Origin of the sequence: Bradyrhizobium sp., assembly GCF_036735945.1 — a bacterium.
Lineage (GTDB): Bacteria > Pseudomonadota > Alphaproteobacteria > Rhizobiales > Xanthobacteraceae > Bradyrhizobium.
Genome location: NZ_DAINNI010000009.1, coordinates 1 through 54,817, shown reverse-complemented (window position 1 = coordinate 54,817; position 54,817 = coordinate 1). Strand labels below are relative to the sequence as shown.

59 protein-coding genes (1 of these 59 cut by a window edge) are annotated in these 54,817 nt (G+C 64.0%); 34 read left to right on the top strand and 25 right to left on the bottom strand.

The genetic code is table 11. The annotated features are described in order from the left end of the window. The 3 genes from ureG to V7E26_RS05285 form a co-directional block, all read left to right on the top strand. Positions 1-91: the 3' portion of an urease accessory protein UreG gene (gene ureG, locus V7E26_RS05295; RefSeq protein WP_324414208.1), read on the top strand. It extends 542 nt beyond the left edge of the window; 91 of the gene's 633 nt are visible here — the last part of the coding sequence; its start codon lies off the left edge, out of view; it ends in the stop codon at positions 89-91. 335 nt (positions 92-426) lie between these two features. After that, a complete protein-coding gene (locus V7E26_RS05290) occupies positions 427-2,088 on the top strand; it encodes a CHASE domain-containing protein (protein ID WP_324414207.1) in 1,662 nt (553 codons plus the stop codon). 142 nt (positions 2,089-2,230) lie between these two features. Further along, positions 2,231-2,356, top strand: a complete 126-nt coding sequence (locus V7E26_RS05285) for a hypothetical protein (protein WP_324414205.1) — start codon at positions 2,231-2,233, stop codon at positions 2,354-2,356. A gap of 88 nt (positions 2,357-2,444) precedes the next feature. On the opposite strand, the gene V7E26_RS05280 is transcribed toward V7E26_RS05285, so the two are convergent. Together V7E26_RS05280 and V7E26_RS05275 are read right to left on the bottom strand one after the other, a co-directional pair. Next, positions 2,445-2,993 (bottom strand): sigma-70 family RNA polymerase sigma factor, encoded by a 549-nt coding sequence (locus V7E26_RS05280; protein WP_324414202.1) that lies wholly within the window; start codon positions 2,991-2,993, stop codon positions 2,445-2,447. Beyond that, positions 2,993-3,190 carry a NepR family anti-sigma factor gene (locus V7E26_RS05275; protein WP_324414200.1) on the bottom strand — a complete coding sequence of 66 codons (198 nt, stop codon included), beginning with the start codon at positions 3,188-3,190 and terminating at the stop codon, positions 2,993-2,995. The genes V7E26_RS05280 and V7E26_RS05275 overlap by 1 nt, the downstream gene beginning before the upstream one ends. Before the next feature lie 302 nt (positions 3,191-3,492). Between V7E26_RS05275 and V7E26_RS05270 the strand changes: the two genes are divergently transcribed. From V7E26_RS05270 to V7E26_RS05250, 5 genes are all read left to right on the top strand, one after another. Continuing rightward, the gene (locus tag V7E26_RS05270; protein WP_324414199.1) at positions 3,493-4,299 is read left to right on the top strand and encodes a response regulator; all 807 of its coding nucleotides are present in this window, start codon (positions 3,493-3,495) and stop codon (positions 4,297-4,299) included. A gap of 106 nt (positions 4,300-4,405) precedes the next feature. Then, on the top strand, positions 4,406-5,389 hold the full coding sequence (locus V7E26_RS05265; RefSeq protein WP_324414198.1) for a DUF808 domain-containing protein: 984 nt from the start codon (positions 4,406-4,408) through the stop codon (positions 5,387-5,389). 299 nt (positions 5,390-5,688) lie between these two features. After that, positions 5,689-6,570, top strand: a complete 882-nt coding sequence (locus V7E26_RS05260) for a DMT family transporter (protein WP_324414196.1) — start codon at positions 5,689-5,691, stop codon at positions 6,568-6,570. 91 nt (positions 6,571-6,661) lie between these two features. Further along, positions 6,662-7,933, top strand: coding sequence for an MFS transporter (locus V7E26_RS05255; protein WP_324414194.1), 1,272 nt, complete (start codon positions 6,662-6,664; stop codon positions 7,931-7,933). A 32-nt stretch (positions 7,934-7,965) separates the two neighbouring features. Next, positions 7,966-8,145, top strand: coding sequence for a hypothetical protein (locus V7E26_RS05250; RefSeq protein WP_324414192.1), 180 nt, complete (start codon positions 7,966-7,968; stop codon positions 8,143-8,145). Positions 8,146-8,343: 198 nt separating this feature from the next. On the opposite strand, the gene V7E26_RS05245 is transcribed toward V7E26_RS05250, so the two are convergent. After that, on the bottom strand, positions 8,344-9,432 hold the full coding sequence (locus V7E26_RS05245; RefSeq protein WP_324414190.1) for a mandelate racemase/muconate lactonizing enzyme family protein: 1,089 nt from the start codon (positions 9,430-9,432) through the stop codon (positions 8,344-8,346). Positions 9,433-9,809: 377 nt separating this feature from the next. Here V7E26_RS05245 and V7E26_RS05240 point away from each other — a divergent pair, with 377 nt between their 5' ends. Continuing rightward, positions 9,810-10,238 (top strand): hypothetical protein, encoded by a 429-nt coding sequence (locus V7E26_RS05240; RefSeq protein ID WP_324414188.1) that lies wholly within the window; start codon positions 9,810-9,812, stop codon positions 10,236-10,238. Between the two features lie 166 nt (positions 10,239-10,404). After that, positions 10,405-10,914 carry a hypothetical protein gene (locus V7E26_RS05235; protein ID WP_324414186.1) on the top strand — a complete coding sequence of 170 codons (510 nt, stop codon included), beginning with the start codon at positions 10,405-10,407 and terminating at the stop codon, positions 10,912-10,914. A gap of 160 nt (positions 10,915-11,074) precedes the next feature. On the opposite strand, the gene V7E26_RS05230 is transcribed toward V7E26_RS05235, so the two are convergent. Together V7E26_RS05230 and V7E26_RS05225 are read right to left on the bottom strand one after the other, a co-directional pair. After that, entirely contained in the window at positions 11,075-11,836 is a 762-nt protein-coding gene (locus V7E26_RS05230; protein ID WP_324414184.1) for an outer membrane protein, read from the bottom strand. 157 nt (positions 11,837-11,993) lie between these two features. Further along, complete coding sequence (locus tag V7E26_RS05225; RefSeq protein WP_324414182.1) at positions 11,994-12,404, bottom strand: hypothetical protein; 411 nt, start codon at positions 12,402-12,404, stop codon at positions 11,994-11,996. A 53-nt stretch (positions 12,405-12,457) separates the two neighbouring features. Here V7E26_RS05225 and V7E26_RS05220 point away from each other — a divergent pair, with 53 nt between their 5' ends. Then, entirely contained in the window at positions 12,458-12,730 is a 273-nt protein-coding gene (locus tag V7E26_RS05220; protein WP_324414180.1) for a hypothetical protein, read from the top strand. A gap of 259 nt (positions 12,731-12,989) precedes the next feature. After that, positions 12,990-13,388, top strand: a complete 399-nt coding sequence (locus V7E26_RS05215) for a hypothetical protein (protein WP_324414178.1) — start codon at positions 12,990-12,992, stop codon at positions 13,386-13,388. Positions 13,389-14,118: 730 nt separating this feature from the next. Here the strand turns inward: V7E26_RS05215 and V7E26_RS05210 are convergent. The 3 genes from V7E26_RS05210 to V7E26_RS05200 all read right to left on the bottom strand — a co-directional run bounded on the left by V7E26_RS05210 (position 14,119) and on the right by V7E26_RS05200 (position 16,156). Beyond that, the gene (locus tag V7E26_RS05210; RefSeq protein WP_324414176.1) at positions 14,119-14,565 is read right to left on the bottom strand and encodes a hypothetical protein; all 447 of its coding nucleotides are present in this window, start codon (positions 14,563-14,565) and stop codon (positions 14,119-14,121) included. A gap of 130 nt (positions 14,566-14,695) precedes the next feature. Further along, positions 14,696-15,052, bottom strand: a complete 357-nt coding sequence (locus V7E26_RS05205) for a DUF883 family protein (protein WP_324414174.1) — start codon at positions 15,050-15,052, stop codon at positions 14,696-14,698. Between the two features lie 66 nt (positions 15,053-15,118). Next, the gene (locus V7E26_RS05200) at positions 15,119-16,156 is read right to left on the bottom strand and encodes an AI-2E family transporter (protein ID WP_324414336.1); all 1,038 of its coding nucleotides are present in this window, start codon (positions 16,154-16,156) and stop codon (positions 15,119-15,121) included. Between the two features lie 363 nt (positions 16,157-16,519). Here V7E26_RS05200 and V7E26_RS05195 point away from each other — a divergent pair, with 363 nt between their 5' ends. After that, the gene (locus V7E26_RS05195; RefSeq protein WP_324414172.1) at positions 16,520-17,281 is read left to right on the top strand and encodes a L,D-transpeptidase; all 762 of its coding nucleotides are present in this window, start codon (positions 16,520-16,522) and stop codon (positions 17,279-17,281) included. A 33-nt stretch (positions 17,282-17,314) separates the two neighbouring features. Continuing rightward, complete coding sequence (locus V7E26_RS05190; protein WP_324414170.1) at positions 17,315-17,965, top strand: DUF2865 domain-containing protein; 651 nt, start codon at positions 17,315-17,317, stop codon at positions 17,963-17,965. Between the two features lie 7 nt (positions 17,966-17,972). On the opposite strand, the gene V7E26_RS05185 is transcribed toward V7E26_RS05190, so the two are convergent. Beyond that, positions 17,973-18,683 carry a hypothetical protein gene (locus V7E26_RS05185; RefSeq protein ID WP_324414168.1) on the bottom strand — a complete coding sequence of 237 codons (711 nt, stop codon included), beginning with the start codon at positions 18,681-18,683 and terminating at the stop codon, positions 17,973-17,975. 210 nt (positions 18,684-18,893) lie between these two features. On the opposite strand from V7E26_RS05185, the gene V7E26_RS05180 reads away from it, so the two are divergent. Beyond that, a complete protein-coding gene (locus V7E26_RS05180) occupies positions 18,894-19,046 on the top strand; it encodes a Thivi_2564 family membrane protein (RefSeq protein ID WP_324414167.1) in 153 nt (50 codons plus the stop codon). Between the two features lie 51 nt (positions 19,047-19,097). Here the strand turns inward: V7E26_RS05180 and V7E26_RS05175 are convergent, their stop codons facing one another. Beyond that, entirely contained in the window at positions 19,098-19,298 is a 201-nt protein-coding gene (locus V7E26_RS05175) for a CsbD family protein (protein ID WP_324414165.1), read from the bottom strand. 94 nt (positions 19,299-19,392) lie between these two features. Further along, positions 19,393-21,555: a malate synthase G gene (locus V7E26_RS05170; RefSeq protein ID WP_324414163.1), complete on the bottom strand. Its 2,163-nt coding sequence runs from the start codon at positions 21,553-21,555 to the stop codon at positions 19,393-19,395. A 368-nt stretch (positions 21,556-21,923) separates the two neighbouring features. Between V7E26_RS05170 and V7E26_RS05165 the strand changes: the two genes are divergently transcribed. Next, on the top strand, positions 21,924-22,460 hold the full coding sequence (locus tag V7E26_RS05165) for an REP-associated tyrosine transposase (RefSeq protein ID WP_324414161.1): 537 nt from the start codon (positions 21,924-21,926) through the stop codon (positions 22,458-22,460). Positions 22,461-22,585: 125 nt separating this feature from the next. After that, positions 22,586-23,179: a hypothetical protein gene (locus V7E26_RS05160; RefSeq protein ID WP_324414159.1), complete on the top strand. Its 594-nt coding sequence runs from the start codon at positions 22,586-22,588 to the stop codon at positions 23,177-23,179. Between the two features lie 148 nt (positions 23,180-23,327). Here the strand turns inward: V7E26_RS05160 and cysC are convergent, their stop codons facing one another. Both cysC and cysD read right to left on the bottom strand, forming a co-directional pair. Then, positions 23,328-25,265: an adenylyl-sulfate kinase gene (gene cysC / locus V7E26_RS05155; protein WP_324414157.1), complete on the bottom strand. Its 1,938-nt coding sequence runs from the start codon at positions 25,263-25,265 to the stop codon at positions 23,328-23,330. Between the two features lie 24 nt (positions 25,266-25,289). Beyond that, positions 25,290-26,195 (bottom strand): sulfate adenylyltransferase subunit CysD, encoded by a 906-nt coding sequence (gene cysD, locus V7E26_RS05150; protein ID WP_324414155.1) that lies wholly within the window; start codon positions 26,193-26,195, stop codon positions 25,290-25,292. A 144-nt stretch (positions 26,196-26,339) separates the two neighbouring features. On the opposite strand from cysD, the gene cysG reads away from it, so the two are divergent. The 12 genes from cysG (at position 26,340) to V7E26_RS05090 (ending at position 37,709) form a co-directional block, all read left to right on the top strand. Then, complete coding sequence (gene cysG / locus V7E26_RS05145; protein ID WP_324414153.1) at positions 26,340-27,776, top strand: siroheme synthase CysG; 1,437 nt, start codon at positions 26,340-26,342, stop codon at positions 27,774-27,776. After that, positions 27,773-28,084, top strand: a complete 312-nt coding sequence (locus V7E26_RS05140; protein WP_324414151.1) for a DUF2849 domain-containing protein — start codon at positions 27,773-27,775, stop codon at positions 28,082-28,084. The genes cysG and V7E26_RS05140 overlap by 4 nt, the downstream gene beginning before the upstream one ends. Positions 28,085-28,097: 13 nt before the next feature. After that, the gene (locus tag V7E26_RS05135; protein ID WP_324414150.1) at positions 28,098-29,753 is read left to right on the top strand and encodes a nitrite/sulfite reductase; all 1,656 of its coding nucleotides are present in this window, start codon (positions 28,098-28,100) and stop codon (positions 29,751-29,753) included. Beyond that, positions 29,740-30,255: a DUF934 domain-containing protein gene (locus V7E26_RS05130; protein WP_324414148.1), complete on the top strand. Its 516-nt coding sequence runs from the start codon at positions 29,740-29,742 to the stop codon at positions 30,253-30,255. The genes V7E26_RS05135 and V7E26_RS05130 overlap by 14 nt, the downstream gene beginning before the upstream one ends. Next, entirely contained in the window at positions 30,252-30,983 is a 732-nt protein-coding gene (locus V7E26_RS05125; protein ID WP_324414146.1) for a phosphoadenylyl-sulfate reductase, read from the top strand. Before V7E26_RS05130 ends, V7E26_RS05125 begins: the two co-directional genes overlap by 4 nt. A 138-nt stretch (positions 30,984-31,121) precedes the next feature. Further along, positions 31,122-32,111 (top strand): sulfate ABC transporter substrate-binding protein, encoded by a 990-nt coding sequence (locus V7E26_RS05120; protein WP_324414145.1) that lies wholly within the window; start codon positions 31,122-31,124, stop codon positions 32,109-32,111. 69 nt (positions 32,112-32,180) lie between these two features. After that, positions 32,181-32,987 carry a sulfate ABC transporter permease subunit CysT gene (gene cysT, locus V7E26_RS05115; protein WP_324414334.1) on the top strand — a complete coding sequence of 269 codons (807 nt, stop codon included), beginning with the start codon at positions 32,181-32,183 and terminating at the stop codon, positions 32,985-32,987. Positions 32,988-33,036: 49 nt separating this feature from the next. Continuing rightward, complete coding sequence (gene cysW, locus V7E26_RS05110; protein WP_324414333.1) at positions 33,037-33,972, top strand: sulfate ABC transporter permease subunit CysW; 936 nt, start codon at positions 33,037-33,039, stop codon at positions 33,970-33,972. Then, entirely contained in the window at positions 33,962-35,011 is a 1,050-nt protein-coding gene (locus tag V7E26_RS05105; RefSeq protein WP_324414143.1) for a sulfate/molybdate ABC transporter ATP-binding protein, read from the top strand. The genes cysW and V7E26_RS05105 overlap by 11 nt, the downstream gene beginning before the upstream one ends. A 94-nt stretch (positions 35,012-35,105) precedes the next feature. Beyond that, positions 35,106-35,603 carry a CAP domain-containing protein gene (locus tag V7E26_RS05100; protein WP_324414141.1) on the top strand — a complete coding sequence of 166 codons (498 nt, stop codon included), beginning with the start codon at positions 35,106-35,108 and terminating at the stop codon, positions 35,601-35,603. A gap of 136 nt (positions 35,604-35,739) precedes the next feature. Then, positions 35,740-36,915 carry a DUF3734 domain-containing protein gene (locus V7E26_RS05095; protein ID WP_324414139.1) on the top strand — a complete coding sequence of 392 codons (1,176 nt, stop codon included), beginning with the start codon at positions 35,740-35,742 and terminating at the stop codon, positions 36,913-36,915. A 5-nt stretch (positions 36,916-36,920) separates the two neighbouring features. Continuing rightward, positions 36,921-37,709 (top strand): 3-hydroxybutyrate dehydrogenase, encoded by a 789-nt coding sequence (locus V7E26_RS05090; RefSeq protein WP_324414137.1) that lies wholly within the window; start codon positions 36,921-36,923, stop codon positions 37,707-37,709. A 30-nt stretch (positions 37,710-37,739) separates the two neighbouring features. Here the strand turns inward: V7E26_RS05090 and V7E26_RS05085 are convergent, their stop codons facing one another. From V7E26_RS05085 to V7E26_RS05075, 3 genes are all read right to left on the bottom strand, one after another. After that, entirely contained in the window at positions 37,740-38,570 is an 831-nt protein-coding gene (locus tag V7E26_RS05085) for a sulfite exporter TauE/SafE family protein (protein ID WP_324414135.1), read from the bottom strand. A gap of 240 nt (positions 38,571-38,810) precedes the next feature. Next, positions 38,811-40,169, bottom strand: coding sequence for a flippase (locus V7E26_RS05080; RefSeq protein WP_324414133.1), 1,359 nt, complete (start codon positions 40,167-40,169; stop codon positions 38,811-38,813). Between the two features lie 103 nt (positions 40,170-40,272). Continuing rightward, the gene (locus V7E26_RS05075; protein WP_324414131.1) at positions 40,273-41,109 is read right to left on the bottom strand and encodes a protein-disulfide reductase DsbD domain-containing protein; all 837 of its coding nucleotides are present in this window, start codon (positions 41,107-41,109) and stop codon (positions 40,273-40,275) included. 134 nt (positions 41,110-41,243) lie between these two features. On the opposite strand from V7E26_RS05075, the gene V7E26_RS05070 reads away from it, so the two are divergent. Then, complete coding sequence (locus tag V7E26_RS05070; protein WP_324414129.1) at positions 41,244-41,894, top strand: YqgE/AlgH family protein; 651 nt, start codon at positions 41,244-41,246, stop codon at positions 41,892-41,894. 33 nt (positions 41,895-41,927) lie between these two features. Here the strand turns inward: V7E26_RS05070 and V7E26_RS05065 are convergent, their stop codons facing one another. Together V7E26_RS05065 and V7E26_RS05060 are read right to left on the bottom strand one after the other, a co-directional pair. Further along, entirely contained in the window at positions 41,928-42,815 is an 888-nt protein-coding gene (locus V7E26_RS05065; protein WP_324414127.1) for a TauD/TfdA dioxygenase family protein, read from the bottom strand. A gap of 133 nt (positions 42,816-42,948) precedes the next feature. After that, entirely contained in the window at positions 42,949-43,728 is a 780-nt protein-coding gene (locus tag V7E26_RS05060; RefSeq protein ID WP_324414125.1) for an SDR family NAD(P)-dependent oxidoreductase, read from the bottom strand. A gap of 115 nt (positions 43,729-43,843) precedes the next feature. Between V7E26_RS05060 and V7E26_RS05055 the strand changes: the two genes are divergently transcribed. Further along, positions 43,844-44,578: an SDR family NAD(P)-dependent oxidoreductase gene (locus V7E26_RS05055; RefSeq protein ID WP_324414123.1), complete on the top strand. Its 735-nt coding sequence runs from the start codon at positions 43,844-43,846 to the stop codon at positions 44,576-44,578. A gap of 85 nt (positions 44,579-44,663) precedes the next feature. Further along, entirely contained in the window at positions 44,664-45,038 is a 375-nt protein-coding gene (locus V7E26_RS05050) for a CsbD family protein (protein WP_324414121.1), read from the top strand. A gap of 72 nt (positions 45,039-45,110) precedes the next feature. Here V7E26_RS05050 and V7E26_RS05045 read toward each other — a convergent pair whose 3' ends face one another. The 3 genes from V7E26_RS05045 to V7E26_RS05035 form a co-directional block, all read right to left on the bottom strand. Next, positions 45,111-46,901 (bottom strand): DUF459 domain-containing protein, encoded by a 1,791-nt coding sequence (locus V7E26_RS05045; protein WP_324414119.1) that lies wholly within the window; start codon positions 46,899-46,901, stop codon positions 45,111-45,113. 171 nt (positions 46,902-47,072) lie between these two features. Continuing rightward, on the bottom strand, positions 47,073-49,247 hold the full coding sequence (locus V7E26_RS05040; RefSeq protein WP_324414117.1) for a hypothetical protein: 2,175 nt from the start codon (positions 49,245-49,247) through the stop codon (positions 47,073-47,075). Between the two features lie 190 nt (positions 49,248-49,437). After that, positions 49,438-50,820 (bottom strand): lytic murein transglycosylase, encoded by a 1,383-nt coding sequence (locus V7E26_RS05035; RefSeq protein ID WP_324414115.1) that lies wholly within the window; start codon positions 50,818-50,820, stop codon positions 49,438-49,440. Positions 50,821-51,058: 238 nt separating this feature from the next. Between V7E26_RS05035 and galU the strand changes: the two genes are divergently transcribed. Then, positions 51,059-51,940, top strand: a complete 882-nt coding sequence (gene galU, locus V7E26_RS05030; RefSeq protein ID WP_324414113.1) for a UTP--glucose-1-phosphate uridylyltransferase GalU — start codon at positions 51,059-51,061, stop codon at positions 51,938-51,940. A 7-nt stretch (positions 51,941-51,947) separates the two neighbouring features. Here the strand turns inward: galU and V7E26_RS05025 are convergent, their stop codons facing one another. Then, a complete protein-coding gene (locus tag V7E26_RS05025; RefSeq protein ID WP_324414111.1) occupies positions 51,948-53,474 on the bottom strand; it encodes a sensor domain-containing diguanylate cyclase in 1,527 nt (508 codons plus the stop codon). A gap of 132 nt (positions 53,475-53,606) precedes the next feature. On the opposite strand from V7E26_RS05025, the gene V7E26_RS05020 reads away from it, so the two are divergent. After that, on the top strand, positions 53,607-53,864 hold the full coding sequence (locus V7E26_RS05020) for a DUF7662 domain-containing protein (protein WP_324414109.1): 258 nt from the start codon (positions 53,607-53,609) through the stop codon (positions 53,862-53,864). 98 nt (positions 53,865-53,962) lie between these two features. Here V7E26_RS05020 and V7E26_RS05015 read toward each other — a convergent pair whose 3' ends face one another. The 3 genes from V7E26_RS05015 to V7E26_RS05005 all read right to left on the bottom strand — a co-directional run. Then, the gene (locus V7E26_RS05015) at positions 53,963-54,265 is read right to left on the bottom strand and encodes a HigA family addiction module antitoxin (RefSeq protein ID WP_324414107.1); all 303 of its coding nucleotides are present in this window, start codon (positions 54,263-54,265) and stop codon (positions 53,963-53,965) included. Between the two features lie 44 nt (positions 54,266-54,309). After that, a complete protein-coding gene (locus V7E26_RS05010) occupies positions 54,310-54,531 on the bottom strand; it encodes a type II toxin-antitoxin system RelE/ParE family toxin (RefSeq protein WP_442893355.1) in 222 nt (73 codons plus the stop codon). After that, the coding region (locus tag V7E26_RS05005; RefSeq protein WP_324414105.1) for an EAL domain-containing protein at positions 54,528-54,817 on the bottom strand (290 nt) is incomplete at its 5' end. The genes V7E26_RS05005 and V7E26_RS05010, both read right to left, overlap by 4 nt.

Sequence of the window (54,817 nt, the reverse complement as noted above, 5' to 3'; positions counted from 1 at the left end):
GACCAATTTGAAGAAGAGCGTAGGACTCGACCGCATCATCGGCTTCATCGAGGCCAAGGGCGGCCTGCGCCCGGCGGCGAAGGCCAAATGATGCGGACCCGATAACGCATAAGCGGTCAGCCCAGCGGCTGGGCCAAGCGCCGAACATTAACATTAACGGCCGATCCGTCGCCGCTGCCCTTTGAATTGTCCGTTTGCGCCGGAACCAAATCGGCCTTCCCGGCTTATCAACTTCTGGCCCCGCCAAATCAGCGTTAACGGCGGCCTTCGCATGTTGCCCGCTGCCACCTCTCAGTTGCGTGCTGATGATCGCTCCGTCATATTTGCCGCGGTTGGCGTTCGCGTCATTGCCAGGAATTCCTGCGCCGGCAGATCGAAAGATGCTCTCACTACGTCTTCGCCAACACGTCATTTCCGAGTAAGCGAGTGGTTCGGCTGGGCTTCATTATCGGCTTCATTGCGCTGATCGGAGTTCTGCTCTCCGGTCTCGCGGCCTATCGCGTCCACGAGCAGGAATTGGCGCTCGACGGCATTGCGCTGGCCCGCGCCATCGACGTCCACGCCAGCCTGGTGCAGGACCGACTGACCGAGCGCGAATTGCTCGCGCGTGTTGCGTCCGGCCTGTTTCGCTCCCCGCAGGTGGTGAAGGCCAACATGCTGCAGCCGCTGCGCTCGGCGATCTATGCCTTCAAGACCGATTTCGTCACCGCATCCTGGATCGCGCGGCTCAAGCCTGCGGATTTTGCCGCTGCGCAAGCCGAACTGAAAAGCGCCGGCTTCCCCAATCCGACGATCCGCGATTTCGACGACCAGCCGCTCGACCTCACGACGATCGACAAGCCGCTCGACGTCATGATGGACGTCGAGCCGCGCAACGCCGACATGCTGGGCTTTCCGGGCCGCGCCTTCGAGCGCCATTCGGCAATCGGGCCGATGCTGGCGCAGGCGGCGACGACGGGCAAGCCGGTGGCGTCGGATCCGATCCCGCTGCTGAAGAAGGACGGGCCGGTCGGCATCGTGCTCGCCTCGGCCATCTTGAAGGAAGGCACCACCGAGCCGGTTGGCTTCATCGCGTTCTCCTACGAGCTGGCGCCGCTGATGCTGACCAACGACGACCGCTCGCTGTTTTCGGTGGTGCTCAAGGATCCGAATGATGCCAGCGATGAATATGTCGCCAACGAGCAGGGCGTCGTCACCTTGCGCCCGCTGAAGCAGGGCGATCCATTGCCGTCGGTGGTGCGCACCGTGACGTTCGGCGGCCGCGACTGGTCGCTCGCCTACTACGCCAAGAACAACGCCGCCCAGCGCGCGCAGCAGACCGCGATCGTCGTCGCGGCCATCGGCCTTGCGCTCACCGGCATCATCTGCGGCCTGTTCGGCTATGTCGCCTACAACAACCTGCGGCTCAGCCGCGAGATCCAGGTCCGCATCGGATTCGAGCGGCGGCTGACCGCCGTGATCGACGAGCTGAACCACCGGGTCAAGAACATCCTGGCGGTGATCCAGTCGATCGTGACGCGCACGCTGCGGCACGGCTCCGACATGGATGTCTCGCGCGATCTCCTGATCGGCCGCATCCATGCGATGTCGAACGTGGTGACGCTGCTCAGCGAAAGCCAGTGGCAGGGCGTCAAGCTCAAGGGCCTGTTCGAATCGCGCGCCATCCCGCATGCCGACCGCATCGTGGTGAACGGCCCGGATATCGCGGTGAGCGCCCGCGCCGCGCAGTCGCTGTCGCTCCTGTTCTTCGAGCTCGCCTCGCATTCCGACGAGGGCCTGTCGCTGGTCGGCAAGCATCCGCATATCGTCGCGAACTGGGAAGTCACCGGCGAGGAGCCGGACATGATCTTCCATTTCCGCTGGGAGGAGTTCAACACCAGCTCCGCGACGCGGCGGGAGGACAGCGATTTCGGCCTCATCCTGCTCGACCGCGTCGCGCCGGAAGCGCTCGGCGGCACCGCCAAGCGCTACTTCACCGACGTCAGCTATGTCTATGAGCTCACCGCGCCGATGGCCACCGTCGTCGACATGACCGAGCGCGACCGCACCGGCGAGATTTCCGCGCCGGTACGCCCGGTGGTGCGATGAGGTCGTCTTAACCTCGCCCCGCTTGTGGCCGCTTGCGAGGGAGAGGTCGCCGCGCTCTTGCGCGGCGGGTGAGGGGGTACCCCAACCCTTTCCCCGGCACGGGAGAGGGAGATGACCGCGGCCGGAACCCCGTCACCTCTCCATGCATTACTGCTCCATCATTCGCACGATGGAGGAGTTCATCATGGGACGTTATCTGCTGCTGTGGCTGCTCGGCGTGCCGATCCCGATCCTGATTCTGATCTACGCCTTCGGCGGCTTGCACTGAGGCTACGGGCTACACCCGACAACGATACATCGAAATAAAAAGGGCGGCCACCAAGGCCGCCCTGTTCGTTTCAGATCGATGGCGTCGATCAGCCGCCATTGCCGCCGATCACGGCGCGCACGGTCTCGTCGGGTCCGAAATCCTCGGCGCCTTCGACATAGAGCAGTGCCGAGAGTTTCGAGCGCGCGCGGTTGACGCGGCTCTTGATGGTGCCGACCGCGCAGCCGCAGATCGCGGCGGCGTCCTCATAGGAGAAGCCGGAGGCACCGACCAGGATCAGCGCCTCACGCTGGTCCTGCGGCAGCTTCTCGAGCGCGGCGCGAAACTCCTCGAACTCCAGATGCGCGCTTTGCGACGGCTGGGTCTTCAGGGTTTTCGCATAATTGCCCTCGGCGTCCTCGACCTCGCGCCGCCGCTTCCGGTAGTCGGAGCGAAACAGGTTGCGCAGGATGGTGAACAGCCACGCCGGCAGGTTCGAGCCGGGCTGGAACGAGTCGATGTTGGCAATGGCGCGCAGCAACGTCTCCTGAACGAGGTCGTCCGCGCGATCGCCATTGCCCGAGAGCGAGATCGCGAACGCGCGCAGGCTAGGCACCGACGCCAAAATATCGTCGCGAAGTGAGTCGGTGAGAGGCATTAGTCCCTCCCGTCATTTTTTGCTGGGTCGTCCATCTGGGCCGCCGCCGCTTCCGGCCCATCGAGCTTGCGGATCAGCTCCGCAAAGCGGTCCGGCACGCCCTGTCGGACCACATCATCGTACATGGCGCGGAGCTGATGGCCGATCCTCGATTGAATCTCGGCATTGAGCCCGCCCTGCTTCTTTACTTCCTTCATGGTCTCATCCACGCTTCCCCGAGAGTTAATTCTCTGTGGTTTCAAGAGGTTACCTCGAAATTAGGCCTTGGCCGCCGCGTTGTCGGTCAAAGGCTAATGCGAATAGTTGCGGAAGGTTCCGAATTGCTGGAACTTTTTTTGGAACTTTTCCGCGTCCCGCGAGTAATCGGGGGACAAGGGGAACCAGGGTCCCCCCGCCCAACACTGAAACTGACGCCCGAAGTGGGCGTCTTGGTTACGTCCGCCCGGCTGAGACCCTAAGTTAAGGCCAGAATACGGCCCAATATAAGGATGGAATGGGGATGTCCCGATCACAGCTCGTTGCTGAACATCTGCCGCTGTTGCGGCGCTATGCCCGTGCACTGACCGGAAACCAGGCCTCTGGCGACGCCTATGTGGCCGCCATGCTGGAGGCGTTGCTGCAGGATCCCTCGCTGCTGGACGAACGGCATGGCCCGCGCGCCGGTCTGTTCAAGCTGTTCACCCAGATCTGGAATTCGGTCTCGCTCAACGAAAACCCCGAAGTCACGACGCTGGCGCTGCCGCCGGAGCGAAGGCTGTCGAACATCACGCCGCTGCCGCGGCAGGCGTTCCTGTTGCTCTCGCTCGAAGGCTTCTCCGAGGAGGAGGTGGCGTTCATCCTCAATACCGATATCGCCGAGACCCGGCGGTTGACCGATACCGCCGGCCGCGAGATGGCGGCGGAAATCGCCACCGATGTATTGATCATCGAGGACGAGACCTTCATCGCGATGGACCTCGAAAGCCTCGTGAAGAATCTCGGCCACAATGTGATCGGCGTGGCGCGCACCCATGCCGACGCGGTGGCGCTGGCGAAGAACAAGAAGCCCGGCCTGATCCTCGCCGACATCCAGCTCGCCGACGGTTCGTCCGGCCTCGACGCCGTCAACGAATTGCTGCGCGTGTTCGAGGTGCCGGTGGTGTTCATCACGGCGTATCCGGAGCGCTTCCTGACCGGCGAGCGGCCCGAGCCCGCGTTCCTGATCTCAAAGCCGTTCCAGCCCGCGATGGTTTCGGCGGTGGCGAGCCAGGCGCTGTTCTTCCAGCGCAACTCGCGCAACCGCGCCCCGCGCGCCGCTACCGGCTAGCCGAAGTAACGCAAGATTTGAAATGATCCGGCGCGCCCCACTGCACGCCGGATTTTTCTTGGCCCGTGGTTCGACGACCTTCCACGCCATTCTGTGAGTGAGATCGATGAGCATTGGGCTGATCGCGCTTCTCGATGATATCGCCGCGATCGCAAAGGTCGCCGCGGCCTCGCTCGATGATGTGGCGAGCCAGGCAGCCAAGGCGGGCGCGAAGGCGGCGGGTGTCGTCATCGACGACACCGCCGTTACACCGGGTTACGTCATCGGGTTCGAGCCGAAGCGCGAACTTCCCATCGTCGGCAAGATCGCGGCGGGCTCGATGCGCAACAAGCTCCTGTTGCTGCTGCCGGCGGCGCTGCTGCTCAGCTATTTCCTGCCGTCCGCGATCACGCCGCTCCTGATGCTGGGCGGCGCCTATCTCTGCTACGAAGGCGTGGAGAAGGTGTTCCATGCCATCATGCCGCATAGCGCGCAGCAGCATGAATCCCAGCTTGGCAGCGTGGCGCTGAACGCGAAGTCGGTCGAGGACGAGAAGGTTGCGAGCGCCATCAAGACCGATTTCATCCTGTCCGCCGAGATCATGGCGATCACGCTGGCGGCGCTGCCCGCGGGAAGCCTGTGGATGCAGGCCGCGGTGCTCGCGGTCGTCGGCATCGGAATCACCGTCGCCGTGTATGGCATGGTGGCGCTGATCGTGAAGGCCGACGATGTCGGTGTGGCGCTGGCACGCGGCGGCGCCACGCGCGCGGGCCGTGCGATTGGACGCGGCATGGTCCGAGGCATGCCCGGGCTGCTGAAAATTCTCGGCGTGGTCGGCACTGCCGCGATGATCTGGGTTGGCGGCGGCATCGTCCTGCATGGGCTTGAGGTCTACGGACCGCCTTCGATCCACCACGCCATTCACACGGCGGGGCAGGCTGCAGGTCACGCCTTTCCTCCGGCAGCCGGTCTCCTCGCGTGGATCGCCGAGGCTGCGATCTCTGGTATCGTCGGGCTCGTGGTCGGCGCCGCGTCAATTCCCGCCGTCGGATTCCTGCTGGCGCCGGCATGGGCGAGCCTGAAGCGCCTGCATGCGAACAAAAACGCGTGATCCTCGCCGCGCGTCGCATGGCGGGGGCGGGCGATGTGAACCAGATCACGTTGCGGCCTCCGCGCCGGCGCTATGGTGATCTCCTGATTCATCGCCGAGCCTGCGGAGTTCACGTCCCCGGGCGCAGCGATTGCCAGGTTCAGGGCCAGGTCCTCCCCCTGGCTCGGGCCACCAGCTTCGATCTCCATAGCTGGTCGGACTATCCGGCGTGTCCCACCGGCGCGCCGGATTTTTTTATGCGCAAGAGCCATGCATGCTCCGAGATGGAGCGGCGAATATCCGGCTGCTAAGAAGCCGCGATGGATGCGGGGCGTCGCGACAAATGGATCGGCTTTCTCTGCCTCGGCGTCACCGCGTTCGGCTGGGCGCTGAACTGGCCGCTGATGAAGCTGCTGCTGCAGCAATGGCCGCCGCTGTTCGCCCGAGGACTTGCCGGCGTGGTTGCCGCGCTGATCCTGTTCTCGATCGCCAGGGCGCGGCGGCAGCCGCTCGGCGTGCCGCGCGAGGCGGTGTCGCGGCTGTTGTTCGCATCCTTCACCAATGTCTTCGCCTGGATGGGCTTTGGCACGGTGGCGATGAAATTCGTGCCCGTGGGTGAGGGCGCGCTGATCGCCTACACCATGCCGATCTGGGCGACGCTGCTGGCCTGGCCGTTGGCCGGCGTGCGGCCCAAGCTTGCCGATATCGCAGCGCTCGTGCTCGGCGTTGGCGGTATCGCCGTGCTGCTCGGCGGCAATGGGTTCTCCTTCGATGGTGGACGGATCATCGGGATTATCCTGCTGTTCTCCGCCGCCATCCTGTTTGCGATCGGCAACATCCTGAACCGCGTGCCGTTGCCGATGCCCCCTCTGGTCGTGGTTGCCTGGCAGGTCGGGCTGGGCTGCCTCGTGATGCTGGTCCTCGGCGTTGCGTTCGAGCAGCCAAACTATCTGGCGCTCACGGCGGGTGGGCTCGCCTGCTTCGTCTACATGACGCTGGTGCCGATGGGCATCTGCTATCTCACCTGGTTCGAGACCCTGCGCCGCCTGCCGCCGTCGTCGGCCTCAACCGGCATGCTGCTGGTGCCCCTGATCGGCGTGATCTCGGCGGCCCTGATTCTCGGCGAGCCGCTCGGCCTGCGCGAAGTCGCAGCCATCGTGCTCACGCTCGGCGGCGTGACGCTGGCGCTGCAGAAGGCTTGATACCGCTGCATTGCCGGTTGAACTGCGCCTGCCGCCCGCATAGGCTTGCGGCAGCAACAACAAAATAACAACCGGAAACGCCCGTTACCCGATGCAGTCCGCCGAGCGGCCTCTCCCCTACCGCCGGGGCCTGATCATCGTTGCGACCATGGCGACCGCCTATGTCGCCAGCCATTTCTTCCGCGCCTCCAACGTCACCATCGGCCTCGATCTGATGCGCGATCTCTCGATCGGGCCGGGCGCGCTGGGGGCGCTGACCGGCGCGTTCTTCTTCGGTTTTTCCGCGATGCAGATTCCCTGCGGCTTCTTCTTCGATCGTTTCGGGCCGCGCTACACCGTGGCCGGCATGCTGATCGTCGCCAGTATCGGCGGCGCGCTGTTCACGCTGGCGCCAAGCTGGCCGGTGCTGCTGACCGGGCGTGTGCTGATGGGCGCGGGCTGCGGCGTGATGCTGATCGGCAGCATGGTGCTGATCTCGCGCTGGTTTGCACCGGACCGCTTCTCGACGCTGACGGCGATCGTGCTGTCGATCGGCCTGCTCGGCAACCTCGCGGCCACCACGCCGCTGGCCTGGGCGACGGAGGCGGTCGGCTGGCGCCCGGTGTTCGGCGCCGTCGTGATCTTCACAGCGCTGGCGACGATAGCGATCTTCCTCGTGGTGCGCGACGCGCCGCCCGGCCATCCCTTTCTCAGCCGCAAGGCGGAGCCGCCGGGCGAGATGCTTCGCGGCCTCGTCGAAGTGCTGCGCAATCCGCTGCTGAAGCCGATCCTGGCGCTGAACTTCTGTAACTATGCCTGCACCTTCACCGTGCAGGGCCTGTGGGGCGGACCGTTCCTGCGCGAGGTCCATGGCCTCAGCCCGATCGCGGCCGGCAATGTGCTGTTCTTCGCGGTCATCGCCTATCAATGCGGCATGCTTGCGTTCGGTCCGCTCGACCGCCGGCTCGACACCCGCAAGGGAATTGCGATCGGCGGCACGCTGGTAATCATCGCCCTGCTCGCGATCCTCGCGCTGTTCCCGGATCCGCCGGCCTGGCTGCCGATCTCTGTCATCATCGCCATGGGATTCTTCTCGGCCTCCAGCACCATGGTGATGACCCACGGCCGCGGCATCTTCCCAGACCGGCTGATCGGCCGCGGCATCTCGACGATGAACACGTCCGTGATGCTCGGCGTCGCCTGCATGCAGACGCTTTCCGGCATCATCATCGGCGCCTTCGAGCCGCTGGCCGGCGGCGCGCGCACGGAAGACGCCTATCGCGCGCTGTTCGGTACGCTGACCGTGGTGCTGATCGTCGCGGTCGCGATCTACAGCCGCTCGCAGGACGTCAGGCCGAGCGAGGAGATGAAGGCGAGGCAGTGAGTCGACGGCTGGCGCTCTGCCGCTCATCGCCCGTGAAGACGCTGGACTGGCTGGCGACGGCGACGCCCGAGCAGATCGCGGCGACGGTTCCGGAAGAATACGGGCTCGGCGACAAAGCACTTTACATCGCCGCGCTGAAGGCGACAAAAGAGACACATTCTCTCGACGGAAGGATCGCGTCCGGGGACGCAGCCAGCGAGGGGACCTGCTGATGAAGACGGAGCCGTCGTTTAAGGCGTTCTCCATCGATTTTTCGAAGACCGTGGATATGCGGTTCCTCGAAGAGGAATTGAGTTTCGGCGGAGCGAGAAGGATAACAGGCCGTTCGACTGAAAGGGCGGCCTGTTATCCGATCCGACTCGCCTCAGCTATTTGCGGGCGCGCGGCGGTCGAAGGAATAAGCCGAACGGTCAGCCCGCCAGCCGCGACAGCCCCTGCCAGTCGAAGTTTATGCCATGCCCGGGCCGTGGCGGCGCCAGGGCCATCCCGTCATTGAGCACGAGCGGATGTTCGATATAGCGGTCGAGGCCGAATCCATGCGCTTCCAGATAGGAGCGGTTCGGGCAGGCGGCGAGCAGGTGCACGGTCACGTCATGCGCGCCGTGGCTGGTCACCGGCAGATTGAAGGCTTCGGCAAGCCGCGCAATTTTCATGAAGGCGGTGACGCCGCCACAATTGGTGACGTCGGGCTCCGGATAGGACACCGCGCCGGCGACGATGTAGTTCTTGAACTCCCATAGCGAGCGCAGGTTTTCACCCGCCGCGATCGGCACGCCGCCGGCCGCCATGATGCGGGCGTGGCCGCCGACATCGTCGGGGATGATCGGTTCTTCCAGCCAGGTCAAATCGTAGGGCCGGAACGCGCGGGCGGCGCGGATGGCTTCCTCGACCGTCCACTTCATGTTGGCGTCGACCATCAGCGGAAAGCCGTCGCCGAGATGCTTGCGCATCGCCTGCACCCGCGCGACGTCGGAGGCGAGATCGGGCCGGCCGGCCTTCATCTTGATCGCGCGAAAGCCCTTGGCGAGATTGCCATCGGTCTGCTTCAGCAACTCGGCGACGGAGAGATCGAGGTCGATGCCGCCGGCATAGCAGGGCACGCGGGCGTCGAAGCCGCCCAGCAGCCGGTGAAGCGGCAGATTGGCGCGGCGCGCCTTCAGGTCCCACAGCGCGATGTCGAGCGCCGATTGCGCCAGCACCGGCGGCCCGCCACGCCCGCCATAATGCAGGCCCCACCAGACCTGATGCCAGATTGCCTCGGTGTCGTCGGCCTCGCGGCCCTCGATCATGCCTGGAATTTCCCGCCGCAGAATGTCGGCCACCGCGCCGCCGTTGCGCCCGACGGTATAGGTGTAGCCGACGCCCTCGGCGCCATCGCCGTCGTGGATGCGGACGGTGATCAGTTCGAAGGCGGTGATCTCGCCATGCGTGCTGTCGGAGAGCGTGATCGTCAGGGGGATCCGGTACAATCCGGTCTCGATCTTCTTGATGCGTGCCATTGTGCTTTCATCCCGGCTTTTTGTGGCACGTTAGGTCGGTCGAGGGGCTAGGGCAACCGGTGGCAATGGCGTCGTCCTCCCACGATCGTTGTTTGAAATTCCGATGGATCACTTCTAGTTGTGTTGATTCTGAAGCCGACGCATGTTCGTTGATCCAGATCAACGCTTGTCGCTCGGCGAAATGCGTTGGTTGCAATTGCGTGCGCAGGTGAGGTTAGCGTCGGCCAATGTGAGACCGGCGTCGAGGCGGCGACCTTGGGGAAGACTGGCCGCGGCTCCCGCTCATCGTTATCGCCCATGCTCGCCGCTGCGCGAGCGCTTGCGGGACGGGTCATGACAGACCGATACGACACACCCTGGGGGGTGTGGAGCCTTGGATGCCCCTTGCGCGATACTTCCTCCTCGTTGGCGGAGCACTGCTTCTCGCCTTGCTTGGCGCCGGCGCGTTTCTGCCGTCGCTGCCGGCCGTTGAGCACGCCGAAAGTCATCGTGCGGAGATCCGAATTCATCCCGCGATGAAGCTGCCGGAACGCGTGGTGTTCGACACCAGCGTCCCGGCGGTGACCCATCGCGTAGAGGCCGTTACAGCCGAAGTTGCCGCGCCAGTCCCGCCATCCGCCGAGGACGTCTCTGCCAAGTCGCGGCAGGCGTTTGCGCAGGTGCAACCATCCGATCTGAACAGGTCGAAACTCCCTGACGCGAAGCGCTCCGGGATCAAATCTGCGCATTCGCGGAAGGCACCGCGCAAGGTGAGGCTTGCGCGACAGCAGCAGTTCGATTGGTTCGGCGGCAGGATGTGGTGGTGAAAACAGGGGACGGCGAGCGAAGCTGCACGGGTGTCATCGAGACGTGAATGACCTGAGCTCAACGGAGGCCACGCCTCCTCTCCAACAACAAGCGCCACCCAAGAACGCGCAACGGTCAGACTGCGAAATGCATCATCGAACGGGGCAAACAGCCAGGAGCAGAAGCATGACCAGGAAATCCTTGACCAAGATTGCAATTGCGGTATCGACCTTTGCTTGCGCGGGATTGCTCTCCGTCAGTTGGTCTCAGCAACGCGGCGTCTCGCTGTCGGTCGATGAAGCCCAGGCGCGGGTCGGCCGGCCCCTTACCCCCGTGAGCGTTGCCGGTGTCGCGCGCCGCCAGACACGGCGAGCCGCGTACGGCTACGGGGTCGGCGCAGGCGTCGCGGGAGCGGCAGCCGTTGCCACGGCAGGCGCTGTCGCCGCCGCAACGTCACCCGGCTATTACGGCTGGGGAAACACCGGTTACTATGGCAACAACTGGAATAATGCCTACGCCGCCCAGGCGGCCGATCCCCATTTCGGCCAGCCGTATTACCCGGCCAGGGTCCGCGCCGGAGTCTCTCCCTACTACGGCTATAGCGGATGGGAAGATTACTCCGGGCGCAACTTCTTCAAATGCGTACCCGGCACGATGACCAAGCTGGATGACGGCCGGATGTATCCTTGCCAGTAGGTTATCCGAAAACAGTCAGGCGGCGGCTCGACCAGCGGCTCCCTGATGCTTTGCGGCGTCCGTGGGCGCGCATTCGCGACGACGGCTGCGCGCGACGAGGTTCAAGAAAAAAGCCCCGGCCATGGCCGGGGCTTGAAGTCCGCTGGAGATAGCCTGCCTGTCAGTAGCGCGCGGCGATCGGCGCCCCATAGCCGCCGAAGCGGTAGTTGATGCGCAACGTGACCATGTCGACGTCCTGGTTGATGCGGTTGAGCGCACCGGCGACGATGGGGTTCGCCACCGAGAACGAGTTGTTCGCATCGCCCATGAACAGGTGATCGTATTCGAGGCCGACCGACCAGTTCGGTGTAAAGCCGTATTCGAACCCGACGCCGACCGCGCCGCCCCAGCGCGTGGAGTTGGCCGAGGCCACGCTGAGTCCGTCGATCGTGGTGAGGATATCGTAGCTGTTGCTCGTCACGGCAGCGCCGCCCTTGACGTAAAACAGCGCCGCGTTCCAGGCGTAGCCGACCTGCCCGGTGAAGAGACCGATGCCGTCGGTACGCACCCGGGTCGAGAATCTCTGGTCGATCAGGCTGAGGCGCGTGTTGCTGAGATCGGCCCAATCGCCTTGCGCTTCCAGGCCGAACACCCAGCCGCCGGTCTGCCAGCGATAGCCGATCTGCCCACCGATCAGACCGCCGGAGCGATCGCTGCAGGCGTCAGCGACAACCAGTCCCGCCGCAGTGACGAAGTCCCAGCAATTGCGGCTCGATCCCCAGCCGCCGTTGCCGCCAATGTAGAAGCCGCTCCAGTTATAGATCACCGGCAGCGGAGCTGGAGGCACGGCCTTGACGGCCATGTCGGCAGCCGATGCAGGAGCGGTGGCCTCGGCCCCGATAATTGCCGCGAGACTGACAGCGGCGGCCAATAACTTTCTCATCGCAGAGTCCCCTTTTTCATCAGTTCACGCACTCGACGCATGTGCACGGTTGCGTGCAAATCACTTGCACTACACTGCAAAACTAGTCTGCGTCGGAGGATACCCGCGTAACGGAATGGCAACACCCAAGCGCAATCCCTGTGCACGCGATCGTGCACTACTCGCGATCCCCACGGCTCGGCTGATCGCTGTCGCATTCTTCATGGGCGAGCCAGGCGTAGATCTGTGAGGACGGGACGATTTGTTTGGGCGTGTGAGGATTGAGCGTCCCGGCGAATACCGTCAGGCCTTCTTCGAGCTTCGCGCGCGCGAATGTCTTGGCCTCGGCTTCCGTGACAAACGTCCTTGTCTCGCGAGGGCTGCGCTGCCTGGGCAGGATGCCCCGTTTGCGAACTTCGAAAGTGACGTACCAGATCGGCGTCATTGCACCCGTCACCATCGTTCCTCGGACCGCGCCGCTGGTCGCGTCGAGACCCGGCTCGCGCGAACGCAAAGGCTGCGCGGCTGGGACACAACCGCATCTTGTGCATGCGCTCCAGAACGAAATCCGGTTGTTGATGTAAATCAAGAGACGCTCGTCACTCCCGAGAAAGGCTCAGTTCTCACAGGGAGGACATCGCCATGAAGCGGATTGCCGTTACGCGGATACTGCTCGTTGCAGCCACGCTGGCGTGCGGACTTGGCTCGATTGAATGGTCGCAGGATCGCGGTCTTGCGCTATCGGTTCAAGGCGCCGAAGCGAGGGTCGGACGTCCTGCAACACCGGTCAGCGTCGCCGGCGTCGCGCGTCGCACCACCCGGCGGGCAGTGGTAGGCGGCGCCGCGGTAGGCGCGGCGGCTGCCGGCACGGCATGTGTCCGCGTGCTTGTGAACGGCGCCTACGTCTGTCGCTGAGGTGCCCTCCGCAGCAGCGTCTATTGCAAGCTGCGAAAAAAGCAGGGCGCGACCGGCATCACCACGGTCGCGCCCTACGTCGCCGGTCAATGGGGCAGGGGGAATAACCGGCTGCCGGGATGACTCCGAGGCCCCCGACTTCGTTCCCGTTGTTTCCGAATATTTTTCGTACACGGTTAAGTGATCGAGTGGCGTCGGACCTCCTGCGGGTCGCTTCGGGTTGTGTCTTCGTCGCCATTGGGGCGAGGGACAGGTTGTCATGTCGCAGATTTTCAAAGCGTTTTTTGTTGTTCTCGCCGGTTCCGCAACATTCGGCGCGGTCCAGTTCGCCTCCGGCCATGACCTCTCGGACTTTCGGCAGTTCGCCGCAACCGCGCCGGTGTCGGACGTCAACCGCGCGGGCAAGGCCGATCGCGGGGCGCTCAAGGCCGCCTCCAGGGACACCGAGACGGTCACGATCCGGGCCATGGGCCTCGACGACATGTCCGTGGTCGTTCGCGTTCCCGTCGCCAGGGAGGCGCGGAACCGTCCCGAGCCGCCGGCCAGGCCCAATGCATTGAAGCCCGCCGGATCGAAGACCGCCGTCGCCTGCGAGCCGCCGGTCAGCATGCTGACCGAAGTCGCCAAGCTGCTCCAGCCCGGCCGCTGCGTGACGTGATCGCGTCGCCGATCTTGTGATGGCCGGTGGGCACGCTGTCGCTTTGCCCACCCGACGGCGCCTGTGATGCGTTTGCCCGACGGGCAACTCACTTCTGGTTTTCAGAATCCGAGTCAAGCCCCGGAAATAAAAACATTCCGCTTCCGTTCTCACCCCAAATCAGCGGATAATCCCGCTCGTCTCACCGCAGATGAGGGGCGTCGGCCATCGTCACCAGCGTGCAGTGAGATGCGATGGACGCCGATGGCGCGATAGACGTAGCGCGCCGGAAGCGTACGGTGAAGTCGTGTGGTTCTGGCGCCGTGGTGCTGGCGTTAAGTCCGAAGGGTGCGAAAGCGTCCTGCGGGCGACGGAGGCAAAAGAGCCGTTCTCCGAGAAGAGCGCGAAGTAAGCCGTAAAGCCATTGCGCAGGGAAGGCCGGGATGCTCCCGCCGAACCTGTATGCTCGTGTGCATCTCTTGCTATGCGCAACAGCACACGAGACCGCGGGTGCGGCGCGCACCCGGTCTTCCCTGCGCCCTCAGATTGGAGAGGGCGACCAACGAGATACAAACCTCGGGCAAAACATGTCGCGAGATCGCAGCGTCATATTTAACTGTCATCGTCCGCCTTGTGCGCAATTGCGCACTGGGGCGGACGATCCAGTTTTCAGAGACGCCAATGATTGAACCGAGAGGCCGCGGCGTACTGGATCCTCCGCATGCGCGGAGGATGACAGTGGTGTGTGCGGCTACTCCGCCGGCGCCTCGTTGCTGTCTGCGTTGGCGCGGCTGGCGAGGAAGCCCAGTGCCAGGCCGCCGACGGCGAGGATCGGGATCAGACGCTTGACGCCGACGGCGCGGATCACCTGGATGCCGACCGCTAGCATCGCCGGATCGGACAGCATGCTCTGGGCGGTGGATTTTGCGGCTCTCGCCGCCTGCTCGGCGCGCGCCGCGATTTGCCGCTTGCGCATCATGTAGCAGCCGGCGGCGATCAGGGTGACGACGAAGAAGACCGCGGCTCCCGTGAGGCAGGCCTGCACGGGACCGTAATGCTGAAGCACAAAGACGAAGGCCGCCGCGCACAGAAAGGCGGTCGTGATCAGCAAGGCCACGGCCGCGGCCATCGCCAGTGAGGTCAGCCGCAGCGCACTGCCGGTGGATTCCTTGAAATCATCGATGAAGCGCTGAAGCATGGACGAGCCTCGATCTGAAAACGACGTCAACGAAACAGGTCGCGCGGCGTCGCGACCGACCCGCACCGGAAAAGAGTCCCGGCGCCGGAATTGCCTGCACGAAGTCTGCCGGCGCGAGAGCCGCCGGGAATTATCTGCGCCAGGTCACGCCGATCAGAAAGCCGAGACCGAGCGCAAGGCCAACCGTCGCCAGCGGCCGCTGCGTGATGACATCCTCCAGCGTCTCCTCGATCGAGGAGGCGGCGTCCTGCGCGGCTTCCATCATGGCGCTGCCGCGCTCCGACATGTCGTCGACCGCCGCTTCGGCATTGGCGCGCGCCTGCTTGTAGCCGCGCCGGGCCTGCTTGCCGGCGGTGCCGGCAAAACTGTTCAACGCGTCGGTGATCTGATCGGTCAGGGCTGCGATATCGTTTTTCACGGCGGTTACGTCCTTTTCCAGGCGTTCATAGGTCGCTTTGTCCGTCAGATTCTTGAGGGCGTCAGACATCGAAAGCTCCCGGTTATCGAACTCAGTTGTGGAACCAACGCATCATGGAACAGGAAGTTCCAGACGCTAGCCCTCCGGCAGTTGCGGAGCATCATCCGGCATCAGGTGCTCCTTCACGATCAGCGCAACGATCAGAAGCGGGGAGGAGAGGAACGCGCCCATCGGCCCCCACAACCAGGTCCAGAACGCCAGCGCCAGGAACACCGCGAGCGCATTCAGCGCCAGCCGGCGGCCAACGATCATCGGCGTCAGAAAATGGCCTTCCATGAAGGTCATGACGGTAAACATCGCCGGCGCCAGCAGGGCCCCGCCCAAGGTCGGGAACGAGACAATGCCGACCACGACCAGCACCGCGAACATCGCCACCGGCCCGATGATCGGAATGAAGTTCAGGATGGCCGCGAGGGCGCCGAGACCTGCGGGGTTGGGCATGCCCGTGATGGCGCAGATCAAGCCGGTAATGATGCCGACGCCGACATTGATCATGGTGACGATCAGAAGATAGTTGCCGAGGTGCCCCTCGATCTCGTTGAGGATCCGCAGCGTCCGCAGGCGCCACTCGCGCTCGCCGAAATTCATGATCAGGGCGCGCCGCAGGTCGCGCCAGCTCGCGATGAACATGATGAGCGTGGCGATGAACAGCAGGAATTCGGCAAAGGTCGGTGACAGGAATTCAAGGGCCGGCTGCACCCAGTCGATCTTCGGCAGGTGCAGCGAGCCCAGATTGTCGGGGCCGCCGATCGTGCTCTGCAGTTGCTGCCAGAGCGCGAGCGGCCGGTCGAAGACGTGCAGCTTTTCCTTCAGCATCGAGCCAAGCTCCGGCAGCTTGCTGCTCCATTCGACCGCGGGCGAGCCGATCAGGCCGACCATGAAAGTGGCGCCGGCGGTGGCGGTGATCACGATCAGCACCGCGGCGAGGGCGCGCGGAATCCGGAAGCGCTCGAGAAAACTTGCGGCCGGCGACAGCATGGTGCCGACGATGAAGGCCATGGTGATCGGCAGGAAGAACGCCTTGGCGAGATAGAGCCCGGTGATGATGCAGATGATCAGCAGGCCGACGAGGCAGATCGCCACGACTTCCTGACGGCGGATGACCGGCGGCAATTCGAACTTGCTGTCGGTGACCGGCGTGCCGCCCGGGGCAGGCTTGGAAGGCGGAGATTTGGCGGCCGCAGGCGTGAGGGATGAAGACTTCGCAGCGGACGAAGGCTTGGCGGACGAAGGCTTGGTGGGAGTGACGCTCACGATGGTTTTCCCTCGCCCGAAGCGGTGATGACACGGCGAAAGCGGCGCCGCGAGACGGACTGCGGCCATAACGTCGAGGGGCGATGCGGGTTCCATCGCGCAAGCGTGAGCGAGACAGGCCTTGACGTGAAGCGCCATGCCATGGGTCGGACGGAACCGCAGCCGTCGAATGGCGTTTGTTGGGCAGAGCATCGCAGGATGCACATCCCACGGGGCAGTCCCATGACACAGTTCTACGTTCGCCGACCTTCGTCGCGCGTCGCGAGCGCGCTCGCCGTCATCAGCGTTGCATTGCTGACGCCATTGACGCTGTCGCGTCCTGCGAATGCGCAGGCGCTTGGCTATGCTTCCACCCAGCCGGCCGCCTATCCCGCCGATGAGGTGATCGGCTCCGACGAAAGCGCGACCCCTGAGCGGCTGCGCCGCGCAGTCGTCGCCTTCGGCACCAGCGAGGCGCCGGGCACCATCGTCATCGATACCGGCAACACCACGCTCTATTACGTGCTCGGCCAGGGCCGGGCCATCAGGTATGGCGTCGGCGTCGGTCGCGAGGGCTTTACCTGGTCGGGCGTGCAGACGGTCAGCCGCAAGGCGGAATGGCCGGACTGGCATCCGCCGGCGGAAATGATCGCGCGCCAGCCCTATCTGCCGCGCTTCATGGCCGGCGGTCCCGGCAATCCGCTGGGCGCGCGGGCGATGTATCTCGGTACCAGCCAATACCGCATCCACGGCACCAACGATGCCTCGACGATCGGAAAATTCGTCTCATCGGGATGCATCCGTCTGACCAATGAGGACGTTACCGACCTGTTCAACCGTGTCGAGGTCGGCGCCAAGGTGGTGGTGCTGCCGAAGCGCGCGCCGGTGATGGCGCGTGGCGGAGATGGCAGGACGGTTCGTCCGCTCGGCGCGCCTCCGCGCGCGGTGGAGGGAGCGCCCTCCGGCCGCCAGGCGATGAACCTTATTGCGCCGCAAGTGAACTGATGAAGCGCCGTGTTGCGTAACGGGAGAAGCTCGATGCGAATGGGAAGACTGGCGGCATGGGGGACGGCCGCGATGGTATGCGCGTCCGTGCTGGCGCCTGTTGCGCAGGCACAGGACTTTTTCTCGCAGATGTTCGGTGGCTTCAACCAGCCGCAACCGCAGCAGCGATACATCCGGATGCCGTTCGCCGGCGACGACGACCAGGTCCCTGCGCCGCGCAGCGAGAGGCGCGCGCGCTATTCCGGCGGAGGCGGTGGCCAGGCCTATTGCGTGCGGACCTGCGACGGACGCTACTTCCCGGTGACCGCGTCGGACAATGCGAGCCGGGCCGCGTCCTGCAACAAGCTCTGCCCGGCGAGCGAGACCAAGGTTTACTCCGGCAGCACGATCGACGACGCGACCGCCGACAACGGAAAATCCTATTCGGATCTGCCGAACGCGTTCCGCTACCGCAACGAACTGGTCAGCGGCTGCACCTGCAACGGCAAGGACCAGATCGGGCTTGCCCCGGTCAAGATCGAGGATGACCCGACGTTGCGCAAGGGCGACATCGTCGCCGGCGAGAACGGCCTGCAGGTCGCCGGCCGCAGCGCCGACAAACGCGGCGCCGAGCTGAATTTCTCCCCGGTGTCCGAAAAGATCCGCGCCAAATACGCCCGCGCGCCGGTCGTGGCGCGGGAGTGAGAGCCGTCTAAGCTGCGCGGATCTTGCCGAGGAACGCGGTGACCTGATTGCCAAGCTGCTGGCTCTGCGTCTCCGGCGAAACCTTGCCGGCGCTGAGCCCGGTCGAAACGATCAGCGAGGCTTCACCCGCGGTGTTGCGCAACAGCCAGGCGATCTGCTTGATCGCCAGCAACTGGTCGATCGTCGCGTCCTGGTGGTTGACGGCGGCGGCAAGCGCGCCGGAAAGCTTTTCGAGCACCTCCAGCATCCCGTTCGCCGCGTCCGTGTAATCCTTGACGAGCGTCGGGCGGCGCGAGGCCTTCGGCTGGGCCACGGCCTCCCAGAATTCCCTCTGCAGGGTGCCCATCGTCTTGTAGAGCTTGTCGAATTCCGGCACGAGCGTCTGCCCTTGCGCGAATTGCACGCCGCCGAGCAGGCCGAGCGCCTTGCCCATCGCCGGCATCTCGGTGTCGCGGATGTTGCGCAGGTATTTCTCGATGTCGGCGTCCATCGGCGCATCGGAATTCAGCAGCCGCGTGGTCGTCGAGCGGTCGGTGCGCAGATTGTGCATCGCCTTGAAGATGTTCGCGGAGGCATCGCCGATGACCGCAATGCGGCTTGCCGCCTGCAAGCGGCCCCAGGAATCCCAGGCATTGAGCGAGAATCCGACCACAACGCTGAACGACGTGGCCAGGATGACGATTTTCAATAGCGCGGATACGGTCAGACGATTCAACATGAGCTTCCCCAGAGGCTTCGCGGCCATTTGGCGGGAAAAGCGTAAATACTTATCCAAGCGGGAACCGCGTAATACTACGGGATTGATTTGAAATGATTGGCTTTTTCGCCAAAGGGCTTGAAGTTCCGCATGCGGGAACCCCCTGCCGGCGTTCACGTTAACAAATCGCTACCAGCGCATTTCCAGCCAAATGCCCAAAGGGGGAACCGCATGCTCGTCAGCATACTCATCACGTTTTTGGTCGTTATCCTCGTCCTCTATCTGGTCAACCTGCTGCCGCTCGACGGCCGCGCCAAGCAGATCGCGCGCGTCGTGGTGATCATCCTCGGCGTGATCTCGCTGCTCCGATACATCTCGATCTAGCCGGCGCAACGAAAAGCCCCGGTTTTTCGGCCGGGGCTTTCGCTTGCTTGATTATTTCAGGGTTCCGAACCAGTCGTCCACGTCCTTGCGGATCTGGTCCTTGGCGAAGCCGTAGCGTTCCTGCAGCTTGCCCTCAAGCTGCTCGCGGCGGCCCTCGATGACGTTGAGATCGTCATCGGTGAGCTTGCCCCACTTTTCCTTCGCCGAGCCCTTGAACTGCTTCCAGTTACCTTCAACCCTGTTCCAGTCCATCGCCATCTCCTTCAATGTTGGGATGACAATCAACGGACAACAAGCTCAGGTGTTCCTCGATTAGCGATGCGGCATCGTGACCGTGATGATGTGATCAGCCCGCCGCCTTGGCTTCGCGGCGGCGCGCGGTGAGGATGAATTCGGTGTAGCCGTTCGGCTGCTCGCGGCCCTTGAAGATGAGGTCGCAGGCGGCCCGGAACGCAACGCCGTCGAACGAAGGCGCCATCGGCTTGTAGAGCGGATCGCCGGCGTTCTGCTTGTCGACCACGACGGCCATGCGCTTCAGCGATTCCATCACCTGGTCCCTGCTGACGACGCCATGCGCCAGCCAGTTCGCCAGATGCTGGCTGGAGATGCGCAAGGTGGCGCGGTCTTCCATCAGGCCGACGTCGTGGATATCAGGCACCTTGGAACAGCCGACGCCCTGGTCGATCCAGCGCACGACATAGCCAAGAATGCCCTGGCAGTTGTTGTCGATCTCCTGCTTGACGTCATCGGGCGCCCAGTTCGATTGCGACACCGGGATGGTGAGGATGTCGGAGAGTTTTGCGCGCTGGCCGCCCCTGGTGAGTTCCTGCTGGCGCGCGATCACGTTGACCTGGTGATAATGCAGCGCGTGCAGCGTCGCGGCGGTCGGCGAGGGCACCCATGCGGTGGTCGCGCCGGCCTGCGGATGGCCGAGCTTCTGGGTCAGCATGTCCGCCATCTTGTCCGGCGCCGCCCACATGCCCTTGCCGATCTGGGCATGGCCGGGCAGGCCGTCGATCAGGCCCATGTCGACGTTCCAGTCTTCATAGGCCTTGATCCAGGGCTGCGCCTTCATGTCGTTTTTGCGGATCATCGGGCCGGCTTCCATCGAAGTGTGGATCTCGTCGCCGGTGCGGTCGAGGAAGCCGGTGTTGATGAAGCAGATGCGCTTCGACGCATTCTGGATGCAGGCCTTGAGGTTGACCGTGGTGCGGCGCTCCTCGTCCATGATGCCGACCTTCATGGTGTTCTCGGGCAGGCCGAGCAGCTTTTCCACGTCGCTGAACAGTTCGCAGGTCAGCGCCACCTCGTCAGGGCCGTGCATCTTCGGCTTGACGATGTAGATCGAGCCGGTGCGGCTGTTTTTGGTTTTCGAAGAACCCTTGAGGTCGTGGATCGCGAGCAGGCCGGCGACGGCGGCATCGAGCAGGCCTTCCGGAATCTCCTCGCCCCTCTCGTCGAGCACGGCGTCGGTGAACATGTGGTGGCCGACATTGCGCATCAACAGCAGGCTGCGGCCGTGCAGCGTGAGATCCTTGCCGTCAGGCGTCTTGTAGACGCGGTCAGGGTTGAGCGAACGCTTCAGCGTCTTGCCGCCCTTTTCGAAATCGGCCGACAGCGTGCCGTCCATCAGGCCGAGCGTGTTGCGATAGACCAGCACCTTGTCCTCGGCATCGACGGCGGCGACCGAATCTTCCATGTCGAGAATGGTGGAGACCGCCGATTCCAGGATCATGTCGGCGACGCCGGCGGGATCGTCCTTGCCGATCACGTTGCTGTGGTCGATCTTCACCTCGATATGCATGCCGTTGTTGACCAGCAGGATCGCGGAAGGCTGCGCGGCATCGCCCTGGTAGCCGGCGAACTGCGCAGCCGTCTTCAGCGCGGTAGCGTTGCCGCTCTTCAGCTTCACCGCGAGCTGGCCGGCGATCACGCTGTACGACGTCACGTCGGTGTGGCTGCCGGTCGCGAGCGGTACGGCCGCGTCGAGGAAGGCTTTTGCCTTGGCGATCACCTTGTCGCCGCGCGCCTTGTTGAAGCCCCGGCCAGCCTCGCTCGGATCGTGCGGGATCGCGTCGGTGCCGTAGAACGCATCATAGAGCGAGCCCCAGCGCGCATTCGCCGCGTTCAGCGCGTAGCGGGCGTTGGTCAGGGGAACGACGAGCTGCGGCCCGCAGATCTTGCCGATTTCCTCGTCGACATTTGATGTCTCGACCTTGTGGGTCGCCGGCTCCGGCAGGAGATAGCCGATCTCCTTGAGGAAGGCGGTATAGGCGTTGACGTCGAATGCCTTGCCCTTGTTGGCGCGATGCCAGTCGTCGATCTTGTTCTGCAGCGCGTCGCGGAAGGCGAGCAGCTCGCGATTCTTCGGCCCCAGCTTTTTGATGATGGCCGCCACGCCTGCCCAGAACGCGTCAGGCGCGATCCCGCTCTTGGGGGCCGCCTCCTTGGCGATGAAATCGAACAGGACAGGGGCGATCTTCAGTCCGTGGGCATCGACACGCTTCATGATGGGCTTTCTCAAGAGAAATGGCGGTTACAGGCTGCCTTCTGGCCAAAAGCAGCAAAAAACGCGCCAAAAAGGGCGACGTTGGCCGCCCTTTTAGCCCTAAAGCCGGGTCGATGAGAAGGCCCCAAAAGGGCTAGATCTAGATATTGGCCGCCAGAAAGTAGGATGGGTTGAACTCTTTGCGAAACCCGTCGCTCCTAAGGCCCACAATCAGAGGGCCAGTTGTGGGATCAGGTTGCCGCCGGTTTGCGAAGCTGACGGGCTTCTTCAGGGGCTCAACCCACCCTGCCGACCGTGCTTGTTGCGGGCGCGAGATGGCTTGTAGGATGGGTTGAGCCCTTTGCGAAACCCATCCTTCCGCGCGCCGCATGACCAGCTATCGTCGTAACTTCATCACCGGAGGTAGCTTCTTCTTCACCGTCAATCTGGCGGAACGAAGGCTGCAACTGCTAACGGAGCATATCGAAGAATTACGCAACGCGTTTCGAAAGGTGCGACACCGGCATCCATTCACGATCGATGCGATGATCGTTTTGCCGGATCACCTCCACGCCGTCTGGACGCTACCGGAAGGTGATGCGGATTTCGCCACGCGCTGGCAGCTTATCAAGTCGACGTTTTCGCACAGTCTTCCTTCCGGCGAACGAATATCCGAAAGCCGTGCCGCCAGAGGCGAACGCGGCATTTGGCAACGGCGCTACTGGGAACATACGATCCGCGATGAGGACGATTTTGCGCGTCACGTCGATTACATCCACATCAACCCGGTTAAACATGGGCTCGTAACACGCGTGCGGGACTGGCCGTTTTCGTCGTTCCATCGCATGGTGAAGCTTGGGATCTATCCGGAGGATTGGGCGGGCGATGCGGCCGTGCACAATGGCAAGTTTGGCGAGCGAGACTGATCCATGGAGCAATGCGACTGGCTCGCAAGCGGTTGAGCCATCCGTTGCGCTTGCGGGCCGCTTCGACTAGTCGCGCAACGCTCACAACTTCAAGGCGGCGTGTTAGCAAAAGGGAGGAATGTCAGATGCCAGAATTCTACGATCATGGCACCTGCCGCTACCAGTTGGCTGCTCAACCTTATCTGGCTGCAATTGCTCGCGGGGTGAGGGATGAGGCTACGTCGCGCATGTTCCTATTGGACGGGACGAAATATGCCCAGGCTTATGCAGATGCTGAGCCGCTGTGGCAGGAGCAATGGAAAAAGCGAGATCCGACCGACTCCATGACCTGCCCGTTCTGGTCGAATTATTGGTATGAGCCTTGCCAATCCTGCGATTGCCGCATCGACAAGTCGGTCTCCATGGAAATTGACGCGATATTCTTTTTGCGGAACTCGGCGGGGAGGAAAATCGCATTGCACATCGAAATGAAGCGCAACCGTGAGCCTTTGTCGATTGGGCAAGCAGAGGCCTATCAACCGCGGGCCGCATGCTTCCGGGACCAGCGTCGTGCACGAAAGACGCTTCTAACGCATGACGACTTCGTCACGGTCCTCTTCTGTGGCATTGGAACGGATATTCGGCTGGTTGAGCGGCATTTCGATCGCGTGATCTTGCATGAGCACGCGCAGAATGTATTCCCGGAATATCCGCAGATTAGTAAAAATTACCTTCCGTGATGGAGTTGAACTCTTCGTAAAACCCATCACTCAACGCGAGGGCGCACCCAGTCGGAAGGTTGCTGCTGTAACTCCGCAAACGATGCCAGTCGTGGTCTGCGAAGATGATGGGTTTCGCGAAGGGCTCAACCCATCCTACTGACAGCCGTTAGATATTCGCCGCCAGATCGACCAGTTCGTCGAACAGAATGCCGGTTTCCGCCAGCATCCGCTCGATCTGGTCGGTCGCATCGGAGACCGATTTGCCCGAGGTGTCGATGCTCAGTTCGGCCTGGACCGGCGGCTGGTAGTCATTGCCGATCCCGGTGAACGCCACCAGCGTGCCGGCGCGCGCCTTGGCGTAGTGGCCCTTGGGATCTCGGCTCTCGCAGACCTCGGCGGGCGTTGCGACATAGATCTCGCGGAACGAGGCGTCGGCGATGCGGCGTGCGGCGGCGCGATCTTCCGCCGACGGCGATACCGCGGCGACCACCGCGATGTGCCCGTTTCGCGCCAGATGGGTTGCAACTTCAGCCAGCCGGCGGATGTTCTCCGTGCGGTCCTTTGCCGAAAAACCGAGATCACCATTGAGACCCGCGCGCAGCGTGTCGCCATCGAGCAGGATCGGCGAACCGCCGCGCGAGAACAGGCGGCGCTCCAGCGCCCGCGCGAGCGTGGATTTTCCGGCGCCCGGCAGGCCGGTCAGCCAGACCACCGCGCCGTTGTGGCGATAGCGCGCCGAGCGTTCCTCGGGGCGCAGCGCGGATTCGACCGGCACGATGTCGACCGGGACGGCGCGCTGTCCGGCATCGACCGACAGCACGAGACCGCCGCCGGCGATACGGCCGTTGACTTCGATCACCAGCCGCCCGGTGCGCGGATTGTCCTGATAGGGGTCGGCCGCGATTGGCTGCGCCAGCGAGATGTCGATTTCGCCGACATGGTTGCGCGCGATCGCCTTGGTCTCCTCGTTGGAGAGTTCGCCGGGGTCGACCGCCTTCTCGATCGCGACCACGCTGGCGCGGGTTTCCCGCGTGCCGAGTCGGATCAGGATCTGATCGCCCTTCGACAGCGGCTTGTCGTGCAGCCAGAAAATGCGGGCGCGAATTCGCCGCGTGTCGCGCGGGGTGGCGCCGGCATGCGCGATAACGTCGCCGCGCTCAATGAACAATTCGCGGTCGAGCGTGATGCCGACCGAGCGGCCGGCGCCGTGACCGCCCTTGAGCGGCGTCACCGGCCAGCTCTCGACGGTCCTGATCTTCGCGATCTTGCCGGCCGGCATGATCACGATTTCATCGCCGGCTGCGAGATGACCGGATTCGATGCGGCCCGCGACGATGCGGCGGTCGTCGAACTTGTAGATCGCCTGCACCGGCAGGCGCAGCGCAAGCTGCTCCAGCGGGCGCGCCGGCTCGAGCGCGTCGAGCGCTTCGACGACGGACGGTCCCCGATACCAGCCGATGCGGGCGGTGTGTTCGGCAACGCCGTCGCCATCGCGCGCAGAGATCGGAATCACGGCTGACGGCGTTACGCCGAGGCCGGTCAGATGCGCCGAGATCTCGTCGCTGATTTCCTTGAAGCGGTCGGCGCTGAAATCGACGCGGTCCATCTTGTTGACGACGATCGCGACCTGCTTGATGCCGAGCAGATGCAGCAGATAGCCGTGCCGCCGGGTCTGGTCGCGCACGCCTTCCAGCGCGTCGATGATCAGCACCGCGCCGTCGGCCTGCGAGGCGCCGGTGATCATGTTGCGCAGGAATTCGGCATGGCCGGGCGCGTCGATCAGCACGACGTCGCGCGAGCGGGTGCGGAAGCGGATCTGCGTGGTGTCGATGGTGATGCCCTGGTCGCGCTCGGTCTGCAGCGCATCGAGCAGGAACGACCATTCGAACGGCATGCCGCGCCGTGCGCTGACCGCCTTCAGCATTTCAAGCTTGCCCTCGGGCAGGCTGCCGGTCTCATGCAGCAGGCGGCCGACCAGGGTGGATTTGCCGTGGTCGACATGGCCGACGATGACGATGCGGACCTGGGGGCGCGTCGTGCCATTTGGCATCGACGTGGTGCCGTTCGGCGTGGCCGAAACGCTGGCGGGAAGGATCATGTTCATGGCGACGCTCACAGCAAATGTCCGTCAGAGGTAACCGGCGACACGCAGCCGCTCGAAAGCGTCTTCGGTCTCGTGGTCCAGCGCGCGGCCGGCGCGCTCGGGCACCTTGGTGCCGTCGAGTTCGGTCAGGATTTCGTCGATGTTGGAAGCGGTCGAGGCCACCGGGAAGGTGATGTCGGCGTCGCCGAGCGAGCGGTAGCGCTTGCCGTTGTTCGACAGGTAGAGCGGGATGATCGGAATGTTCTCGCGCCTGGTGTACGCCCAGATGTCGGCCTCGGTCCAATGCAGGATCGGGTGGATGCGCAAATGCGCGCCCGGCGGCACCGAGGCGTTGAACTGGTCCCAGAATTCCGGGGGCTGATCGCGCACGTCCCAGCCGCCTTCGAGGCCGCGCGGCGAGAACACGCGCTCCTTGGCACGGGTGGCTTCCTCATCGCGGCGGATGCCGGCGATCAGGCCGTCAAAGCCGTATTTGTTGAGCGCGAGCTTGAGCCCTTCGGTCTTGCGCGCCGCCGACCGTGCGGCCGGCGGCAGAGTGGGATCGACGGCGTCGATGGGCGGGCAGGGCTCGACCTTGAGATCGAGATCCCATTCCTTTCCGAAACGATCGCGGAACGCGTACATCTCCGGAAATTTCTTGCCGGTGTCGACGTGCAGTACCGGGAAGGGCACGCGGCCGAAGAAGGCCTTGCGCGCCAGCCAGATCATCACGTTGGAATCCTTGCCCAGCGACCACAGCAGCGCGAGCTTCTTCAGCCGCGCGAACGCCTCCCGCAGGATGTAGATGCTCTGCGCCTCGAGTTCATCGAGGTGGTCCATCGAGGGCGGCGGCAGGGCCCGGCCGGGAAAAATTTTCGGCACGAAAGATGCTTCGGGCAGGGCTATGGGGTGCAACCCCTGTCCGCTGGAATCATGGTCGAGAAGATGCATCTCTGCGCCTTGGACTTGAGAGTGGAAAAATTCTAAAGTTGCGCTGCAATAGAGAAGAAATAATTTTCTCTTTGTAGCTCTTGATCGAGACATAAATAGAAAATAATTTCAGTCAACCCCCCGGTCGGGGAAAGCGAGTGTCGGATGCGCTATCTGCCTGTCTTCCTGGATTTGCAAAGCGGCAAGGTGCTGCTCGTTGGAGCGGGTGAGCTCGCGCGCGCCAAACTGCGGCTGCTGGCGGCGGCCGGCGCCCGGGTCCGCTGGTATGCGACCGACGGCAACCATGATCTCACGGGCCTCGCCGCTGACGACGTGGCGCGGATCGAGGCCGTCACCGGCGATCCGCTCTCGGCCGATCTCTGCGGCATCATTGCCATTCTCTGCGCCGGCGCCGGCGACATCGGCGTTGCGATGTCGGCGCGCGCGAGGGCGGTCGGACTGCCCGTCAATGTGATGGACGACCTCGCGCATTCCACCTTCATCTTTCCGGCGATCGTCGATCGCGGTGACGTCGTCGTTGCCGTCGGCACCGGCGGCACCTCGCCGGTGGTGGCGCGCCGCATCCGCGAGCGCATCGAGGCGGCGCTGCCGGCGCGCATCGGCGATCTCGCCACCTTCATCGGCAGCTTTCGCAAGGCAATGAATGCGCGCATTCCCGAATTCGCGCTGCGCCGCCGTTTCTGGGAGCGCGTGATCGACGGGCCGATCGGCGCGCTGGTTCTTGCCGGTCGCAACAGCGAGGCGGAGAAGGCGCTGAACGAAATCGCCGATCCCTCAGCCTTCGCGGGCGCGGACAACGACGGCAAGGCCGAGGGCCGGGTGACGCTGGTCGGCGCAGGACCAGGCGATCCGGATCTGCTCACCGTCAAGGCGCTGCGCGCCCTGCAGGACGCCGACGTCGTCTACTACGATGAACTGGTCTCTCAGGAAATTCTCGATCGGGTGCGCCGCGATGCCTCGCGCGTTCCGGTCGGCCGCCGTGTCGGCAAGCCCGGCATCGGACAGGATGCGATCAACGAGCTCCTGGTCGATGCTGCCAAATCAGGACAGCGCGTGGTGCGCCTGAAGGGCGGCGACCCCTTCATCTTCGGCCGCGGCGGGGAAGAGATCGAAGTGCTGCGCGCCGCGGGCGTCGCCTGTTCGGTGGTGCCGGGCATTACCGCAGGGTTAGGGGCTGCCGCGCAGTTCGAGGCGCCGCTGACCTATCGGCACGAATCGCTCCGCATCACCTTCCTGACCGCGCACAAGGCCAAGGACGCCGAAACCGTCGACTGGTCGGTGCTGACGGACAAGAAGATGACCATTGTGGTCTACATGGGCATGACGGCCGCGCCGTCGATTCGCGCGGGCCTGCTGGCCGCCGGCCGCCTGCCGCAAACGCCCGTCGGCGTGTTCGCGCGGGTGACGCGGCCGGATGCGAAGGCCGTGGTCGGGACGCTGGAAAACCTTCCCGCGCTGGTCGAGAAAATCGATGGCGGCCCCGCCATCCTCATCATCGGCGACGTCGTCGCGCATTCCGCGCCGTGGCGTCGGTCAAACCTCAATCAAGTCCTCTCCAAACTGCTGGATGCTGCCGAATGACCTCTCCGCTCGAACAGAAGAAAATCAGAATCGCAGGGCCGTCGATGGTGACCGCCAACCGCACCTGGGATGGCGCCGTGGTCTACCGGACCGGGCAAAGGGGCTGGTCGACCGCGCTGTCGGAGGCCGCGATCGTCAGCACCTCGGATGACGCGCGTGCGTTGCTCGCCGAAAGCGCCGCCGACGACGTCGGCGCGGTCGGTGCCTATATCGCGCCGGTCGAACTGAAGGGCGGGGCGGTCAAGCCCGGCAATCTGCGCGAACACATCCGCTCGAAGGGCGTCACCATCGACCTTCTTCCGGCCTGAAGGCTAGTCCATCATGTACGCATATGACGAACTCGACCGCACGCTCATCAACGAACGCGTCTCGGAATTCCGCGATCAGGTGAAGCGCCGCCTTGCCGGCGAGCTCACCGAGGACGAATTCAAGATGTTGCGCCTGCAGAACGGCGTGTACCTGCAGCTGCACGCCTACATGTTCCGCGTCGCTATCCCCTATGGCACGCTGTCGTCGAAGCAGTTGCGCCGGCTCGCGCATATCGCGCGGCGCTATGACCGCGGCTACGGCCATTTCACCACGCGGCAGAACATCCAGTTCAACTGGATCAAGCTGGCCGAATTGCCCGATGCACTGGCCGATCTCGCCGATGTCGGCATCCATGCGATGCAGACCTCCGGCAACAACATGCGCAACGTCACCTCGGACCAGTGGGCCGGCGTTGCGCCGGGCGAGGTCGAGGATCCCCGCATCTGGTCGGAAATCCTGCGCCAGCACACCACGCTGCATCCGGAATTCTCGTTCCTGCCGCGCAAGTTCAAGATCGCGATCACCGCGTCCGAGCACGATCGCGCCGCGATCAAGATCCACGACATCGGCCTGCGTCTGCACAAGAATGCCGACGGCGAGACCGGCTTCGAGGTGCTGGTCGGCGGCGGCCTCGGGCGTACCCCGTTCATCGCCAAGATCATCAAGCCGTTCGTGGCCGGTCGCGACATCCTGAGCTATGTCGAGGCGATCCTGCGCGTCTACAACCAGTACGGCCGCCGCGACAACATCTACAAGGCCCGCATCAAGATCCTGGTCCACGAGCTTGGCATCGAGAAGTTTTCGCGCGAGGTCGAGGAGGAATGGAAGCAGATGGGGCACAGTTCCCTGACGCTCGATCATTCCGCCATCGAGGAGGTGCGCTCGCGCTTCTCCTATCCGGCTTACGAAAAGCTGCCGCACATGCCGGACGAGCTGAAGCAGGCGGCGGCCGATCCGCTGTTCGAGCGCTGGCGCAAGAACTCGGTCGCGCCGCACAAGGTGCAGGGCTATTCGATCGTGACGCTGTCGCTGAAGCCGGTAGGCGGCCCGCCCGGCGACGCCACCGCCGACCAGATGGATGCGGTCGCCGATCTCGCCGACCGCTATTCCTTCGGCGAGATTCGCGTCGGCCACGAACAGAACCTGGCGCTGCCGCATGTCGCCAAGCGCGACCTGCCGCAGCTCTGGAAGGCGCTCGACCGGCTCGGGCTCGCCACGCCGAACGTCAACCTGGTGACCGACATCATCGCCTGCCCGGGGCTGGACTACTGCTCGCTGGCCAATGCGCGCTCGATTCCGATCGCGCAGGAACTGACCCGGCGTTTCGCCAATCACGACACGGCCGACATGATCGGCCGGCTGCACATCAACATCTCCGGCTGCATCAATGCCTGCGGCCATCACCATGTCGGCCATATCGGCATCCTCGGCGTCGAGAAGAACGGCGAGGAATACTATCAGATCACCATCGGCGGCCGCGCCGACGAGAACGCGCAGATGGGCGCCCTGATCGGCCCGGCCGTTCCCTATGCCGAAGTGGCCGACGTGATCGAAGACATCGTCGAAGCCTATCTCGCGCTGCGCGACCGTCCCGAGGAATTGTTCGTCGACACGGTGAAGCGTCTGGGCGTCGAGCCTTTCAAGGAGCGTGTCTATGCCACTCGTTAAGAACGCTGGAATAACCACCGATCTGTTCGTTCACGTCGCCGACGGCGCCGAACTGCCCGGCGACGGCGCGGTTCTGATCACGGCGGCGCGCTTCCTCGAGGATCCGGAAGCGATTCTCGATCGCGCGGGCAAGACCGGCGTGATCTGGCCGAACAGTCGCGCCGTCGACGATCTCGTGCCCTATCTCGATCGGCTCGCCGCCGTCGCGCTGGTGTTCCCGACCTTCCGCGACGGTCGGGCCTACAGCCAGGCCCGCCTGCTGCGCGAGCGCCACGGCTATGACGGCGAGCTGCGCGCCACCGGCCAGGTGCTGCGCGACCAGTTCGTGTTCATGACACGCGCCGGTTTCGACGCCTTCGAGGTCAAGAAGGACGCCGACGCCGAAGCCTTTGCCGAGACCATGAAGCGCTACTCCGTGTTCTACCAGCCGACCGGCGATGGACGCGTCACCGCGCTCAACCGGCGGATGCAGCTGCGTCATTCGGAGAGTGCCGGCCAGTGACCACGACTTTACAGCGTGCGCTCGCCACCGAGCCCGCGCTCCGTCATTCGGCGCAGACGCTTGCCGATACGCTGCGTCACGCCTCGCCGGCGCACATCATCGAGACTGCGCTGAAGACCGTCGGCCGCGAACGGCTTGCGCTGGTGTCGTCGTTCGGCACGGAATCGGCGGCGCTGCTCAAGGTGATGGCCGACGTCGATCCCGCGATCCCTGTGATCTTCCTCGACACCGGCTGGCTGTTCGAGGAGACGCTCGCCTATCGCGACACGCTGACATCAGTGCTCGGCCTTCGCGATGTCCGCTCGGTCAAGCCGCTGCAAGAGGCGCTGTCGCATCAGGATCCCGATAACGAACTATGGTTTTCCGATCCCGACGCCTGCTGCCGCATCCGCAAGGTGGAGCCGTTGGCGCGGGCGCTCAAGCCGTTCTCGGGCTGGGTCAATGGACGCAAACGCTTTCAGGGCGGCGCGCGCGCCGAGATTCCTGTCGTCGAGGAAGATGGCGAGAAACTGAAGTTCAATCCGTTCGCCCACGTGGCGCGCGAAGAGATCGAGGCGATCTACAAGCTCGCCAAATTGCCTGCGCATCCGCTGGTCGCCTCGGGTTACCTGTCCGTCGGATGCATGCCGTGTTCGAGCCGCACCTCGCCCGACGAGGATGCGCGCGCCGGCCGTTGGCGCGACAGGGCAAAGACCGAATGTGGCATCCACACCACGAAAACCTCGTAGGGTGCCGTCCGGATAGGACAATGAAGCTGCGGAACCGAAAACAAGAAAACGCGGTTTCATTGACTAAGCGACCTTTCGTCGCGACTTATGCGCTTCAGCTTTGATGATATGGTTCATCGAGCCGAATGGAGATCGATGATGATCCGTCGCATTCTGCCGCTGGTTGCCGGATTGCTCTGGGCGGGTTCGGCCTTTGCCGCCGACTACAGCCTGCTCAACGTGTCCTATGATCCGACGCGCGAGCTCTATGCCGATTTCAACAAGGCGTTCGCTGCGGCCTATCAGAAGGAAACCGGCAAGAGCGTCGAGATCAAGCAGTCGCATGGCGGCTCCGGCTCGCAGGCGCGTTCCGTGATCGACGGCCTGCAGGCGGATGTCGTCACGCTGGCGCTCGCCTATGACATCGACGCCATCGCCGCCAAGGGCCTCCTGGCTACGGATTGGCAGAAGAAGCTGTCGCTCAATGCCGCGCCCTACACCTCGACGATCGTGTTCCTGGTGCGCAAGGGCAACCCGAAGGCCATCAAGGATTGGGATGACCTGATCAAATCCGGCGTGCAGGTGATCACACCGAACCCGAAGACGTCGGGCGGCGCGCGCTGGAATTACCTCGCGGCGTGGGGTTTTGCCGAAAAGAAATATGGTTCGGCCGACAAGGCCAGGAAGTTCGTTGCCGACCTCTTCAAGAACGTGCCGGTGCTGGATACCGGCGCCCGCGGCTCGACGGTGACCTTTGTCGAGCGCGGTGTCGGCGACGTGCTGCTGGCGTGGGAGAACGAGGCGTTCCTGGCGCAGCGCGAATTCGGCAAGGACAAGTTCGAGATCGTGGCGCCGCCGCTGTCGATCCTCGCCGAGCCGCCGGTCGCCATCGTCGACAAGGTTGCCGACAAGAAGGGCACCCGCGCGGTCGCCGAGGCCTATCTGAAATATTGGTATACCAGGGAAGGTCAGGAAATCGCCGCACGCAATTCCTATCGTCCGCGCGATTCGGAGATCGCGAAAGAGTACGAAAAATCCTTCGCCAAGGTCGAACTTTTCACCATCGACGACGTTTTCGGTGGTTGGACCAAGGCGCAGAAAGATCACTTCGGCGAAGGCGGCATTTTCGACCAGATTTACAAGAATTGATCTGGCGAGCAGGCGGCCGGAGCAGAAGCAGGGGGATATGTGAGCACAGCGGTCGCGCGGCGAAGCAGCCTGCCCGGGTTTGGCCTTACCATGGGACTGACCCTGACCTGGCTTTCCGTCATCATCCTCATTCCGCTCGCCGGCCTGTTTCTCAAGACGCTCGAGCTTTCGCCCGGACAATTCTGGGAAATCCTCACCAGCCGCCGCACCTTGAATGCGCTGAAGATTTCGTTCGGCCTTTCCTTTGCGGCGGCCTGCGTCAACCTGGTGATGGGCACGATCATCGTGTGGGCGCTGGTGCGCTACCGCTTTCCGGGCCGGCGGCTGTTCGATGCCATCGTCGACATCCCCTTTGCGCTGCCGACCGCGGTGGCCGGCGTGGCGCTGACGCAATTGTTCGCGCAGAAGGGCTGGCTTGGCGCGCCCCTGGCCGAACTCGGCATCAAGGTGGCGTTCACGCCGATCGGCATTTTCCTGGCGATGGTGTTCATCGGTATTCCCTTCGTGGTGCGCACGGTGCAGCCCGTCCTGATCGATCTCGATCCCGAGATCGAGGAGGCCGCGGCCAGCCTCGGCGCCAATCGCTGGCATACGGTGTTTCGGGTCATCGTGCCGAGCCTGACCCCGGCGCTGCTGACCGGCTTTGCGCTGGCGTTCGCCCGCGCCGTCGGCGAATACGGTTCGGTGATCTTCATCGCCGGAAACCTGCCGAACGTCTCGGAGATCGCACCGCTCCTGATCGTGATCCGCCTGTCCGAATTCCGCTATGCCGACGCAACCGCGATCGCCGTCGTCATGCTGCTCGCTGCCTTCGTGATCATCTTCGCCGTCAATCGCCTGCAGCGCTGGGCGCAAACCCGCATTCCCGCGCATTGAGGGCTGATCGATGTCGACGGAAACGAGCTTTTTGACTTCGGCGTCCCCGATGCGGGCCTACACCTCAACCGCGGACCTCGCCATTCCTCCACCGGCCATACACGAGGTAAGCGACCGTGCGCGCCGGATCGCTGCCTCAAGGGATCTGCTAAACGAGCCCAGGCCGATCCGGTTCATCATCGTTGCGCTGGCGATTTCCTTTCTCACGATCTTCGTCGTGCTGCCGCTGGTGGTGGTATTCGCCTCGGCCTTCTCCAAGGGCATCAGCGCCTATCTTGCCGCGCTGTCCGAGCCGGAGGCGCTCTCCGCGATCAGGCTCACGCTGCTGGTGGCGGCGATCTCCGTCAGCCTCAATCTGGTGTTCGGCGTGATCGCGGCCTGGGCGATCACGAAGTTCGATTTCCCCGGCAAGACCTTCCTGATCACGCTGATCGACCTGCCGTTCTCGGTCAGTCCGGTCATCTCCGGCCTGGTCTTCGTGCTGCTGTTTGGCGCGCAGGGCTATTGGGGCAGCTGGCTGCAGGCCCGCGACATCCACATCCTGTTCGCGGTGCCGGGCATCGCACTGGCGACCATCTTCGTCACGTTTCCGTTCGTTGCCCGCTCGCTGATCCCCCTGATGCAGGAGCAGGGGACGCAGGAAGAGGAAGCCGCGATCTCGCTGGGCGCGTCAGGCCTGCAGACCTTCTTCCGCGTCACTCTGCCCAATATCAAATGGGGCCTGCTCTATGGCGTATTGCTGTGTAACGCGCGCGCCATGGGCGAGTTCGGTGCGGTGTCGGTGGTATCTGGCCATATCCGCGGCGAGACCAACACCATGCCGCTATTGGTCGAGATCCTCTATAATGAATATCAATTCGTGGCCTCGTTTGCGATCGCCTCGCTGCTGGCGATGCTGGCCCTGATTACGCTGGTCGTGAAGACCGTTCTCGAACAGCGCCTGGACGAGGGACAACCCCCAAAGGACGATCCGCGTGACCATTGAAGTCAAAAACATCGTCAAGAAGTTCGGTACGTTTGCCGCGCTCGACGATGTCGATCTGAAAGTCGGCAAGGGCGAATTGCTGGCGCTGCTCGGCCCCTCCGGTTCGGGGAAGACGACGCTGCTGCGCATCATCGCGGGCCTCGACTGGCCGGATGCCGGCGAAGTCACGATCGACGGCGAGGACGCGCTCGGGCACGGCGCGAGCGAGCGCCATGTCGGATTCGTGTTCCAGCACTACGCGCTGTTCCGCCACATGACGGTGTTCGAGAACGTCGCCTTCGGCCTGCGCGTGCAGCCGCGTGCCGTCCGCAAGGACGAGGCGACGATCCGTGCCCGCGTCAAGGAATTGCTCGATCTGGTGCAACTCGACTGGCTCGCCAATCGCTATCCGAGCCAACTCTCCGGCGGCCAGCGGCAGCGCATCGCGCTGGCGCGCGCGCTCGCGATCGAGCCGCGCATCCTCTTGCTCGACGAGCCGTTCGGCGCGCTGGACGCCAAGGTGCGCAAGGAGTTGCGGCAATGGCTGCGCTCGCTGCATTCCGAGATCCACGTCACCTCGATCTTCGTCACCCATGACCAGGAAGAGGCGCTTGAGGTCGCCAACCGCGTGGTGGTGATGGACAAGGGGCGCATCGAGCAGATCGGCACGCCCGGCGATGTCTACGACAACCCCGCGACCGCCTTCGTCCACGGCTTCATCGGCGAATCCATCGTGCTGCCGGTGGAGGTTGCCGGCGGCTCGGTGCATCTCGGCGGCCGGCCGCTGAACATTGCCGCGGAAGGCGCCGCCGCCGGTGCGTCAAAACTGTTCGTGCGTCGCCACGACATGCAGATCGGGCCGGCCGGAACCGGCTCGCTGGAGGGCGCGGTACGCCACGTCCGCTCGTTCGGTCCGATCCAGCGGGCGGAGGTCGCCTTGACGGATGGTGGGGGCGATACCGTGATCGAGATCGACGCCCCCCGGGACCGGGAACTCCAGGCCGGCGAGATCATCGGCCTGCAGCCCCGCCGCTACCGGATTTTTGCCGCCCAGGATTGATGGCGTCGGCAGAATTCCACCCCCGTTCACCTTTCAGCCACGGTTGGTATGCAACAACGGCCGTCCAGCCTTGAGGGATTCGGGGGATATATTGGTGAAACGGGCGGCCATCGCCATTATCGGGCTTCTGCTGCTTGCCGGCTGTGCAGGCGACGTCAAGCTTCCGGAGCAGCCGTCGATGTATGTCGACATGTCGAAGCCCGGCGCTGCGCTTGATACGGCCGCGGCCGCGATCATGATCTCGCAATACCGCCAGAACAACGGCCTCGGCACGGTGGTGGTCGATCCGGAACTGACCCGGCTCGCCGAGCAGCAATCCCAGGCGATGGCCGCCCGCAACAAGATGGACCACGACGTGAAGGGCCCGCTGGAGAAGCGGCTGAAAGCCTCCGGATATCCGGCCACGCTGGCGGTCGAGAACGTCTCGGCCGGATACCATACGCTGGCGGAGGCCTTTTCGGGCTGGCGCGACTCGCCGCCGCACAAGGCCAACATGCTCAAGAACGGTGTCACAAAATTGGGCATCGCGGCGGCTTATGCTCCGAACACCAAATACAAGGTGTTCTGGACGCTTATTCTTGCATCAACCTGAAGCCGTTACGCCGCCGGGCTCCCGCTCATCACAAAGCGATAAATTCGGCGTGATCCTTGCTTCGATCTCCCTGATTGACGCCGTCGCGAACTGTCGCCACGGTGCGTCCTTCATCGCCCAATAGCCGAGGGCCACAATGGAGTTTCCCCAATCCGCGCCAGCCACCACGCCCGCGATGGCGCAGAAAGTGCTGGTGCTGCAGGGCGGCGGCGCGCTTGGCTCCTACCAGGCTGGTGCCTTTCACGCGCTGTGCCGCTCCGGCTTCGAGCCGGAATGGATTGCGGGCATTTCGATCGGCGCGATCAACGCGGCGATCATTGCCGGCAACGAAAACTCGACGCGCGTCGATCGCCTCAAGGAATTCTGGGAGATGGTATCCTCGCCGGTCTCCTGGAATCCGGTGACGCCGGGTGATCGCGCGCGCTCGCTGTTCAACGAGACCAGCGCCGCGCTGATCGCGACCTTTGGCGTGCCCGGCTTCTTCACGCCGCGCGTTCCGCCGGCTCCGTTGTGGCCGCCCGGCAGCCGGCAGTCGCAGAGCTATTACGACACCGCGCCCCTGAAGAAGACGCTGGAGCGGCTGGTCGACTTCGACCGCATCAACGATCTGAAGACGCGGCTCAGCGTCGGCGCGGTCGGCGTGGTCTCGGGCAATCTGCAGTATTTCGACAATGTCGAGTTCAGGAAGCTGGGCAAGAAGATCGAGCCGGAGCACATCATGGCCTCGGGCGCGCTGCCGCCGGGCTTTCCTTCCGTCGAGATCGAGGGCGAGCATTATTGGGACGGCGGCATTGCCTCCAACACGCCGCTCGATTTCGTGCTGGCTGAGGAAACCAACCGCGATCTCCTGATCTTCCAGGTCGACCTGTTCAGCGCGACCGGCGATCTGCCGACATCGCTGCTGGAAGCCGCCGAGCGCGAAAAGGACATCCGCTATTCCAGCCGCACCCGGATGGCGACCGACAAGAACAGGCAACTGCACAATACACGCAAGGCGCTGCGCGAACTGCTCGGAAAATTGCCCGACGAACTCAGGACCGATCCTTCGGTGGAAGTGCTCTGCAACGCGGCCAAGGAAAACACCGTCACCGTGGTGCACCTGATCTACAAGAGCAAGAACTACGAAACCTCGTCCAAGGACTACGACTTCTCACACGTCGCCATGGTCGAGCACTGGGACGCGGGCGTCCGCGACGTTCATCAGTCGATGCGCCACAAGGAGGTGCTCGAGCGTCCGCAGTCCGGCGAGACCATGATGGCCTATGATATGTCGGGGGATGTTCCCAGGACCCCCGGCGCCAAGCAGGAGTGAATGGAATGGGTATTTTGAAAGGCAAAACCGCCGTCGTGACCGGCTCCACCAGCGGCATCGGATTGGCTTATGCGCGCGCGTTCGCCGGCGCCGGCGCCAATATCGTGCTCAACGGCATGGGGGTTCCTGCCGACATCGAGCGCGAGCGCTCCGGCATCGAGACCGACTTCAAGGTTCGCGCCGTGCATTCGCCCGCCGACATGACCAAGCCCGCCGAGATCGCCGAAATGATCGCGCTCGGCGAGAAGACCTTCGGTGGGGTCGACATCCTCGTCAACAATGCCGGCATCCAGTTCGTGTCGCCGATCGAGGAGTTCCCGCCGGAGAAGTGGGAAGCCATCATCGCCATCAACCTGTCGTCGGCATTCTATGGCATTCGCGCCGCGGTGCCCGGCATGAAGAAGCGTGGCTGGGGCCGCATCATCAACACGGCGTCGGCCCATTCGCTGGTCGCGTCGCCGTTCAAGTCGGCCTATGTCTCGGCCAAGCACGGCATCGCCGGGCTCACCAAGACGGTGGCGCTGGAGCTTGCGACCTTCAAGATCACCTGCAACTGCATCAGCCCCGGCTATGTCTGGACGCCGCTGGTCGAGAAGCAGATTCCGGAGACCATGAAGGCGCGCAACCTGACCAAGGAGCAGGTCATCAACGACGTGCTGCTCGACGCGCAGCCGACCAAGGAATTCGTGACCTCGGAACAGGTCGCGGCGCTCGCGCTGTTCCTGTGCGGCGACGATGCCGCCCAGATCACCGGCGCCAATCTGTCGATCGACGGCGGTTGGACTGCGGAATAGGACATTGCGGGGCAACGCGCGACCGGAATTCTAGTGCGTGATGCTGCGGGCTGCGGCCGCGAGACTTTCGGTCGAGATGTGCAACTCGTTGACGGCAAGCTTGCTGGCCACCACGATCAACACGGTGGCCAGCAGCAGCCGCAGCACCGTTTCCGGCACGCGAACCGCGCAGTAGCTGCCGATGATGATGCCGGGCAGCGAGCCGATCAGCAGCACGGCCATCAGCGCCCAGTCGACCGAACCCATTGCCCAATGGCCGATACCGGCGACCAGCGTCAGCGGCACCGCATGCGCGATATCGGAGCCGACGATGCGCGCCATCGGCAGCCGCGGATAGAGCAGCAGCAGCGCGGTGACGCCAACCGCGCCGGCGCCGACCGACGAAATCGAAACCAGTACGCCGAGCGCCGCGCCGACAATCACGGTCGCGCGGTCGGTGGTCGACGCGCCGAGCCGCTCCATGCGCCGGCGGTACCTGTCCATGATCGCCTTGCGGAAGATCAGGGATGTCGCGGTGAGGATCAGCGCAAAGCACAGCACCAGATTGACCAGGCTGCGCGCGGCTTCGCCGTTGAGGTCGAGTTGCCACAGCACCAACAGCGTGGCGAGGCTCGCGGGGATGCTGCCGCAGGCGAGGCGGATGACCGCCGGCCAGTGGATGCTCCGCGACAAGCCGTGCACCAGGCTGCCGCCGGTCTTGGTCGCCGCGGCATAGAGCAGGTCGGTTCCAACAACGGTCGACGGGTGGACGCCGAACAGCAGGATCAGGAGCGGCGTCATCAGCGAGCCGCCGCCGACGCCGGTCATCCCGACCAGGAGGCCGACGCCAAATCCCGACGCAACATAGAGAGGATCAAACATTACAGGGGTCAGAGCTTCGATTCTGTCAGTATATAGCAACGCCGGGCCCGGGCGTCCCGAGGGGACTGTAATAAGGATGTTCATGCCGGCGCGGGAACCTGCCGGATATTTTCTCCACTATGCCGGCTACCGCCTTGGATATGACGGTTGGGAGGCGCCACGGACCGTTTGGAGGGAACGTGCCGAACGCAAGCCACTGCCGCGGCGATGTGCCGCGATTGCTGTCCTATTCTTTCGGAATCAGCGCTTGCCGAACGCCAGCACGTGCAGGCCGAGCCGCCGGCGCACGATCCAGAACAGCAGCACGGTCTCGAACGCCAGCGAGATCGAGGTCGCGGCCGCTGCGCCGTGGCCGCCGAAGCGCGGCACCAGCATGACGCAGAGCACGACATTCATGACGAAGGCGAGCGCATAGGCCAGCGCGCAGATATGCTGGTGGCCGAGCATGTTGAGGAGTCGCTCGACCGGGCCGATCGCGGAGCGCACCACGAGTCCGATCGCGGCGATGAACATGATGTCGTAGCCGGCGACGAATTGCGGCCCGAACAGCCACAGCAGCGGCTTGCCGAACGCCAGCAGCACGATGGTCGCAGCCAGCGAGGGCCAGAACGTCCACTGGATCGCGTGCGCCACATAGGCCGACAGCCGCGGCTTGTCGCCCAGCGCATGATATTCGGCAAAACGATGCGCCGTCGTCGCCGCCATCGCATAGTGAATGAAGGAGACCAGCGCCAGCGTCTTCACCACTGCGAAATAGATGCCCACTTCTTCCGATGAGCGGAATTGCTGCAGCACCAACACGTCGGTGTAGGACAGCAGCAGGTAGAATCCCTCGACCATCAGGATCGGCAGCGAGACCGCGAGCCAGCCGCGGAAATCGTAGGCCTTCGGACCCGACTCGACATGGCCGCGGAGCCTGCGGTTGAGCACGACCATCTGGCCGATCATCGCGATCCATACCGCAGCAGTGCTCGCCAGCATCGCGGCGGTGGCGCCGAGATTGAAGCCGAGCACGAAGGCTCCGGCGGTAAAGCCGATGATCAGCGATTGCCGCACGATGAATTGCGGCATCAGGCCGAGCTGCATCCAGTCGTGCGAGCGGGCGATGCCGTCCTGGGTGTTGGCGACGACGAAGGCCGGCAGCGTCAGGCAGCCGACATAGAGCGGAACGATCGCGTTGGCGTCGATCCATGGCGACAGTCCCTTGACCACGCCGGCCAGCAGCAGCGAGACGATGGAGGACACGGCGAAGGTGATCCAGCGGCTGCCGGAAAGAAAACCGCGCAGCAGGTCATGCTTGCCGCGGGTCCGGTATTCCGGAATGATCTTCTGCGCGGAAGCCGAGATGCCGAAATCCATCATGCTGCCGAGCAGCAGCACCCAGGTCCAGACATAGACATAGACGCCGTAATCCGAGCCGCCCATCCAGCGCGCCAGCAGGATCTGCGCGAGATAGGCAAGGGCCGCGCTGAACACGCGGATGATGAAGATGGTACCGGCGAGCCGCCGCGTGACGGAAGCTTCGTTGGAGCCGCCGAGCAGCGCGCGCAGGCGCGCCATCGCGCCGGCAGGCTGAGCGGTTGCGGATTGCGTCTCCATCACGGCCACAAGGGTGCATCCCCGAAATGCGCCGCGAGGCAGCGGCGATGGCCGGATGTATCAACCATTCGTTAAGATTCGGTTGGGTGGGACGACGGACTGGTCAGTTCAAATTGACATTGAACTCATAGGCCCGGTCGCCGCCGACCAGTGTGAGCTTGAGCGCGGCGCCTTCCGGGCTGGCGCCGGGGGGCAGGCCGTCGAGTTCGAAGGTGAAGCGCTTGACGCCGGGCGGGCTTTGCTCGACCAGCTTCGGCACCGGCAACGCCCAGTCGGGCGTCGGCCCCTCGACGTACAGGCTGACCTCCCTGGCTTCGGGCGCGATGACGTCGACCAGGACGTTGGTCTTCCCCTGGCGCTTGATGTCGCGAATGGTCAGCGGATTGGGATCGCCGACATTGGCGGGCTTCGGCACCGCATTGAGCGCATCCGACAACGTGCCGTCCTCGGTGCTCGCAACGCTGGCAAAGGCGAGTTCGGCGCGGGCTTCGACCGGAATGCAAATCTTCTCGCAGACCGCGTAGCTGATGTCGGCCCGCAGCGTCACCGGCTTGTCGGCATTCCTGGCGACGATGCGCAACGGCAGTACGATCTGCTGCTTGTATCCCAGCGCGGTTCCGCCGGCGCCGTCATCGAATTTCGCCGGAGCCGGCCACAACACCGTCACAGCCTCGACATTGTCGGATTTGGAGAAATCGAAGCGGGGCGGGACGCCGGAGTCGCCGGGCGTGCGCCAATAGGTCTTCCATCCCGGCTGCAACTGGATAGCCACGCCGCCGAGCAGCACGGTACCGCTGCGCGATCCCGCCAGCAGCCGGAGCGCGGAATGCGCGTCGCGCTGCCATGGCGAGGCATCCTCGGCGCGAGCCTGCGACGTCGTACACGCAACATACAGAACGGCGGCGCCAAGCGCGGCACGCAAGGGAACCATCAGCATCATGGCACGTCTTTACAGGCAAGTTTCGGCGCAAACCATTGAATTGCGTGTGATCGGCGACAGTATGACCTCTGAAGCTTGATTGACAGAATTCGCCCCCGATATCAGTATGAAATCAGCAAGAGAGGCCGCTGCGGATGCGCCCTGAAGGCAAGACACGGAAGCCCCTTCGCCGCAAAGCTGCCGGCATTGGCGACAATTCGTCCGGCGAGGGCTATCTGGACGGCCGGCTGTTGATTGCCATGCCGGTCATGGGCGATCCGCGTTTCGAACGCTCGGTGATCTACATGTGCGCCCATTCGTCGGAAGGCGCGATGGGCATCATCGTCAACCGTCCGGCCGGCAGCATCGATTTTCCGGGATTGCTGGTGCAGCTCGATATCATTCAGAAGGCCGACCAGATCAAGCTGCCGGAAACCGCGGAGACACTGCAAGTGCTCAAGGGCGGTCCGGTCGACACCGGCCGCGGCTTCGTGCTGCATTCGAGCGATTTCATCATCAAGGACGCAACGCTGAACATCGACGACGGCATCTGCCTGACCGCGACGGTGGACATCCTCAAGGCGATCGCCCAGGGCACCGGGCCGAAACACGCGATCCTGGCGCTGGGCTACGCCGGCTGGGCGCCGGGCCAGCTCGAGAACGAGATCCAGCATAATGGCTGGCTGCATTGTGATGCCGACCCGGAACTGATCTTCGGCGACGACGTCGAGGAAAAGTACCAGCGCGCGCTGCGCAAGATCGGCATCGATCCCGGCATGCTGTCGAACCAGGCCGGCCACGCGTAGGTTTGCCGCACGCGGCCTGTCTACCTTGACGCTCTACTCCGCTGCCTGCTGCGCCACCGTCGGCTCGGTGCCGGCTACGGTCGCGCGGCGCATGTCGCGGGGCTGCGACTGATCGTAGCGCCGCACGCGGTGCATGGTCTGGCGGTTGTCCCACATCACGAGGTCGTGCAGCGTCCATTTGTGGACGTAGACGAATTCCGGCTGCGTGGCGTGCTCGTTGAGGTCGCGCAGCAGCAGCCGCGCTTCGGGCATGCTCATGCCCTTGATCGTGCCGGCATGCGAGGACAGATACAGCGACTTGCGGCCGTGCACCGGATGCGTCCGCACCAGCCGCTGCAGTACCGGCCTGAACATCGCTTTTTCCTCGTCGGTGTAGTCGAGGAAGCCGAGCGAGCCGCGCGAATACATCAGCGAATGCTCGCAGATCAGGTCATCGATCTCCGCCTTGGTCTCGTCGTCGAGCGCGTCATAGGCCGCGCGCATGTCGGCGAATTCGGTGTTGCCGCCCTTCGGGTTCACCACGCGCGCCGACAACAGCGAGAACTTTGCCGGGATCGGGCGGAACGAACTGTCGGAGTGCCACAGGCAGTTGCCGAGATTGAACAGATGGGCGCGGCTGTCGCGGGCGAGCGGCTTGCCGTCCTTGCCGAGGTTGGAGACGTCGTTCAGGCCCGTGGTGAGGCGGTACTCATCCTTCTTGACGATGGTGCCGCCGCGCGCCTGCTCGCGCTCGCCGAAATTCAGCGCAAAGGCGAGCTGCTGCTCGTCGGTGATGTCCTGGCCGTGGAATACCAGCACGGCATATTTGTCCATCGCCGCTTCGACTTCGCGCGCCTGCTCCGTGGTGAGCGGCACGCGCAGATCGAGGCCGGATACCTCGCCGACAAAATGCTTCTGCAACTGACGGATGGCCAGGGCCATGGCGCCTCTCCCCGATGCGTGATTTTTCCCGAAAGGCTACTCCCGGGCCGGGCGATGTCAACGCTACCGGTCCTGTCGGTGATGCATGGCCTCGTGTCCCGGACGCGGTGCAGCGCCGGGGCCATGTCGCGCGTCACGCATTCCGCGCCATCAGCCCGCCGTCGACATGGATCACCGTACCGGTCAGGAAGGACGCGGCCGGCAGGCAAAGGCTCAGCGTCATGTGCGCCACCTCTTCAGGGTCGCCGTAGCGGCCGAGTGCGGTGCGGCGCCTGGCGTAGATCGTCTTGTGCTCTTCGGAAATCCGATCGGTGATCGCGGTGCGGATCGGGCCCGGGCAGATGCAGTTGACGGTGATGCCCTCGCGTCCGAGCTCGACGGCAAGCGAGCGGGTCAGGCTGGTGACGCCACCCTTCGCGGCAGAGTAGGGGCTGTGCAGCGCGGTGGCGCCGAGCGCCTCGGTCGAGGCGATATTGACGATGCGCGGCGATTTCGACTTGCGCAGATGCGGCAGCGCGGCGCGGATGATGCGCGGGTGCGCGGTCAGCATCACGGCCAGCGCCTTGTCCCAGGCCGCGTCATAGCCCTCGTCGTCGATCGCCACGCGCACGGAGATGCCGGCATTGTTGATGACGATATCGAGCGAGCCGAAATGCGCGGCGACCTCGTTGACGACCTTGATGATGTCTTTGGGATTGGCGACATCGAGCGTCCATGCTTTCGCAGAACCGCCTCTCGATGCAATCTCGCTGGCGACCGCCTGCGTGGCTTCGGCGTTCAGATCGGTGACCGCAACATTGGCGCCTTCGGCGGCGAACACCAGCGCGGTGGCGCGGCCCATGCCGCTGGCGGCGCCGGTGACGAGAACGGTCAGGCCTTTGACCGAGCGGCTGAGCTCTTTGAAATCTGACATGATGGGACCCGGACAGAGATGCGCGTTGCAGGATTGACAAGGCTGGCACCGATCCGCAGAGAGGTCAAACGAGGCTGACGGCGCTATCAGAAACCAACAAAAAAGGATCGCAGGGATGAACGAACTGGATTTCAGCGACAGGCGGGTGCTGGTGGTGGGCGGTTCCAGCGGAATCGGCAACGGCATCGCGCAGGCCTTTCGGGCCAGGGGCGCGGCGGTCGCGGTCTGCGGCACCCGTGGCAGCGCCGCCGACTATTCGCCCGAGGAAGGATCGCATCTGGATGGGCTCGACTACTTCCAGCTCGACGTCAGCAACGCCCAGGCCATTCAATCCTTCAAGCCGCCTTTCGCAAAACTCGACGTGCTGGTGCTCGCGCAAGGCGCGGTGATCTACCGCCGCGGTGAGTTCGAGATGGACGGCTTTCGCAAGGTTCTCGAAGTCAATCTGATGAGCCTGATGGCATGCGCAACCAGGTTTCATGCGATGCTGAGCGCGAGCAAAGGTTCGCTGATCATCGTCAGTTCGACGGCGGCCTATCACTCCACCATGGGCAACCCGGCCTACAACGCCTCCAAGACCGGCGCGGTCGGCCTGACGCGCACGCTCGGCGAGGCATGGGCCGAGAACGGTATTCGCGTCAACGGCATCGCTCCGGGGCTGGTCGACACCAAGATGACCAAGGCGACGACCGCAAACCCGAAACGGCTGGAAGGCGCGCTGGAGCGGATTCCGCTGAAGCGGCTCGGCACACCGGCCGACATGGCCGGCGCGGCGCTGTTCCTGGCTTCCCCGCTGGCGTCCTACATCATCGGCCAGACCATCGTGGTCGATGGCGGGCTGATCCTGTAGGCCCGCCGGAAAGACCGCTGTTTCGAACGAGGAACCCTGGCCGGTTTCGTCGGTTACATCCCTTGAAAAACAGGGAGTAACCGCGATGGATAAGGATCGGATTGTCGGCTCGGCGAAGGATTTCGCCGGTAAGGTCGAAGGCACGGTCGGTGACATGACTGGCGACGCGAAGACGCAGGCCGAAGGCCGCGCGCGCGAAGCGGCGGGCACGGTGCAAAATCTCTACGGCCAGGCCAAGGATGCGGCGCGTGACGCCACCGACGCCGCCGTCAACTACGCCAAGGACGCTTACGAAAACAGCGGCGACACCGTTCGCAGCGGCCAGAAAGCGGTGGCGAAGACGGTGCAGGATAATCCGCTCGGCGCGTTGCTGGTCGCCGGCGGTATCGGATTTGCGCTGGCCCTGCTGATGACACGCCCGCCGCGCCGTCCGCCGCCGCGCTGGCGCTATTACGGCTGAGCTCAACCGGTCATTTTGGAACGCGACCCTCCGATGCGCCACGGCGCATCGGAGTTCGCATGATTCCAAAAACTATCGTGTCAGATTCCCGGGCGGCACTTCGGCCGATCGTCCGACATTGCCCGGTGGACGCGGCACGCCGGGAGCAGCCGGGCCGCGCGGCGGTGCGGCGGCGGGCGGGGGCGGCCGCGGTCCGGCGCCGAAGCCGCCGAAGAAGTCGCGCAGCGACGGCGCGTTGTTTTGCGCCGGCCGAATTTGCATCGGAGGCGGCGGCGGCTGCGTGAAGCGGCGCTGCTGTTGCTGCAGCGTTTGCTGCGGCGGCGGCAGCAGGAGCTGTTTCTGCGCGGGCGCTGCCGCCACCGTTCCGCCCGGTGAGGCGGCCGCAACCGGCGTATCGCCCTTGGCCTGCTCGCGGCCGATTTCCCGGCGAGGCCAGGCATAATCGTCGGCACGGCCGGCGGGCGCCGCCAGCGCTTCACCCTTGACCAGCGTGCGCGCCGCGAGCGCATCGACCGCAGCCGGGCGTGAGCCCGGACCACCGAGCAACTGATCGGTGCCGACGGAAGAGGCGACGAGCGGCATCACCGGTCCGGCCAGCGGCCGCGGCGCCGGCTGTCCGGGCGCGACATTGGCCTCGGGCGCTGTCGGCTCGATCGGCACGGCGATCGGGCCGGAGCGCGCGGCCAGCAGCCGCGTCACTTCGCGCTCGACATAATGGGCGAGCTTGCGCGCGCCGGGCTTTGTGAAGAAGACGCCGTCGGCGGTGCGCAACTGGCGGATCTGGCCCTCGAAGTCGGGGCCCTTTTGCAGGAAGCGGCCGGCTTCATCGACAAAGCCGTCCCAGATATCGACATAGGTGATGCCGGCCTTGCCCGCGCCATCGCGATAGAGCGCATCGAGAAACAGCATGTCGGCTGTTCCCTTCTGCCCGCGGATCGCCGGCAGCCCGACCCAGAGCACCGGCACGCCCCTGGATTTGAGGACGGCGTTCAGCTCTTCGATCTTCTTGGCGTAGAGTTCGACCCAGCGCTCGTCGCGAAACTCGTAGAGCCCGCCACTGGCGCGCGCGCTCTTTTCCGGAGCGGCGGTCTGGGGCCCGTCGTTCTCGGCTGCGTCATCGGGCGAGAGTTCGGCATCGACCGGTTTGTCGTCGCGCTTTGCCGCATCGGTCGAGCCTTCCGGCTTCGACTTGCCGTCTGTGGACTTGCCATCCGCAGCCTTACCATCCGCAGTCTTGCCCTCGGCAGACTTGCCGTCCGCAGGCTTGGCGTCCGGCTTGCCGCGCGCGTCCTTTTTCTCATCCTTCTTGTCGGTCTTTTTCTCGGTCGCCGCCTCGCGGATCGCCTGGCGATCATGGAGGCCGAGCATGACGACGATGGCATCCGCCTTTTCGGTGGCGAGGATGCCCTTGGCGGCCGCGGCCCAGTCGGCGGGCTCGCCGCGCGGCTGATACTTGATCAGGCCGGAGACGGTCTTGTGCTTGCGGATCACGCCCATGTCGGGCTGCTCGGAATAGGCGTCTTCGAGGCCGTAGCCCAGCCAGTCGGCCATCGCATCGCCGATCACCAGGATGTTGTGCTCCGCCACGGTGTCGCGCTTGGCGGGCCCGGGCGCGCGCGAGAAATCCTGGCGCGGCGCCTGCTGCTGCGAAGGCCGCTCCTGGAACGGGGCAAAGAAATCGCCACCGAACCAGCCGCCGCCGCGCTGCGGCGCTTGCCGCGGCGGACCGCCGAATCCGCCGAAGTTGAAAAACTGCGCGGAAGCCGGTCCCGCGATCCCGACCAGAAGCGCGATCGCAACCGCCAGCGCCACCAGCGGGCCGGTGTCGGTGAACACGCGCAAGAAGGATTTTGGCTTTCGCATCCGGCTCGGTCGCAAAATGGAACGTGAGGCGTCAAATATAATAGCGGAATCGGGCCGCAAGCGGGCAGATTTCATAGCCATGAACAGGGGACGGGGCTCCGCCGTCAAGGGCGCCGCCCCAATTGTTGATTTCGGGGTTAGCGATGCCACCAAACCGGCCCACCGGCCGCCTTATCGCAGGAAATAGGCCAGTTCCTTGCCCTTTTCGCCGGAAATGTACGGGTCCTGCCATGCGTCGGTGGTCTGCAGGAAACCCTTGCCGGTCGGCCGCGTCGGGGCTGGTTTGCCCTTGAGCATGGCGTCGCGGGTCTGCTGTTCCAGCACCGCTCTGAATTTATAGTGGTCGTAGATGTCGAGCACGTGGGTCGTATAGGCGAGCGCCAGGGCCCGGTTGCCGCGCAACACCAGCATATTCTCGTCATTGGCGTAGGAGGCCTTGAACCCCAGATTGTGGCTCCCGGTGATGACGACGCAGTCGGTCTCCGACATCGGATCGATGACGACGATCTTGTCATGGATGATGGCGTGGCCGGCGCTGAGCAGTTCGCGCTGGAAATCGCCGATCAGATCCCTGATCGCCGCGGCGCGGATCATCAGCACGTTGGGAACACCCACCGGGCTGAAGATCGCTGCCGGCGGAATCTTCGGCGCATTCTTGTCGTGCGGCTCGTCCTTGGGCGGTGCGACAAATCCAGGCAGCGCGGTCGGGTCGCTGATCGCGCCGAACACGGTAAGTTTCGGATCGAGCCGGCCGAAATCGATGCCGGCGGATACGACGGTGTTGACGTCTTCGGCTTCGGCGTCGGTTCGCCCCGGGTTGAACACCAGGAAGAAAATCGCGTCCTTGGCCTGCTTCATCAGCGAGAACACGAACTGCAGATCGGGCGGCACGGTGCGGGTCTTCGGCGTTCCCGTCTTCGGCGTATTCGGGGAATACCAGAGATCGACTTTTGTCTTTCCCTTATCAATCGTCATCGAATTCGGTGTCGCGTCGGCCTTGCGCAGGACGGGGCCCTGGTCCGAGGTGAGCGGCGCGCTGAGCGGTTCGGGGATCGGCAGTTTGTCGGCGTGCAGCCTGTTCCAGTAGTCGAAGTAAGCTTTCGCGACGGCATCGGATTCGATGATGATCGCATTGTTGGACTGGGCGCACAGGCCGGTCTTGGTCCAGTTCGTGCTTCCAGACCAAACGACGATCGGCTTGTCGTTCTTGTCGAGCAGGACCGCGAACTTGTTGTGCCCGATATGGGCCGAGTTGTTGAACATCCGGTTCTGAAGCCGGTTGCCCATCAGGGCCGCGAGCTTGGCTCGCGCTGCGGCGTTTGTCGTGTCCCAGACGGTGACCTTCTTGGGCTTGGCGTCGCCCTTTGCGACCTTCTTCACCGCTTTCTTGGGAGCTTTCTTGGCGGCTTTCTCCGCCGCGACCGATTTCTTCGCCGCACTTACCTTCTTCGCTGACTTCTTGGCCTTCGTTGCGATCGATTTCTTCTTCTTGGCCTTCTTGGCCTTGCCGACCACTCCCGATCTCTTCACCATGGTCTTCGCCGCGGCGGCCATGCTGGCCGGTTTCGCGTTGCCGGCTGCCACCGTATTGCTGCCGGCGGTCGAGAGAATGAGATGCAGCCGCGCCTGGTTCTGGACCAGCAGGTCGACCAGTTCGACATCCTCGAGTTCATACAAGGCAAGGTGCAGCGTTCCGTCTTCCTGTTCGGCGCGCGCAAACATGGTTTTGAGCGCCGGCAGCACGTCGCCGGCGAGGAAGGTCCGGATCGGATCGCCGGGCTTTTTGATGTGGGCGTCGATCTGCGGCTTGGTCGGCGCCTTGCCGTCCGGAGTCTCGAGCTGCTTGCGCAGGTTCTGCGTCGACAGGATTCCGTTGTTGAAGAACGCTGAGACGTCGCCGAAATTGTTCGACACGTTGAATTCATTGGTCTCGCCGGCCTCACCGCAGACGAACATCGGAATCGGCTCGCCCTTGTATTTACCGGGTTGCGCGGTTGGCGAGAGCGGCACCGCCACCCGGCCCGGCGCTTTTGGGCCGACCGGAACGATCTCGTATTTGGCGCGGAACGGTGCGCGAATCTGCAGCTTGTTGCGGCTGCGCCGCAGGGTGAGATCGCGCCAGGAGAATTTCTGGATCGGCCAGACACTGGTGTCCTGTTCTTCCCAATCCGGGTTGGACTGGGTGTCGAAGGCAACCCATGCCGGCAGCAACCGCCGTTCGCCGGTGTCGAGATCGATGCGGGTGATCATGAAGCCGAGGCAGTCCTTGATCTTGCCGTCGGTCTTCCAGGCCAGATAGGCCACTTCATTGTTACAAAAAGCGCGGGCTTCAATAACTTTGGCCATGGCAATCTCCCGATCGATTTCCGCGGGGATGCGCTGCGCTCTTGGTCTCGGCAAATTGAAAAAGAGAGTCTAGAGGCGCGCCGCGTGCGACACTATTACTCCCCTTCAATCAAGATTTGTGTGAGCTAATTAATACAATCGTGTGACGGATGATGCGTCGGGCCGGCCCCGAGGGGACGCCAATCGGGCCCTAGCGGCCCCTGAGCCGCTCCAGCACATCCGCCGAGGCAAATCCGTCCGCCGGGGCTCCGATCGAGGCCTGGAAGCTGCGGAGCGCCTCCCTGGTCTGGCCCCCGAACTGGCCGTCCGGGGTGCCCTTGTAGAAGCCGCGCTGGGCGAGGAGCTGTTGCAGTTCAAGCCGCTCGGCTCGCGACAGCACCCGTTCCTGCCGCGGCCAGGGTTGCACGAAGGGCGGGCCGCCACGCAGGCGGTCGGCAAAATGGCCGATCGCCAACGCATAGGCCTCCGCCGGGTTGTATTTCATGATCACCCGGAAATTCTGCAGCATCAGGAAGCCTGGCCCCTGCATGCCGGCCGGCGCCAGCAGATAGGCCTTCTCGGTCGTATCAGGGAAAGGTTTGCCGTCGGCCCGGGTCAGGCCCTGGGCCTTCCACTGCGCAATCGTCATCGCCCTGGATTTGTCCGCGAGCATGAAATTGAAGCCCTGCGGCAGCACCACCTCGTAGCCCCAGCTCCGGCCGGCCTGCCAGCCGTCCTTCTTCAGGTTGTTGGCGGTGGAGGCGATCAGGTCGGCAGCGTTGTCGACGACGTCGCGGCGGCCGTCGCCGTCGCCGTCGACCGCGTAGCGCTTGAAGGCGGTCGGCATGAACTGCGTCGGGCCGAACGCGCCGGCCCAGGAACCGCGCATCTGCTCGATACGCAGATCGCCGCGGTTGAGGATTTCGAGCGCGGTGAGGAATTCGTCCTTGAAATAGGCCTGGCGGCGGCCGATGCAGGCCAGTGTCGCTGTCGAATTCACCACGCTGCGGTCGCCGATCTGCGTCGAGTAGTTGGATTCGATGCCCCAGATCGACGCGATGATGTAGCGGTCGACGCCGTAGGCCTTCTCCACCGCATCGAATTGCGGCTTGTACTTTGCGAGGACCTCGCGCCCCTTGGCGAGGCGGTTGTCGTTCACGAGGATGTCGAGATAGTCCCAGATCGCCTTGGTGAATTCGGGCTGCGAATCCATCAGGTCCATGATGCGCAAGTCAGGCGCCAGGCCCGCGGTGAAGCGCTGGAAATTTTCCTGGCTGATGTTGCGCCGTGCGGCATCAGGCCACATCGAGGCGACGCAATTCTGAAAGTTGTCCGCCGCCTGCCGGATCGCGCTGGCGGTCATCAGGGGATGGCCGGAGGCGCCGTCCTCGCCGCTCCAGGGCGGTGGCGCGCCGTTCGGGCTCGGCGCGGCCTGCAGCGCGGGGCTGGATTTGGGGCCTGAGAAGATATTGCCCAAAAAGTTTGAAATCCCGTCGCTGCCGGGCGATTGGGCGTTGGCCGGGTGGGGGGAGGCTGCGTCAAGGGAACACAGCAGCGCGGCCGCGATCAAGATCACGCCGACCCGATTGCTCATCGCTCGTTCAGCCAGGCCCATGCAGTGTCCGTCCGTCGTTTCCCGCTCCGGTTCTAAGGCCGGCCACGGTTTCCAATAGCTTAACACTGGGCATTTTGTTGTCGCACCGTCCGCGCGCAAGGGGATGTGAACGGTCACCATACATCCGCCTTTGTTCAGGGCTGCAAACCGGCTATCAACGTGCTTTCAAAGCGCTTTCCTCATTTTCCAAGGTCCCCGTAAAGGCTCCCGATATCCCATGAAGATCCGCAAAGCCGTTTTTCCGGTCGCCGGGCTCGGCACCCGTGTCCTTCCCGCCACCAAGGCGATGCCGAAGGAAATGCTGACCATCGTCGACAAGCCCTTGATTCAATATGTGGTCGACGAGGCCAAGGAAGCCGGGATCGAGCATTTCGTCTTCGTCACCGGCCGCAACAAGGGCGTGATCGAGGATCATTTCGACCGCATGTTCGAGCTCGACACCACGCTGGCCCAGCGCGGCAAGAAGGCCGAGCAGGACATCCTGGCGCGCGACCAGCCCGAAGCCGGCGCCATGAGCTTCACCCGCCAGCAGGCGCCGCTCGGTCTCGGCCACGCTGTCTGGTGCGCGCGCGACATCGTCGGCGACGAGCCGTTCGCGGTCGTGCTGCCGGATGAGCTGGTGCTGAACAATCCGGGCTGCCTGAAGCAGATGATCGAGGCCGCCTCCAAGCTCGGCGAAAAATCCAACCTGCTCGCGGTCGAGGCGGTGCCGGACGATCTCACCCATCAATACGGCATCTGTGGCGTCGGCAAGCGCCTCGCCGGCAACATGTTCGAGGTCGACGGCATGGTCGAGAAGCCGCCGAAGGGCACGGCGCCGTCAAACCTCTCGATCACCGGGCGCTACATCCTGCAGCCGGAAATCTTCAAGATCCTCGAGAAGCAGGAGCGCGGCGCGGGCAACGAGATCCAGCTCACCGACGCGATGAAGACGCTCGCCGGGACGCAGAAATTCTATGGCGTCGAGTTCGAGGGCGAGCGGCACGATTGCGGTTCGAAATCCGGCTTCCTGCGCGCCAACATCGCCTACGGCATGGCCCGCGACGAACTGCGCGAGGGCCTGCGCGCGGAGATGAAGAAGTATCTGGAGAAGAAGTGAAACGCTTCTAAGCCACCAGCGCGAGCTGCGGGATCGCGGCGACGACGGACTGGTTGCGGCCATTGGCCTTGGCGGCGTAGAGCGCCTTGTCGGCGGCTTCGATGAGGTCTGACCAATCCAGCGACCCGGCAGGCGTAATGCTTGCCACGCCTGTGCTGATGGTGGTTACGCCGGGGTCTTCTGCCCATTGCTCGACCTTCAGGCGGATGGTCTCGGCAACCGTGACGGCTTCGATCGCCGACAGGCCCGGCAACAGGACGGCAAACTCCTCGCCGCCAAAGCGCGCAGGACAATCGCCGGCCCGCCGCACCGTATCTGAAATGCAGATCGCGATGCCGACCAGGATCTGGTCGCCGGCCTGATGGCCGTAGGTGTCGTTGTAGGCCTTGAAATGATCGGCATCGATCATCAGCAGCGCGACCGGCGTCTTGTTGCGGGCCGCACGCCGCCATTCCGCGTCGATTTCGAGGTCGAACTTGCGCCGGTTCTTCAGCCCGGTGAGCGAATCCGTGGTCGCCAGCTCTTCCAGCCTGTCCTCGGCCTTGGCGCGGCGGCCGATCTCGCGCGCCAGGAACAGCGTGGTGCCGACCACGAACACGATCAGCACCAGCATGATCGCTCCGATCCGCAGCACTTCCCGGTGCCAGAGCTTCAGGATGGTTGCGACCGGCTTGCCGACCACGACAAAGAACAGGTTCGTGCTGCCGCTTCTGACATAGAGCCGCGCGGTCTGATCGACCGGCCCGACGCCGGAATAGGCCGAGCCTTGCTTCAGATTGTCGGCGCTCCAGTTCCGTCGCTCCGCCAGGCTTTTTCCGATGATGTCGAGGTCGAACGGCGTCCGCATGATGATGGTTCGGTCGCGGCGCAGGACGGTGATGGTGTCGCCGGGATCGAGGGTCAGCCGGCCGAATAGATCATGAAAATAGCTGAAGCGGATCGAACCCACGACAACGCCAAGGAAGCCGCCGTCGGTGCCGGTGACGCGGCGGCTGAACACGATGGAATAGGCGCCCCGGCGCAGCATCGGGCGGCTCATGTAAAGGCCGACGTCGCGACTGGCGCGATGAACCTGGAAGTACTCCTCGTCGCTGCGATCCTCCGGCGCCGGGTCGAGGCTTGCCGCATCGATGGTCAACCTGCCCTTGGCATCGAACACCTGGATAGCGCCGAAGTGCTTGGCGGTCGCGGCATGATCGAACAAGATCAGATGGCGGATCTCCTTGCTGACCTTGTTGATCTCCGGCATCACGAGATTGCTGGCGACGTTGCGCAGGGACAGGTCGTAGAGCTCGATGTTCCGGGCGATTTCGGAATCGATTCCGGTTGCGAGGTTTTCCAGCGTCTGGCGCGCGAGTTCTTCCTCGCCGCGGCGCATGTCGAGCATCACGCTGATGCAGATCGCGGAGAATCCGATCACGGTCGCGATCGAGGATGCGATCAACAGCTTCGCGGACAAGCGCCAGGGCCGGCGGCCGGAATCTGTCCTGAACCAGCCCCTTCCGGCCACGTCGCTTTGCCGTCCGAATAGCATCATGCGCTCCAAGCCATCCGGTATGCGCTTGATAAATTGTTGCCGCCTTAAGCAGCGGCCGCGTTATGATAGAGAGTTAACGATCGGTTGCCGGCACCGACGGTTTTGTGCAGATTGCCATCGAGGACACGCGTGAACGCTTATGACCCGCTACGGGACTATCTAAAGGCGCAGACGCGCGCGGAATTCGTGCTGAGCTTCGAGGAGATCGAGGAGATCATCGACGCCGCGCTGCCGCGTGCGGCGCATCGTGCCTCGTGGTGGGACAGCCTGCGCAGCCCGCAGGAAAAGATGCCGCAGCGCGAGGCCTGCCTCGACGGAGGCTACATCGCCACGCGCCAGGCGGATGGGCAGAGCGTGAAGTTCAAGCGGATGCCGGCGCGGCGGTGAGGGTAGTGCGATAGTTGAGGCACGGGGCCTCGTGCCGAAAAACGGGCAAGGGTGATCTTGATTTCGGATCTGTGGGCAGGCCTGTGAGCGCTGTCGCTTCACGCAGCATCAGCGACCACGGGCTTGATCTTGTCGAGTTGCTTGCCGAGTTCCCGCTCGGCTGTTTGCACGTCATAGGCATTCTGCAGGTTTAGCCAGAGCAGGGTTGACGTATTCAGCGCTTTGGACAGCCTGAGAGCCGTATCAGCCGTGATGTTGGTGGTCTCGCTCGCAAGGCGCTCGATCCTGGTGCGAGGCACGCCGCACGCCTTCGCCAGCGCGCCTGGCGAGAGCCCGAGCGGTTTCAGGAATTCCTCCCGGAGAACTTCTCCGGGGTGCATCGGTGCCAGCTTCTTTGTCATGTGCGACTCTCCGAGTCTGGGCCTGTTTTCAAGTCTGGGTATGATTAGTGGTAATCGGTGAATTCGACGTCTTTCGGTCCGTCCTTGGTCCAGACGAAGCAGATGCGGAACTGATTGTTTACGCGAATGGAGTGTTGTCCTGCCCGGTCACCCTTCAAGGCCTCGAGACGATTGCCTGGAGGAGAACGAAGGTCTTGCAGGGAAGTCGCTGCGTTCAAATAACGCGTATCATGATGTGATGCATTTTTCGGTGGCGAAACGATCAGCTCGCCGCTTCCAGCCGCTCTTCCGTCAGCAGCCGCATCGCCGCGTCGGCGTCCATCGGCTCGCCGAAGGCGAAGCCCTGCGCGTATTCGCAGCCGAGCTGATAGAGCTCGACCGCGTCCGAATCCGTCTCCGCGCCTTCCGCCACCACGTCCATGCCGAGATCGTGGGCCAGCGCGATGATCGATTTCAGGATCACCGGGCGGGTGCCGCGGCTGGTGGTGCGCACGAAGGACTGGTCGATCTTGATGGTGTCGAACGGGAAGCGCTGCAGATAGGCCAGCGAGG

Excerpts from the sequence above, each read along its gene's own strand:
- V7E26_RS05285 (WP_324414205.1), top strand. The coding sequence starts at position 2,231 with ATGCATTACTGCTCCATCATTCGCACGATGGAGGAGTTCATCATGGGA.
- V7E26_RS05280 (WP_324414202.1), bottom strand. The coding sequence starts at position 2,993 with ATGCCTCTCACCGACTCACTTCGCGACGATATTTTGGCGTCGGTGCCT.
- V7E26_RS05275 (WP_324414200.1), bottom strand. The coding sequence starts at position 3,190 with ATGAAGGAAGTAAAGAAGCAGGGCGGGCTCAATGCCGAGATTCAATCG.
- V7E26_RS05270 (WP_324414199.1), top strand. The coding sequence starts at position 3,493 with ATGTCCCGATCACAGCTCGTTGCTGAACATCTGCCGCTGTTGCGGCGC.
- V7E26_RS05265 (WP_324414198.1), top strand. The coding sequence starts at position 4,406 with ATGAGCATTGGGCTGATCGCGCTTCTCGATGATATCGCCGCGATCGCA.
- V7E26_RS05260 (WP_324414196.1), top strand. The coding sequence starts at position 5,689 with ATGGATGCGGGGCGTCGCGACAAATGGATCGGCTTTCTCTGCCTCGGC.
- V7E26_RS05255 (WP_324414194.1), top strand. The coding sequence starts at position 6,662 with ATGCAGTCCGCCGAGCGGCCTCTCCCCTACCGCCGGGGCCTGATCATC.
- V7E26_RS05245 (WP_324414190.1), bottom strand. The coding sequence starts at position 9,432 with ATGGCACGCATCAAGAAGATCGAGACCGGATTGTACCGGATCCCCCTG.
- V7E26_RS05240 (WP_324414188.1), top strand. The coding sequence starts at position 9,810 with ATGCCCCTTGCGCGATACTTCCTCCTCGTTGGCGGAGCACTGCTTCTC.
- V7E26_RS05235 (WP_324414186.1), top strand. The coding sequence starts at position 10,405 with ATGACCAGGAAATCCTTGACCAAGATTGCAATTGCGGTATCGACCTTT.
- V7E26_RS05230 (WP_324414184.1), bottom strand. The coding sequence starts at position 11,836 with ATGAGAAAGTTATTGGCCGCCGCTGTCAGTCTCGCGGCAATTATCGGG.
- V7E26_RS05220 (WP_324414180.1), top strand. The coding sequence starts at position 12,458 with ATGAAGCGGATTGCCGTTACGCGGATACTGCTCGTTGCAGCCACGCTG.
- V7E26_RS05215 (WP_324414178.1), top strand. The coding sequence starts at position 12,990 with ATGTCGCAGATTTTCAAAGCGTTTTTTGTTGTTCTCGCCGGTTCCGCA.
- V7E26_RS05210 (WP_324414176.1), bottom strand. The coding sequence starts at position 14,565 with ATGCTTCAGCGCTTCATCGATGATTTCAAGGAATCCACCGGCAGTGCG.
- V7E26_RS05205 (WP_324414174.1), bottom strand. The coding sequence starts at position 15,052 with ATGTCTGACGCCCTCAAGAATCTGACGGACAAAGCGACCTATGAACGC.
- V7E26_RS05195 (WP_324414172.1), top strand. The coding sequence starts at position 16,520 with ATGACACAGTTCTACGTTCGCCGACCTTCGTCGCGCGTCGCGAGCGCG.
- V7E26_RS05190 (WP_324414170.1), top strand. The coding sequence starts at position 17,315 with ATGCGAATGGGAAGACTGGCGGCATGGGGGACGGCCGCGATGGTATGC.
- V7E26_RS05185 (WP_324414168.1), bottom strand. The coding sequence starts at position 18,683 with ATGTTGAATCGTCTGACCGTATCCGCGCTATTGAAAATCGTCATCCTG.
- V7E26_RS05180 (WP_324414167.1), top strand. The coding sequence starts at position 18,894 with ATGCTCGTCAGCATACTCATCACGTTTTTGGTCGTTATCCTCGTCCTC.
- V7E26_RS05175 (WP_324414165.1), bottom strand. The coding sequence starts at position 19,298 with ATGGACTGGAACAGGGTTGAAGGTAACTGGAAGCAGTTCAAGGGCTCG.
- V7E26_RS05170 (WP_324414163.1), bottom strand. The coding sequence starts at position 21,555 with ATGAAGCGTGTCGATGCCCACGGACTGAAGATCGCCCCTGTCCTGTTC.
- V7E26_RS05165 (WP_324414161.1), top strand. The coding sequence starts at position 21,924 with ATGACCAGCTATCGTCGTAACTTCATCACCGGAGGTAGCTTCTTCTTC.
- V7E26_RS05160 (WP_324414159.1), top strand. The coding sequence starts at position 22,586 with ATGCCAGAATTCTACGATCATGGCACCTGCCGCTACCAGTTGGCTGCT.
- cysC (WP_324414157.1), bottom strand. The coding sequence starts at position 25,265 with ATGAACATGATCCTTCCCGCCAGCGTTTCGGCCACGCCGAACGGCACC.
- cysD (WP_324414155.1), bottom strand. The coding sequence starts at position 26,195 with ATGCATCTTCTCGACCATGATTCCAGCGGACAGGGGTTGCACCCCATA.
- cysG (WP_324414153.1), top strand. The coding sequence starts at position 26,340 with ATGCGCTATCTGCCTGTCTTCCTGGATTTGCAAAGCGGCAAGGTGCTG.
- V7E26_RS05140 (WP_324414151.1), top strand. The coding sequence starts at position 27,773 with ATGACCTCTCCGCTCGAACAGAAGAAAATCAGAATCGCAGGGCCGTCG.
- V7E26_RS05135 (WP_324414150.1), top strand. The coding sequence starts at position 28,098 with ATGTACGCATATGACGAACTCGACCGCACGCTCATCAACGAACGCGTC.
- V7E26_RS05130 (WP_324414148.1), top strand. The coding sequence starts at position 29,740 with ATGCCACTCGTTAAGAACGCTGGAATAACCACCGATCTGTTCGTTCAC.
- V7E26_RS05120 (WP_324414145.1), top strand. The coding sequence starts at position 31,122 with ATGATCCGTCGCATTCTGCCGCTGGTTGCCGGATTGCTCTGGGCGGGT.
- cysW (WP_324414333.1), top strand. The coding sequence starts at position 33,037 with ATGCGGGCCTACACCTCAACCGCGGACCTCGCCATTCCTCCACCGGCC.
- V7E26_RS05095 (WP_324414139.1), top strand. The coding sequence starts at position 35,740 with ATGGAGTTTCCCCAATCCGCGCCAGCCACCACGCCCGCGATGGCGCAG.
- V7E26_RS05090 (WP_324414137.1), top strand. The coding sequence starts at position 36,921 with ATGGGTATTTTGAAAGGCAAAACCGCCGTCGTGACCGGCTCCACCAGC.
- V7E26_RS05085 (WP_324414135.1), bottom strand. The coding sequence starts at position 38,570 with ATGTTTGATCCTCTCTATGTTGCGTCGGGATTTGGCGTCGGCCTCCTG.
- V7E26_RS05080 (WP_324414133.1), bottom strand. The coding sequence starts at position 40,169 with ATGGAGACGCAATCCGCAACCGCTCAGCCTGCCGGCGCGATGGCGCGC.
- V7E26_RS05075 (WP_324414131.1), bottom strand. The coding sequence starts at position 41,109 with ATGATGCTGATGGTTCCCTTGCGTGCCGCGCTTGGCGCCGCCGTTCTG.
- V7E26_RS05070 (WP_324414129.1), top strand. The coding sequence starts at position 41,244 with ATGCGCCCTGAAGGCAAGACACGGAAGCCCCTTCGCCGCAAAGCTGCC.
- V7E26_RS05065 (WP_324414127.1), bottom strand. The coding sequence starts at position 42,815 with ATGGCCCTGGCCATCCGTCAGTTGCAGAAGCATTTTGTCGGCGAGGTA.
- V7E26_RS05060 (WP_324414125.1), bottom strand. The coding sequence starts at position 43,728 with ATGTCAGATTTCAAAGAGCTCAGCCGCTCGGTCAAAGGCCTGACCGTT.
- V7E26_RS05055 (WP_324414123.1), top strand. The coding sequence starts at position 43,844 with ATGAACGAACTGGATTTCAGCGACAGGCGGGTGCTGGTGGTGGGCGGT.
- V7E26_RS05050 (WP_324414121.1), top strand. The coding sequence starts at position 44,664 with ATGGATAAGGATCGGATTGTCGGCTCGGCGAAGGATTTCGCCGGTAAG.
- V7E26_RS05045 (WP_324414119.1), bottom strand. The coding sequence starts at position 46,901 with ATGCGAAAGCCAAAATCCTTCTTGCGCGTGTTCACCGACACCGGCCCG.
- V7E26_RS05040 (WP_324414117.1), bottom strand. The coding sequence starts at position 49,247 with ATGGCCAAAGTTATTGAAGCCCGCGCTTTTTGTAACAATGAAGTGGCC.
- V7E26_RS05035 (WP_324414115.1), bottom strand. The coding sequence starts at position 50,820 with ATGAGCAATCGGGTCGGCGTGATCTTGATCGCGGCCGCGCTGCTGTGT.
- galU (WP_324414113.1), top strand. The coding sequence starts at position 51,059 with ATGAAGATCCGCAAAGCCGTTTTTCCGGTCGCCGGGCTCGGCACCCGT.
- V7E26_RS05025 (WP_324414111.1), bottom strand. The coding sequence starts at position 53,474 with ATGCTATTCGGACGGCAAAGCGACGTGGCCGGAAGGGGCTGGTTCAGG.
- V7E26_RS05015 (WP_324414107.1), bottom strand. The coding sequence starts at position 54,265 with ATGACAAAGAAGCTGGCACCGATGCACCCCGGAGAAGTTCTCCGGGAG.